51 protein-coding genes and 1 pseudogene (1 of these 52 running past the window's edge) are annotated in these 57,671 nt (G+C 42.8%); 28 read left to right on the top strand and 24 right to left on the bottom strand.

The genetic code is table 11. The annotated features are described in order from the left end of the window. The 3 genes from hppD to HWQ41_RS07285 all read right to left on the bottom strand — a co-directional run. Nucleotides 1-598 carry the 5' portion of a 4-hydroxyphenylpyruvate dioxygenase gene (hppD, locus tag HWQ41_RS07295; RefSeq protein WP_292761039.1) on the bottom strand. The gene continues 467 nt to the left of window position 1, outside the view, so only the first 598 of its 1,065 coding nucleotides appear in the window; the start codon lies at nucleotides 596-598; its stop codon lies beyond the left edge, outside the window. Nucleotides 599-704: 106 nt separating this feature from the next. Next, the gene (locus HWQ41_RS07290) at nucleotides 705-1,409 is read right to left on the bottom strand and encodes an SDR family oxidoreductase (protein WP_292761037.1); all 705 of its coding nucleotides are present in this window, start codon (nucleotides 1,407-1,409) and stop codon (nucleotides 705-707) included. Nucleotides 1,410-1,486: 77 nt separating this feature from the next. Next, nucleotides 1,487-2,605: an NYN domain-containing protein gene (locus HWQ41_RS07285; RefSeq protein ID WP_292761035.1), complete on the bottom strand. Its 1,119-nt coding sequence runs from the start codon at nucleotides 2,603-2,605 to the stop codon at nucleotides 1,487-1,489. Nucleotides 2,606-2,970: 365 nt separating this feature from the next. Here HWQ41_RS07285 and HWQ41_RS07280 point away from each other — a divergent pair, with 365 nt between their 5' ends. Continuing rightward, nucleotides 2,971-3,111, top strand: coding sequence for a hypothetical protein (locus HWQ41_RS07280; RefSeq protein ID WP_292761033.1), 141 nt, complete (start codon nucleotides 2,971-2,973; stop codon nucleotides 3,109-3,111). Nucleotides 3,112-3,223: 112 nt separating this feature from the next. Here the strand turns inward: HWQ41_RS07280 and HWQ41_RS07275 are convergent, their stop codons facing one another. The 5 genes from HWQ41_RS07275 to HWQ41_RS07255 all read right to left on the bottom strand — a co-directional run bounded on the left by HWQ41_RS07275 (nucleotide 3,224) and on the right by HWQ41_RS07255 (nucleotide 7,268). Next, entirely contained in the window at nucleotides 3,224-4,003 is a 780-nt protein-coding gene (locus tag HWQ41_RS07275) for a phosphate ABC transporter ATP-binding protein (RefSeq protein ID WP_292761032.1), read from the bottom strand. Nucleotides 4,004-4,327: 324 nt separating this feature from the next. Beyond that, nucleotides 4,328-4,456, bottom strand: a complete 129-nt coding sequence (locus HWQ41_RS07270) for a hypothetical protein (protein WP_292760889.1) — start codon at nucleotides 4,454-4,456, stop codon at nucleotides 4,328-4,330. 223 nt (nucleotides 4,457-4,679) lie between these two features. Next, a complete protein-coding gene (locus tag HWQ41_RS07265; protein WP_292761031.1) occupies nucleotides 4,680-5,486 on the bottom strand; it encodes a DUF6745 domain-containing protein in 807 nt (268 codons plus the stop codon). A gap of 125 nt (nucleotides 5,487-5,611) precedes the next feature. Beyond that, a complete protein-coding gene (locus HWQ41_RS07260; RefSeq protein WP_292761029.1) occupies nucleotides 5,612-6,181 on the bottom strand; it encodes a Uma2 family endonuclease in 570 nt (189 codons plus the stop codon). 112 nt (nucleotides 6,182-6,293) lie between these two features. Continuing rightward, nucleotides 6,294-7,268: a stage II sporulation protein M gene (locus HWQ41_RS07255; protein ID WP_292761027.1), complete on the bottom strand. Its 975-nt coding sequence runs from the start codon at nucleotides 7,266-7,268 to the stop codon at nucleotides 6,294-6,296. 80 nt (nucleotides 7,269-7,348) lie between these two features. Here HWQ41_RS07255 and HWQ41_RS07250 point away from each other — a divergent pair, with 80 nt between their 5' ends. Then, nucleotides 7,349-8,194 (top strand): hypothetical protein, encoded by an 846-nt coding sequence (locus HWQ41_RS07250; protein WP_292761025.1) that lies wholly within the window; start codon nucleotides 7,349-7,351, stop codon nucleotides 8,192-8,194. Nucleotides 8,195-8,241: 47 nt separating this feature from the next. After that, nucleotides 8,242-9,012: an RDD family protein gene (locus HWQ41_RS07245; protein WP_292761023.1), complete on the top strand. Its 771-nt coding sequence runs from the start codon at nucleotides 8,242-8,244 to the stop codon at nucleotides 9,010-9,012. Nucleotides 9,013-9,219: 207 nt separating this feature from the next. Here the strand turns inward: HWQ41_RS07245 and HWQ41_RS07240 are convergent, their stop codons facing one another. After that, on the bottom strand, nucleotides 9,220-10,011 hold the full coding sequence (locus HWQ41_RS07240) for a DUF1868 domain-containing protein (protein ID WP_292761021.1): 792 nt from the start codon (nucleotides 10,009-10,011) through the stop codon (nucleotides 9,220-9,222). A gap of 195 nt (nucleotides 10,012-10,206) precedes the next feature. On the opposite strand from HWQ41_RS07240, the gene holA reads away from it, so the two are divergent. From holA to HWQ41_RS07200, 8 genes and pseudogenes are all read left to right on the top strand, one after another. Then, nucleotides 10,207-11,196, top strand: a complete 990-nt coding sequence (holA, locus tag HWQ41_RS07235; protein ID WP_292761072.1) for a DNA polymerase III subunit delta — start codon at nucleotides 10,207-10,209, stop codon at nucleotides 11,194-11,196. Nucleotides 11,197-11,305: 109 nt separating this feature from the next. Then, on the top strand, nucleotides 11,306-11,788 hold the full coding sequence (locus HWQ41_RS07230; protein ID WP_292761020.1) for a DUF4168 domain-containing protein: 483 nt from the start codon (nucleotides 11,306-11,308) through the stop codon (nucleotides 11,786-11,788). A gap of 678 nt (nucleotides 11,789-12,466) precedes the next feature. Further along, a pseudogene (locus HWQ41_RS07225) lies at nucleotides 12,467-12,805 on the top strand (hypothetical protein); the annotation flags it as partial. A gap of 162 nt (nucleotides 12,806-12,967) precedes the next feature. Further along, on the top strand, nucleotides 12,968-14,233 hold the full coding sequence (locus HWQ41_RS07220; RefSeq protein WP_292761019.1) for a pitrilysin family protein: 1,266 nt from the start codon (nucleotides 12,968-12,970) through the stop codon (nucleotides 14,231-14,233). Between the two features lie 80 nt (nucleotides 14,234-14,313). After that, entirely contained in the window at nucleotides 14,314-15,606 is a 1,293-nt protein-coding gene (locus HWQ41_RS07215) for a pitrilysin family protein (protein WP_292761070.1), read from the top strand. A 69-nt stretch (nucleotides 15,607-15,675) separates the two neighbouring features. Beyond that, nucleotides 15,676-16,647, top strand: coding sequence for an RNA-guided endonuclease TnpB family protein (locus HWQ41_RS07210; protein WP_292761017.1), 972 nt, complete (start codon nucleotides 15,676-15,678; stop codon nucleotides 16,645-16,647). A gap of 154 nt (nucleotides 16,648-16,801) precedes the next feature. Further along, nucleotides 16,802-17,866, top strand: coding sequence for a peptidoglycan-binding protein (locus HWQ41_RS07205; protein WP_292761016.1), 1,065 nt, complete (start codon nucleotides 16,802-16,804; stop codon nucleotides 17,864-17,866). Between the two features lie 457 nt (nucleotides 17,867-18,323). Continuing rightward, a complete protein-coding gene (locus HWQ41_RS07200) occupies nucleotides 18,324-18,677 on the top strand; it encodes a phage holin family protein (protein ID WP_292761014.1) in 354 nt (117 codons plus the stop codon). A gap of 29 nt (nucleotides 18,678-18,706) precedes the next feature. Here the strand turns inward: HWQ41_RS07200 and HWQ41_RS07195 are convergent, their stop codons facing one another. Genes HWQ41_RS07195 through argS form a run of 3 tightly spaced genes read right to left on the bottom strand, consistent with a single transcriptional unit; the run spans nucleotide 18,707 to nucleotide 21,605 of the window. Then, entirely contained in the window at nucleotides 18,707-19,147 is a 441-nt protein-coding gene (locus HWQ41_RS07195; protein ID WP_292761012.1) for a cobalamin biosynthesis protein, read from the bottom strand. 37 nt (nucleotides 19,148-19,184) lie between these two features. Continuing rightward, nucleotides 19,185-19,748 (bottom strand): Uma2 family endonuclease, encoded by a 564-nt coding sequence (locus HWQ41_RS07190; protein WP_292761010.1) that lies wholly within the window; start codon nucleotides 19,746-19,748, stop codon nucleotides 19,185-19,187. A gap of 45 nt (nucleotides 19,749-19,793) precedes the next feature. After that, on the bottom strand, nucleotides 19,794-21,605 hold the full coding sequence (gene argS / locus HWQ41_RS07185) for an arginine--tRNA ligase (RefSeq protein ID WP_292761008.1): 1,812 nt from the start codon (nucleotides 21,603-21,605) through the stop codon (nucleotides 19,794-19,796). Between the two features lie 315 nt (nucleotides 21,606-21,920). Here argS and HWQ41_RS07180 point away from each other — a divergent pair, with 315 nt between their 5' ends. Next, on the top strand, nucleotides 21,921-22,139 hold the full coding sequence (locus HWQ41_RS07180; RefSeq protein ID WP_292761007.1) for a type II toxin-antitoxin system HicB family antitoxin: 219 nt from the start codon (nucleotides 21,921-21,923) through the stop codon (nucleotides 22,137-22,139). On the opposite strand, the gene HWQ41_RS07175 is transcribed toward HWQ41_RS07180, so the two are convergent. The 5 genes from HWQ41_RS07175 to glyS all read right to left on the bottom strand — a co-directional run bounded on the left by HWQ41_RS07175 (nucleotide 22,098) and on the right by glyS (nucleotide 27,049). Next, on the bottom strand, nucleotides 22,098-22,214 hold the full coding sequence (locus HWQ41_RS07175; RefSeq protein ID WP_292761069.1) for a hypothetical protein: 117 nt from the start codon (nucleotides 22,212-22,214) through the stop codon (nucleotides 22,098-22,100). The two genes, HWQ41_RS07180 and HWQ41_RS07175, sit on opposite strands and share 42 nt — an antisense overlap. A gap of 269 nt (nucleotides 22,215-22,483) precedes the next feature. Beyond that, a complete protein-coding gene (locus HWQ41_RS07170; RefSeq protein ID WP_292761006.1) occupies nucleotides 22,484-22,678 on the bottom strand; it encodes a hypothetical protein in 195 nt (64 codons plus the stop codon). A 126-nt stretch (nucleotides 22,679-22,804) separates the two neighbouring features. Continuing rightward, the gene (locus HWQ41_RS07165) at nucleotides 22,805-23,218 is read right to left on the bottom strand and encodes a PAN domain-containing protein (protein WP_292761004.1); all 414 of its coding nucleotides are present in this window, start codon (nucleotides 23,216-23,218) and stop codon (nucleotides 22,805-22,807) included. A gap of 127 nt (nucleotides 23,219-23,345) precedes the next feature. Further along, nucleotides 23,346-24,812, bottom strand: coding sequence for a UDP-N-acetylmuramoyl-L-alanine--D-glutamate ligase (gene murD, locus HWQ41_RS07160; RefSeq protein ID WP_292761002.1), 1,467 nt, complete (start codon nucleotides 24,810-24,812; stop codon nucleotides 23,346-23,348). Between the two features lie 83 nt (nucleotides 24,813-24,895). Next, nucleotides 24,896-27,049, bottom strand: a complete 2,154-nt coding sequence (gene glyS / locus HWQ41_RS07155) for a glycine--tRNA ligase subunit beta (protein ID WP_292761001.1) — start codon at nucleotides 27,047-27,049, stop codon at nucleotides 24,896-24,898. Between the two features lie 278 nt (nucleotides 27,050-27,327). Between glyS and HWQ41_RS07150 the strand changes: the two genes are divergently transcribed. The 5 genes from HWQ41_RS07150 to HWQ41_RS07130 all read left to right on the top strand — a co-directional run bounded on the left by HWQ41_RS07150 (nucleotide 27,328) and on the right by HWQ41_RS07130 (nucleotide 33,612). Then, a complete protein-coding gene (locus HWQ41_RS07150) occupies nucleotides 27,328-27,918 on the top strand; it encodes a PEP-CTERM sorting domain-containing protein (protein WP_292761000.1) in 591 nt (196 codons plus the stop codon). A 714-nt stretch (nucleotides 27,919-28,632) separates the two neighbouring features. Then, complete coding sequence (locus HWQ41_RS07145; RefSeq protein WP_292760998.1) at nucleotides 28,633-29,922, top strand: glycosyltransferase family 4 protein; 1,290 nt, start codon at nucleotides 28,633-28,635, stop codon at nucleotides 29,920-29,922. A 449-nt stretch (nucleotides 29,923-30,371) separates the two neighbouring features. Next, nucleotides 30,372-31,019, top strand: coding sequence for a TetR/AcrR family transcriptional regulator (locus HWQ41_RS07140; protein WP_292760997.1), 648 nt, complete (start codon nucleotides 30,372-30,374; stop codon nucleotides 31,017-31,019). A gap of 285 nt (nucleotides 31,020-31,304) precedes the next feature. After that, nucleotides 31,305-32,942, top strand: coding sequence for an efflux RND transporter periplasmic adaptor subunit (locus tag HWQ41_RS07135; RefSeq protein WP_292760996.1), 1,638 nt, complete (start codon nucleotides 31,305-31,307; stop codon nucleotides 32,940-32,942). A 205-nt stretch (nucleotides 32,943-33,147) separates the two neighbouring features. Then, on the top strand, nucleotides 33,148-33,612 hold the full coding sequence (locus tag HWQ41_RS07130; RefSeq protein WP_292760994.1) for an RpiB/LacA/LacB family sugar-phosphate isomerase: 465 nt from the start codon (nucleotides 33,148-33,150) through the stop codon (nucleotides 33,610-33,612). A 129-nt stretch (nucleotides 33,613-33,741) separates the two neighbouring features. Here the strand turns inward: HWQ41_RS07130 and HWQ41_RS07125 are convergent, their stop codons facing one another. Continuing rightward, nucleotides 33,742-34,125, bottom strand: coding sequence for a hypothetical protein (locus HWQ41_RS07125; protein WP_292760993.1), 384 nt, complete (start codon nucleotides 34,123-34,125; stop codon nucleotides 33,742-33,744). Between the two features lie 290 nt (nucleotides 34,126-34,415). Here HWQ41_RS07125 and HWQ41_RS07120 point away from each other — a divergent pair, with 290 nt between their 5' ends. After that, nucleotides 34,416-34,877 (top strand): tetratricopeptide repeat protein, encoded by a 462-nt coding sequence (locus HWQ41_RS07120; RefSeq protein WP_292760992.1) that lies wholly within the window; start codon nucleotides 34,416-34,418, stop codon nucleotides 34,875-34,877. A gap of 317 nt (nucleotides 34,878-35,194) precedes the next feature. On the opposite strand, the gene HWQ41_RS07115 is transcribed toward HWQ41_RS07120, so the two are convergent. Then, the gene (locus HWQ41_RS07115; protein ID WP_292760991.1) at nucleotides 35,195-37,150 is read right to left on the bottom strand and encodes a heavy metal translocating P-type ATPase; all 1,956 of its coding nucleotides are present in this window, start codon (nucleotides 37,148-37,150) and stop codon (nucleotides 35,195-35,197) included. A 198-nt stretch (nucleotides 37,151-37,348) separates the two neighbouring features. Between HWQ41_RS07115 and HWQ41_RS07110 the strand changes: the two genes are divergently transcribed. The 6 genes from HWQ41_RS07110 (at nucleotide 37,349) to HWQ41_RS07085 (ending at nucleotide 47,046) form a co-directional block, all read left to right on the top strand. Next, entirely contained in the window at nucleotides 37,349-38,260 is a 912-nt protein-coding gene (locus tag HWQ41_RS07110) for an ATP-binding protein (protein WP_292760989.1), read from the top strand. Nucleotides 38,261-38,276: 16 nt separating this feature from the next. Next, on the top strand, nucleotides 38,277-38,624 hold the full coding sequence (locus HWQ41_RS07105) for an STAS-like domain-containing protein (RefSeq protein ID WP_292760987.1): 348 nt from the start codon (nucleotides 38,277-38,279) through the stop codon (nucleotides 38,622-38,624). Nucleotides 38,625-38,627: 3 nt separating this feature from the next. Next, on the top strand, nucleotides 38,628-39,251 hold the full coding sequence (locus HWQ41_RS07100) for a hypothetical protein (RefSeq protein WP_292760986.1): 624 nt from the start codon (nucleotides 38,628-38,630) through the stop codon (nucleotides 39,249-39,251). A 117-nt stretch (nucleotides 39,252-39,368) separates the two neighbouring features. Continuing rightward, nucleotides 39,369-40,499, top strand: a complete 1,131-nt coding sequence (locus tag HWQ41_RS07095) for a precorrin-8X methylmutase (RefSeq protein WP_292761068.1) — start codon at nucleotides 39,369-39,371, stop codon at nucleotides 40,497-40,499. Between the two features lie 65 nt (nucleotides 40,500-40,564). Then, nucleotides 40,565-41,821 (top strand): RNA-guided endonuclease TnpB family protein, encoded by a 1,257-nt coding sequence (locus HWQ41_RS07090; protein ID WP_292760984.1) that lies wholly within the window; start codon nucleotides 40,565-40,567, stop codon nucleotides 41,819-41,821. A 299-nt stretch (nucleotides 41,822-42,120) separates the two neighbouring features. Then, nucleotides 42,121-47,046, top strand: coding sequence for a DUF4912 domain-containing protein (locus HWQ41_RS07085; protein WP_292760982.1), 4,926 nt, complete (start codon nucleotides 42,121-42,123; stop codon nucleotides 47,044-47,046). A gap of 354 nt (nucleotides 47,047-47,400) precedes the next feature. Here the strand turns inward: HWQ41_RS07085 and HWQ41_RS07080 are convergent, their stop codons facing one another. After that, on the bottom strand, nucleotides 47,401-48,636 hold the full coding sequence (locus tag HWQ41_RS07080; RefSeq protein WP_292760981.1) for an AIPR family protein: 1,236 nt from the start codon (nucleotides 48,634-48,636) through the stop codon (nucleotides 47,401-47,403). Nucleotides 48,637-48,763: 127 nt separating this feature from the next. On the opposite strand from HWQ41_RS07080, the gene HWQ41_RS07075 reads away from it, so the two are divergent. Beyond that, complete coding sequence (locus HWQ41_RS07075) at nucleotides 48,764-48,916, top strand: hypothetical protein (RefSeq protein WP_292760979.1); 153 nt, start codon at nucleotides 48,764-48,766, stop codon at nucleotides 48,914-48,916. Nucleotides 48,917-48,950: 34 nt separating this feature from the next. Here HWQ41_RS07075 and HWQ41_RS07070 read toward each other — a convergent pair whose 3' ends face one another. Beyond that, nucleotides 48,951-49,181: a hypothetical protein gene (locus HWQ41_RS07070; protein WP_292760978.1), complete on the bottom strand. Its 231-nt coding sequence runs from the start codon at nucleotides 49,179-49,181 to the stop codon at nucleotides 48,951-48,953. An 82-nt stretch (nucleotides 49,182-49,263) separates the two neighbouring features. On the opposite strand from HWQ41_RS07070, the gene HWQ41_RS07065 reads away from it, so the two are divergent. From HWQ41_RS07065 to HWQ41_RS07055, 3 genes are all read left to right on the top strand, one after another. After that, entirely contained in the window at nucleotides 49,264-50,232 is a 969-nt protein-coding gene (locus HWQ41_RS07065) for a DUF1822 family protein (protein ID WP_292760976.1), read from the top strand. A gap of 183 nt (nucleotides 50,233-50,415) precedes the next feature. After that, complete coding sequence (locus tag HWQ41_RS07060; RefSeq protein WP_292761067.1) at nucleotides 50,416-52,752, top strand: CHASE2 domain-containing protein; 2,337 nt, start codon at nucleotides 50,416-50,418, stop codon at nucleotides 52,750-52,752. Between the two features lie 102 nt (nucleotides 52,753-52,854). After that, the gene (locus HWQ41_RS07055; protein ID WP_292760975.1) at nucleotides 52,855-53,697 is read left to right on the top strand and encodes a DUF928 domain-containing protein; all 843 of its coding nucleotides are present in this window, start codon (nucleotides 52,855-52,857) and stop codon (nucleotides 53,695-53,697) included. Between the two features lie 1,716 nt (nucleotides 53,698-55,413). Here the strand turns inward: HWQ41_RS07055 and HWQ41_RS07050 are convergent. The 3 genes from HWQ41_RS07050 to HWQ41_RS07040 form a co-directional block, all read right to left on the bottom strand. After that, nucleotides 55,414-56,538: an AI-2E family transporter gene (locus HWQ41_RS07050; protein WP_292760973.1), complete on the bottom strand. Its 1,125-nt coding sequence runs from the start codon at nucleotides 56,536-56,538 to the stop codon at nucleotides 55,414-55,416. 90 nt (nucleotides 56,539-56,628) lie between these two features. Continuing rightward, nucleotides 56,629-56,820: a hypothetical protein gene (locus tag HWQ41_RS07045; protein ID WP_292760972.1), complete on the bottom strand. Its 192-nt coding sequence runs from the start codon at nucleotides 56,818-56,820 to the stop codon at nucleotides 56,629-56,631. 120 nt (nucleotides 56,821-56,940) lie between these two features. Beyond that, a complete protein-coding gene (locus HWQ41_RS07040; RefSeq protein WP_292760971.1) occupies nucleotides 56,941-57,501 on the bottom strand; it encodes a Uma2 family endonuclease in 561 nt (186 codons plus the stop codon). Nucleotides 57,502-57,671 lie beyond the last annotated feature (170 nt).

Genomic DNA, 57,671 nt, shown 5'->3' with positions numbered 1-57,671 from the left:
CGTTGCGCGAAACCATCACCTGGCTGTGTAAACCAGAGCGATCGGTTTTAATTTTAAATGCTTGCTGGGGTTGAAAATCTAGGATATTTTCATACCAAGCGACAGCACGCTCTAATTCACCAACTGCCACGTTCAGGACTATGTGATCTATGGCGGTAAAAGTGTTGTCATTTGTGATTTGTCCGTTGTCATTTGTGTTAGTTACAAATGACTTTTCGATCAAAGTATGAGTCAGTCCACCCCAGGCGGCAATTTTGCCACACTTGAGGAATGCCGTACCGATCTGGCGTTCCTGGATGGGTTGTAGGATTGTAGCACCGTGTTTTTCAGCTAGTGCGATCGCGCCTTCGACATCTTCGACAGCAAAAGCCACATCTGCCACACCTGGGGGATATTGACGCAGAAACTCAGCTACTGGACTTGTGGGCAACAGTGGCGAAGACAGAAAAAAGCAGACAGTGCCACTTTTGACCACTTCTGTACAAGTATGAAATGAACTGATGCGATCGGCTACTGCTTGAAAACCAAGATGGTGTACAAACCAATCCCGCCACACTTTGGCGTCTTCTACATATAAATGAACGTGATCAATTTTCATAGATACTCAAAATCCAGCATAAAAGTTTATATATCTGTAAATTTTGCCTTTTTTGCTAGATTTTCACGTCTTTCCTAAGCAAGAATTATCTAGGCGTACTCCCACTTTAAAAGAACAGATGACTATCAGGTTGAATATTAATTTCCATTGGCACAGCTTGCGGTTCGGCAGAAAGGGCAAAGAAAATCGCATTGGCAGCAGTTTCAGGACTGAGCATTTTTTTTCGGTCTACTTTTAGGTTGACATTATCCCAGAAAGGAGAATCTACCCCACCAAAGTAGAATAGCGTGAACTTGATACCAAAACGCTTGAGTTCCTCTGCCATGCACTTGCTGAAACCGACAACACCAAACTTAGAAGCAGAATAAGCTGCTGCCATCCCCATCGAATGCTTGCCCAGAATTCCTACCACATTACAGATGTGACCAGACTTGCGCTTTTGCATCTCTTCAGCAGCTGCCTGAGTGGTGTAAAAGCTGCCTTTTAAGTTGACATCTAGCATCTTGTCTAAATCAGCGGGTTCCAGGCTGTTGTAAGGCTTGAGTATACCAGCACCAGCTGCATTCACCAAAATATCGATTTGACCAAACTCAGCGATGGTCTTTTTGATCAAATTATCTACCTGTTGGGGGTCAGTAATATCTGTGGGAACGCTCAAAACTTGCCCTGGTAACTGATTTGCCAGTGTTGTTAAATAAACTGCATCTCTGGCAGCCAATACCAACCGGACTCCGGTAGGCGCAAGTTTGTGTGTTAAAGCTGAACCAATACCACCGGTAGCACCAACAACAACAACGACTTTATCCTGCATCGTATTATTTACATTTATATCTTTTTAGATAATACTGAATTACAGGCTCAGGTTGTACGTAGACATCCAGAAAGTATCTATTCGCAGAGTAGCGCTGTTACCTCGTATTCCTTGCCACTTGCTTTTAATGTAAATGTGGGAGATGATTCTAAATATTTGGTAAAACTAGAACCTAACTTTAATTTTTTGACAATTGAATTAGGAGAATCTCCGGTTATTTTTTGTAATTCTGAACCGAGCTTAGGCACAGATAATTTAGTTTCAGGAGACTTGATTTGTATATCTTGAATAATCTTCAATAGTAATTTATCCAATGTTTTACCATTAGAAACTTTCGGAAAATCTTCTTTTTTTACTTCTTGAATAGATTCTGTAACTGAGTTATCTAAAACAGGGATTATTTTCTCAATTTCTGGTTGCTTTGGATTATGTTTAATATTGATATCACATCTTTCTTGAAATAAACTGGCAATAGCAACTAAACTGTTTAATCGAGCATTGATTGATTCCTGCTCATTTTTAATTAAATCTTGAATTTGCTCAACCACCTTTTCCAAGGATGGAACTTCTGTTGCCATTGCTAAGGAATAATGAGTTAATTTGCCAGTATTCCTATTTTCTATATGCAAAGTTTGCCCTTGTCTACGTACCCAATAGACAATCAATCCTTGATTTTGAAGTTCATTACAGAGGTGAATTAAAATTCCATCGCTAGAACAGACCAAGATTTCTTTAACTGTTGGATAAGAGCGTAAAACACAAGCACCAATTGCGATCATTTTTGCATCAGCACTATTCTTACCCTCAGGCACATGGACAAGTTGATAGCCACGGTTATATAGTTCAATATCTTGCTTCCCAATGCTGGGATTTCTCCAGTTAGCAAATGCAATTTTAACTTGGAGAGGATACTCACAGATACTTGCTAAAAATAATTCTGAATTAACATCTAATTTTAAGTTTTCTGCATCCAAAAGTAGAAGAGAGATTCCTGTTTCCAGCTTAGGTTTAATTTCATTTTTTTGCTGAATTTTGAAGAGCAATTGACTGAACGCAGCAGATTCTAGCCAATCAGGCGATAATATAGTTTGCAGCAGTTCTTCAGCTAATGTCAAACTAAAAGAGCTAAGACTTTTCTCTGTGGCTTTTTCTTCTAGCAGGTTTTGTACTAAAGAAAGTTCTGTCACTTCAGCCATAGAGACTTTAGTATGCCCGTTGCTGTTAGCAAACAAGTCAGTTTCTAGGGAACGAGGGAATGCAGGCTCAAGGAATTGTTTACCACAGTTTTTGCAGAGGTAATTCTGCTTGTCATTCCGACGACCATTTTTACGATATGAAGTAGATTCGCACCGGGGACATTTCATCTTGTGATTCAGGTGGTCTAGAGCAGATACTTGTCTTTAAATATATAGTATAAAAAAATACTGTAAATGTCAGTTCATATTGCCCAACACAAGAAAAACTCAAAGCAAGCGAAAATTAAATTTAACCCCTAATTTCCGCTTGCACCATGTAGTAACCCTCTGAATAGCTAAGTAAGTAGGCGAGAATAAATCAAACTATGTTACGCAATGTAAAGTTAATTAAATTTGCTCGTAATAAGCATATTGAAACAAAAACAGAGATATATGATGGATGGCGATCGCATCCTACCGTGTTGCGAACTCTACCTGAACTCGATAGCAAAGCGTCAGCGACGTAGGAGCGTCTGACTCGCTAACGTAATTCGTAATTCCTGTTCCGTAAGGGTTTTAGACATTTAAAATGGGTGGCTTATTTACGCGGCGCTATACTAGTAGAATTTAAGAAACACTTCAACTGATGCGGGCGAAAACGTAGTCGCGGGTGCGAGAATCCACGGGGTTAGTAAAGATTTTATTTGTAGTACCAAATTCAACCATTTGAGTAATCCGATTTTCATTACTACAAAAGAAAGCCGTAAAATCAGATAGGCGAGTAACTTGCTGCATATTGTGAGTAACCATCACAATTGTCAACTCAGAGCGCAAGTTATGGATCAGATGCTCAATTTTCATACTACCGACAGAATCAAGACCTGAACAAGGTTCATCCATCAACAGAACGTTCGGTTTGACTGCTAAAGCACGGGCAATACATAATCTTTGTTGTTGGCCGCCAGAAAGCTCTAAAGCAGATTTGTGCAGCTTATTTTTCACTTCATCCCAAAGTTCGGCAGCTTTGATGGCAGATTCAACAATCCCATCTAATTCTACTTTCGGATGCCATCCAATTAATTTCACCCCATAGGCAACATTATCGTAAACGCTCATGGGAAAAAGATTTGGCTTGGGAAAAACCATACTAACTTGGCGACGTAAGCGATTGATGTTGACACGACGCTCATAAATACTCTGTCCAAAAAATTCTACTCTTCCTTCAACCCTCGCTTCTCCTTCTAATTCACTCATGCGATTTAACGATTTAAGAAAAGTAGACTTGCCACAACCACTAGAACCAATAATTGCCGTGACTTGGTTTTGGTAAATATCCATTGACACGCCTTCAACTATCTTTTGAGTGTCGTAATAGAAGCTGAAGTTTTTGACTCTGATGGCTGGAATTAGTTTACTCATATTCCCAAAACGTGTGAAACAAAACTTGACGAAGTAAAGTAGTACAAATCAACAGCGCTGTTTCACTATGTTACTCCCAAAAGGAGATGTTCATGGGAATTACGTAGCTATACAGTAGTCATACAGCAGATAAACTGTTAGTAAGCATTTGTATAAGGCTGTGTCCCAAAATTTATCTTTTACAGACTTTTTATACCCACCTTTGGCACCTTGACCTATATGCCATCCTTTCCAATTCAAAAGGATTTGGGCTGGTTCGACTTAAAATAGCTATGTAGAAATAAAAATACAGGACTAGCCCTTTCAAGGTGAGCAGATGTACTATCACGGTTTTTGCGGCATTTTAGCCATCGGCTGGAATTGAATAAAAAATCTATCCTTTAAACCCCAGATTTTTGGACTGTAAATTAAGCGTAAGCGATCGCCAAAATCCCAGAATCGGCTGAAAAACATGATTTTCTCATAGTACAAAGGTTCACCTTGAAAGGGCTGGTCCTAAAATATTAATATCATATAGCCCTCATGGGTAGTGAGGAGCTAGTTTATCTATAAAGATGAATTAGTAATTTTTTAAACCACACTTTAAAAAATCTGTGGTTATCGGTGAGTCTCTGGAATTGAGTAGCAATCCTAAATCATTTGTTGTTAGGCTGTGCATCTACACAGAATCAGGATCTTACTCCTCATAATATCGCTCTCGATCTTCTTGAGAAGGATGTCTTCCGTGGCAAGCATAAACACTATAGCCATCAGCAAATTGAAGAGCAGGTTCCCCTTCAGCATGAAGTATATTTTCTTCATCAAAAGATAATTTACAAGGGCGATCGCAGACTATACAAACCTTTTCAAATTGGAATATCAAACCACAATGTTGCATCAACTCTTGAAGTACATTCCATTTTTTCTTGTCGTGTTGAAGGTTAAGAACTGAGATACAAAAATCTAACATACAACCCCAAATTACCCATTCTGCTGGTCTAGTCAGGTTGTTTCTAAAGTATAAAATATCAGTAAATTCAAGTTCAAGCTTCTCAAGATCAGTAGTTAGTTGATGTTCAAGACATCTTCCTGTGTACGGAAAGTATGAAACTTGTGGATGACTCTGAGTTGAGTAGTACGGAAATTCAGGGTGTTGAATTTGGTTCCGCAACCTAATAAAGAGATGCTCCTCAAGCTGTTGCCCTATTCCATGTTTAACGTGATCTACTACTCTTTTAAGGAATTTGCTGTGGATATCGCGCCCTAGATACACCTTAAAGTTCTCAATAGCAAGAATCTTCTCAATTGCCGTCATCGGACTGCTATAGAATAATATCTCAGGCTCAGGATAATCACTCACCGCATAAGCAGCTTTGATTACTGCTGCGACTTTTTCTTGCTTAATTGATTCAGTTGATATTTGTATCGATCGCCACTTGTCTCTATAGATAGGAAGCATTGCTTCTTGTTCATCAGATAGTTCGGTGATGATGCGTTTTGGCATATCATTTATGCGTCTTGGCATATTTCGGTGCAAGAATAGTAGATTGGGTTGAACGAAGTGAACAGAATTTCTTCTGTTACTCTTGAGCTAAAACATTAATGCTAAACTAATGCGATTAATATTTATTAAAGAATCACCTTTAACCACCCAAAAATATTACCTACCGTCAACTGTAACCCCTGACAGAAATCTGGCACTGGTAAAACAGACTCAATTTCTTCAAAAGGTAAAGGTTGTTGTCCCGCAGGATAAACAGCAATGAATCGCTCATCAGGGTCAATTAACCAACCCATTTGAGTCCCGTGATTGAGAGCGTGTAAGATTTTTTTTGTAACTTTTGTATGGCTTTGTTCGGGGGAGAGAATTTCGATTATCCAGTCGGGTGCTGCGGCGAATGTATTGGCAATATCACCATTTTCATCTACAGGAAGCCTTGCCCAAGAGAATACAGCGACATCGGGAATTATAGAACGTCCTCCAAAAGTGCAACGTAATTCTGGAAAAGCCCAACCCATTTTTTGTACTTTGACAACAGAATTGATTGTGGGACAGAGTTCTCCTTGAATAGTGCTATGTTTTCCTTGAGGCATAGGTTTTGGAATAATTTTACCGTCAATGTACTCGCAATACGGTTTAGTTTCTGGTAGTGCGAGAAACTCTTCTAGGGTCAATATTTTATTTGGTGTTTGTACCATGATTATCCTAGCTTCAACTTATAATGATTTTTTTACATAGTTAAGTCCTAACTGGTGAAGTCTTAACTGAAAAGTATTTACCTTATTCTAAAATACTTTTTTAATTTCCCAATCAGCTGCCATCTAAATTATTTAATGTTTGCTTCCGGCTACAATACATTACTAAAAGTATAAATAATCCGATTCCTGCCAGATATTTAATCGGTTCAGGTACGCTGGGATTAGGGGAAAAAAAGCCTTCGATCGCACCAGCAATAATCAACATTGGTACAATCCCAAATACTAGCTGCACTGCTTGCAAACCGTACAATTTCAGTGCATCCCCACGGCGATATTTACCAGGAAATAAAATTGCTCTTGCTAATAAAAATCCCGCACCCCCAGCAAAAAAAATGGCGGGTAATTCCAAAGAACCATGCGGAAACACAAATGCCCAAAAAGGATAAGCCAGATTATTTTGACCCACCAAAGTACCAACAGCACCAATTAATAAGCCATTAAATACCATCAAATAAGCTGTGTATGCTCCAGCCGTCATGCCACCAGCAACAGCCCCAAAACACACCGACAGGTTATTGATCATGATACTGCTGGATGCCAGAGGTTCAACGCCGACAATTGACCCCATCCACAATTTATGCTCATCTCGCACCTTGGTAATCAAACTTTCAGGTACTATCAACGACATAAAGCTAGGATTTTGCCAGGAATACCACCAAGCGACTAGCGCCCCCACCAGAAACAGCGCCGTCGCCGCAGTAATATATGCAAATGTTTTCTGGACTACAGATGGTAATCCCCAACTGTAAAATTCTCGGATTGCCTGCCATTCTTGTCGCCGCGAACCTTGGTAAATCTGCGTATAGGCACGAGTTGTTAAAGATTGTAAACTTTGGATCAAAGTATTGCCGATTTGCTGAGTGCGGGCACGAGCCAAATCTGCCGCCACTGAACGATACAAACTCGCTAACTCTCTAATTTCTGCTGCCCTTAAGGACTTTAACCCTTTTTTTTCTATCTGCCTTAATAGGGCATCCAGACGTTGCCAATTTGGTTCTCGTCGCGCAATCCAACGTTGAATATTCATGAATTTTGGGAAGACTGAATTTAACTTAGCTTAAGATAGCTTCAACTTCATCTCCGTAGTTTCAAGGGAAATTTGCTATTATGTCTGAAAACTTTGGATCTCCCAGTTCCATACAACCACTGAGTATCGGTAACGTCGTCAGTGCTGCGGTACGGTTGTATCGTTCTCATCTGAAGACTTATCTGAAACTGGCTTTAATTGCTCACTTGTGGATTATAGTTCCGATCTACGGCTGGGCAAAATGTGCAGCCATCTCTGGACTAATTTCACGCTTGGCTTTTAGAGAATTGATTTACCAACCTGAAAGTGTCCAAACTGCCAGCAGTCATGTTAATCCACGTCTTTGGTCATTTTTAAGAGTTGGTTTCCAAGTAGGAATATCTTTGCTGGTAATTTATTTGGGACTAGCGATCGCGGGTGGTGTCGTGGGTGGCTTGCTGGGAGTAGTCTTAGGAGGGATATTAGGTGTTAGTGCAGCTATTATAGGCACAATTATCGGAGCAATTGTAATGGTAGTTATTCTGGTATTGGGACTAACCTGGTTCTACTCGCGTTGGGTGGTAGCTGAGTTACCGCTAGCAGTTGAGGAAAATATTAATGGTGGCGAAAGTGTTGCGAGAAGTTGGGAGTTAACTAAAGCTTCAGTACTTCGCATTCAGGGCGTCGTTTTAATTGCTTTCTTCGTTACACTACCGTTAGTATTTGTATTAAACTATATACCCCAACTATTCCTCATAAAGCTTGAGCAAGGTTCTACAATCTACTGGATTGTGTATTTTATTTCTTTGATCGGCAGCTTAGTAGGTGGAGTTTTTGTGATGCCATTCTGGCAAGCACTAAAAGCTGTTTTATACTTTGACTTGCGTAGTCGGCGTGAGGGTCTAGGTTTGCAATTACGAGAACCTCCCTTGCAGGATTTTCGTTAACTCAACACCTTAATTCTCAACTCTATTAATTTTGAATTAGTTAAAATATGCGCTTTTTTAATCGCATTACATTCCAGACTCCAGAAAGTGTAGAGTTGGAATTTACTCTAGCGGGAATCGGCAATCGAGCTTTGGCACTGCTGATTGACTATACAGTTTTGACTGTAACCTTGCTTGTGTTTTTCCTTGCATGGACTGTTTTTTCGACGCAACTGTTGAATTTTTTTGAGGTTCAGAATTTAGGAATTTGGTTAATAGCAATTTTCTTCATTATCGCCTTTGCAATTTACATCAGCTATTTTGTATTTTTTGAAACCCTCTGGTTTGGGCAAACTCCTGGTAAACGGTTTGCTAAAATTCGCGTTGTTCGAGATGATGGTAGACTCATCGGGCTACAACAAGCAACTCTACGTGCCTTACTTCGACCCTTTGATGAAACTTTGTTTATTGGCGCATTTTTAATTATGTTCGGCCCTCGAGAAAAGCGCTTAGGTGATTTGGCAGCTGGCACAATTGTGATTCAAACCCAAACAACGACTGCATCAGCGATATTGACGATTTCAGAACAGGCTAAGGTACTTCATGAACAGTTAGTACAAATTGCTGATTTATCACCATTGATGCCTGATGATTTTGCTGTGATTCGTGAGTATTTGCAGCGACGTGGTGCAATGTCCTTAAAAGCAAAAGCCTCATTATCTCTAAAGTTAGCCGAGCAAGTTGTAGGTATTATTAATTTAGAAAAGTTGCCAGAAGCTGTTACACCTGATGTTTTTTTAGAAGCAATTTACCTCGTTTATCAACAACCGGAATTTTAAATGCGAAAAAACTATAGCACTTTTCGTTTATATGCAATACAGTTTGACCTCTCTCCAAACCTCTCTCCTAAAAGGAGAGAGGTTTTGAATCTTACTCCCCTTCCCTACAAGGGAAGGGGCTGGGGTTAGGTCTATATTGGACTCAACTGAGAACCGCTATATTAGCAAACCCAAATTTAATGTTGCTGAGATAATGCTGGTCTCAGGTCAAAAATCTAAAACCGGCCAGTCTGGTTCACGATAATAGCGAGTCATGTCATTAAACTTCCGTAATTCGACGCGATGAATCAAAAATTCTGGCAAATTTAACAGCCATTGTTCATTCAATTGAGAAAGCATTGTGCTGAAACTTGTGCGGTCTAAGTCAGATGAAACCTCCCCAAAATAGGCTAATGTAACATGGGCTGTGAAGTGATAATGCTGCTCAATACCCAAAGCAATTAACTTGGGATTTTGATAAATTGTTCGGCGAAATTTAATAATTTCCTCGTAGCAGCGTTCATCCTTGGGTACTAAACAAACGGCTACAGCTCTTGGCATCAGTATTAGTCCCAGCATTTGCCATTTAATCGGATGACTCCTGTTTGTCATCAATTGTTGATATTGCTGAAACATTTCGGCGAAACAAGAGTGTAACTCCTCGTCAAATTTGGGATTTTTTTCGCAGGTGTCAAGGTAAGCACTGTCCCAAATTAAATCTGCCAAAGTTAGATGGAAGCTAACAGGAGGTACAGGTACAATCAAATTACGGTTTACAGGCAACTGCAAAAGTTCCTGTTGATAAGTCTGTAATTTGGCATAGAAAGCAGAGTTTTGTGATTCTTCTTCTGCCGCAGGCGGGGTAATTAGCGTATAGCCAGGAAAGGATGCTGCTTGTCTCAACCCAGAATGTGGCTGAAATTTATAAGATTCCTGAATATGCTGGACTTGGGATCTGTAGGCTTCTGGCAGCGTCAGTCGTGCTAACCGATTTAAGTAAGTTTGATAGTTGTCGTCCAATCTTCATAGCCTCACGCTCTCACTTGATAGATTTTAGGGAAAATTACCTTGATTAACAGAATGATTTCAAAAGTATTTAGTTTTCGGAGTGGGGAGTGGGGAGTTAGGAGTTAGGAGTTAGGAGTTATAAATATTAATTCTTTAGCAACGCCCAATGCCCAATGCCCCATGCCCTATCTACTAAGAGATTTATCTATGCCAATCTGTGTTTACTGGGGTGAGGATGATTTTGCTATAGAAAAGGCGATCGCTATGCTGCGCGATCGCGTCCTCGATCCCCAATGGATAAGTTTTAACTACACTTCATTCCCCCCAGATCAAGCTGATGCTGCGATCCAGGGGTTAAATCAGGTAATGACACCCACTTTTGGCGCTGGTGGGCGCTTGGTATGGCTGATAAATACTACTCTATTTCAGCACTGTCCAGAGAATGTGTTAGCAGAATTGGGGCGATCGCTACCTGTCATTCCCGAAAACTCATTTTTATTGCTTACCAGCCGGAACAAGCCAGATGAACGCCTCAAATCCACGAAATTGTTAAAACAATCTGCTAGCGAGTTCCGAGAATTTCCGCTCATTCCCCCTTGGAAAACAGAATTGCTGGTGCAATCTGTTAATCAAGCAGCCCAGACTGTGGGCGTGAAACTGACAGCCAATACTGCCCAGTTGTTGGCAGAATCTATCGGAAATGATACACGGCTTCTCTACAATGAGTTAGAGAAATTGCGGCTATATGCCCAAGGTAGCAATAAGCCTTTAGACATAGATACCGTTACGAAGTTAGTAAGAAATACTACTCAAAATAGCTTACAATTAGCAGCAGCAATCAGAACAGGAGATACAGCTAAAGCTTTGACAACCTTGGCAGATTTGAGCAATGCTTCCGAGCCGGGATTACGGATAGTTGCCACACTGATTGGACAATTTCGCACCTGGCTCTGGGTCAAGATTATGATCGAAAGTGGTGAGCGCAATCAACAAGAGATTGCTAAAGCTGCTGACATCGGTAATCCCAAACGAATTTACTTCTTACAGCAAGAAATCAGGCTGCTTTCTGTGCAACAGTTGATCTCTTGCTTACCCCTACTACTAGAGTTAGAAGTGAGCCTCAAGCAAGGAGCATCAGAAATGTCAACACTCCAGACTAAAGTAATCGAACTTTGTGAAGTATGCCGAGGAAATTGACAATCAAGTATAAAAGCTTGATGTCTTGAGCAGTTGCTGGAACTTCCAACTGTGAAAATAATTCAAAGTTCTTATAATATCCCTGATGTAGTTCTGTGTCACACACTATATGAAGAAAATTTACGATTTATTTTCCCGACCTAGCCGAAAGCGAATCCTTTCTCAATCATTCTTTTTCGGCGCGATCGCTACTGCGGGTGTGATTTTCAACGCTTTTTCATTGAGTTCAAAAGCTTACGCTCAAACTCCACCACCAATAGTTAACAATACTGAAATCGACAGCTACGCTCAAGCCGTGCTAGCAATGGAACCAGCACGTCAAAATGCCTTTGAAGAAATTAAAAAACTTATTGGCAATGGAGAAATTCCCAAGATTGTTTGTAACGATTCTAACAGCATAAATGGTCTTCCAAAGAAGGCTCAAGATATCGCAGTGAATTACTGTACCCACGCTCAAAAAATTGTCGAAGATAATGGTTTGAGATTTGATCAGTTCAACAAAATTACTATAGAACTACAAAATAACAACATGTTAAAACGGCAGGTTTACAATACCCTATTACGTCTGCAACAAACTCCTGAGTCTCGGTAGTTAAAACTTGCATAAAAATTTGACCAACCATCGATTATTCTGACTTTTGATGATTTTGCTTGTTGCGACTCGTGCGAATTATAAAAATCATTCAGTCGCCACGCAAAACTTTGTTCTTATACCAGGGCTGACCGAATAATTCATAATTGATAATTCATAATTAAAGAATGGGTAAAGCAGCCCACACTAAATCAAAATTTAGTGGTCAACAAGACAGTGGAGAGTACAGGAGCTACTACTGATAGCGCCACGCAAAGCGAGTCCGCGTACCCCTGCTCTTAAGCAAGCTACGCGCAGCGTCTCGTAGAGAGCGTCTTGTAATTATGAATTATTAAGTAGCTGGACAAAAATATTTATAGTCATTGCGAACGGAGCGAAGCAATCCCAGCCCTTGCGATTGCTTCATTTCGCTTCGCTGCATTCGCAATGACATTGTGTAATTAATTCTGTCCGACTACTTAATGATCAATTATGAATTATTTTGATAATATAGCGGTTTTCGTTTACGTGAGGTACACCCGTAGGGGCATGGCAGTGCCCATTGGTGTCAACTTAAGCTAAAACCCTTTTAGAACCTCGTTTCCAGCCTCTGGCTGGAAATGCTGCTCATTGCGGCTCTGCCGCAAGTCTTGAGGCGGAGCCTCCAATTAGGCATTCCCAGTCAGAGACTGGGAACGAGACAACTCTAAAAGCCAGCATAAGATGTAATCTCGGAATATCTGGTTTGATGTTCTAAGTGATATATCACGAGTACAAAACGTCCGGTGCGAAAAGGAAACCCAGACCTGCGGCAGCAAAAATATGTACCAGTGCCGCCAACCCTTGCAAATCGAGAAAGAGATAATGGTCTTTCGTGGGTTATACCATTTTTCTCAAGCTGTTCTACGTGGTGATGCCCATTACCCTGTTCCCTATCTTATGGAACGTCAAAAGCTGTTTGGATTAGTCAAAACCAGGCGTAAGCGCCATCGAGAGATTGACGCTTACACCCAACAAATTTGGGCTTTATCTTCTTAAGTTGACACCAATAAGCATTGCTGTGCCCCGACGACAGATGTGCTTAGAAGTTAGCAATACCTGCTGATAAAAACAAAATCTGTATAACTTGATTCTAAATTAGGTATCGTTCAGAGTTAAGATAACAAAATTATCTAAAATTGTGGTTAAAGCTACAAAAAATTGTCACAGCAACTAACTAATACCGTATTTCCAGCCTCGGTCTTCCGACTAGAGAGTGGTTTAACGTTTATTCATCAAGAAATTCCCACTACCCCTGTAGTTGTGGCTGATGTTTGGGTGCGTGCTGGAGCAAGCCTAGAGCCAGAACCGTGGTTCGGCATGGCGCACTTTTTAGAACATATGATTTTTAAAGGTACGGCGACGCTACCCCCTGGAATGTTCGATTACAAGGTTGAAAACCGGGGTGGCGTGAGTAATGCAGCGACAAGCTATGATTATGCTAATTATTCACTCACCACAGCTGCCCCTTATTTAAAAGATACTCTGCCCTACTTGGGAGAACTACTACTGAATGCGGCAATTCCAGAAGATGAATTTAGCCGCGAACGGGACGTGGTGCTAGAGGAAATTCGCTCTTGTCATGACGATTCCGACTGGATAGGATTTCAAACTCTGATTCAAAGCATCTATCAGCATCACCCTTACGGACGTTCGGTGCTGGGTACTGAGCAAGAACTGATGCAGCAGTCACCAGAAGCAATGCGCTGTTTTCACCGCACTCACTATCAGCCGGAAAACATGACGGTGGTAATTGCCGGGGGTATAGCCCAGCAACCAGCTTGGGAAATGGTAAATCGTTCATTTGCTGATTTTGCCGAACGCTCAAATTGTCCGCAGTTTGAGAAAGTGGCAAAGCCAGTGATAACAGGAATTCACCGTCAAGAACTGTGTTTACCACGCATAGAGCAAGCGCGATTGTTGATGGCGTGGCTGGTACCCGGAGTAGAGGAAATCCGCACTGGCTATGGTTTAGATTTGTTGTCGGTGTTATTGGCAGAAGGGCGGACTTCGCGTTTAGTGCGTGATTTGCGAGAAGATTTGCAATTGGTACAGGGAATTTGCAGTAGTTTTTCTCTACAACGGGAATCAAGTTTATTTACAATTACTGCCTGGTTGGAACCAGAAAATTTGGAGGAAGTTGAGTCTTTAATTTGCGCTCATTTGGATGATTTGCAGACTAGAGGGATTAGTGAACAGGAACTTGCCCGTACACGCAGGCTGCTATGTAATGAGTATGCGTTTTCTACTGAAACGCCAAATCAGCTAACGGGGCTTTATGGGTATTACAATACGATCGCCCAAGCTGAATTAGCTGTGACATATCCCCAGCAGATTCAGTCTTTTGATGCCCAAGAATTGCAAAAGTTAGCTAAACAGTATCTCTCGCCGCAGAATTATGCGGTTACTGTACTTAAACCGTGTTAGTCATTAGTCATTAGTCATTAGCAAAAGACAAATGACCAATGACCAATGACAAATGACAAATGACAAAGGACAAAGGACAAATGACAACCTTGCTGCAAAAATCGCCTATCCATCGCACTGTATTGAACAATGGCATTGTCGTGCTGGTAGCAGAAAATCCTGCTGCGGACATTATTGCGGCGCGAATCTTTGTGCGTGCCGGTAGTTGTCACGAAAAGCGGGAGCAAGCAGGGTTGGCACATTTGCTATCAGCAGTGATGACAAAGGGATGTGATGGACTTTCTAGTTTGGAAATTGCCGAAATTGTCGAGTCTGTAGGGGCGAGTTTGAGTGCAGATGCCAGTACTGATTATTTTTTGCTATCTTTCAAAACGGTAACATCCGATTTTGCGGAAATTTTAACATTGGCAGGGCGGATTTTGCGATCGCCTACTTTTCCCGAAACTCAAGTGGAACTAGAACGACGTTTAGCACTCCAAGATATTCGTTCCCAAAAAGAGCAACCGTTCACTGTCGCCTTTGAACAAATGCGGCAGGTAATGTACCAAAATCATCCCTACTCTATGTCAGTGCTGGGAGATGAAACCACCATGAGCCACTTAACTCGTGCGGATTTAGTGGAGTATCACCAAACTTATTTTCGTCCAGATAATCTAGTAATTAGTATTGCTGGGAGAGTCACACCTACAGATGCAGTAGCATTGGTAGAAGAAGTTTTTGGTGATTGGCAAGCTCCAGCCCAAGCACTGCCAATACTGAATTTACCTGAAATTAAGGTGGAACCGCAGGTAAAGGTGAAGCCAATACAGACACAACAATCAATCGTGATGCTCGGTTATTTGGGAACATCGGTGAGTTCTGTTGACTACGCCCCACTGAAGTTGCTGTGTACCTACTTGGGAAATGGGCTTTCTAGTCGCTTGTTTGTCGAATTGCGAGAAAAACGAGGTTTAGCTTACGAAGTATCCGCCTTTTACTCCACAAGGCTATTTCCAGCATCATTTGTGGTTTACATGGGTACAGCACCGGAAAATACCAGTATCGCCCTAGAAGGACTGCGTACAGAAGTAGATTTATTGTCTACCACCGAAGTAACCGAAAGCGCACTCCAAGCTGCTAAAAACAAGATCCTGGGGCAGTACGCCTTGGGTAAACAAACGAACGGGCAAATTGCTCAGATATACGGCTGGTATGAAATTTTGGGCTTAGGAATTGATTTTGATACAAAGTTCCAAGAATTGATTGCGGCGGTGAGTGCCAAGGATGCGATCGCTTCAGCTTGTAAGTATTTAAAATCACCTTACTTGTCTTTAGTTGGTCAAGAAGAAGCAATTAATCGAGCGATGTCTACGACGGGCGGAGCCTACGCATAGCTTTGCTTTAACGTATCGCGGAAGTCCCCACCTTCAATGTACTCATAAGGTGGGGATAGGGAGCGGGGGATGAGGATTGCATCTGATATTGATTTCTTGCCTATCTTAAACAAATATCAGATGTATGACGAATCCCCTCTTCGAGGTGACGCTCTCTACGAGACGTTAAAAGCGAACGCAAGCTCGCTAACGCTAGTCAAAGCCAAAATACACAGAGCGATTGAGGGGAAAGTCAAAACTGTTACTGTGAGTAAAATGCCTTCAGGTAAATATCTTGCATCTATACTGACTGAGACAGAAGGAGAAAACCCGCGTTTCTCAGTTGGTAAAATTTACGGCATTGACTTAGGGCTAAAACACTTTGCTGTCGTTACTGACGGTGAAAAGGTTTCCAAATACGACAACCCTAAACATCTTGCCAAGCATGAGAAAAACCTCAAGCGTAAACAACAAAAATTAGCACGTAAACAAAAAGGAAGTAATTCAAGAAATAGGTATAGAAAAGTTGTTGCCAAGGTGTACGAACGAGTTAGTAATTCCCGTCTTGATTTTCTACATAAACTTAGTTATAAGTTAGTCAGCGATAGCCAATCTGTCATAGTAGAGAATCTTCATGTCAAAGGCATGGTACGCTTTTCATATTTGGCAAAATCAATATCTGATGTTGGGTGGGGAACATTTACTAATTTCTTAGCTTATAAGCTGGAACGCAATGGTGGTAAGTTAGTTGAGATTGACAGATGGTTCCCCAGTTCTAAACTCTGTTCTAATTGTTTCTATCAGGTTAGTGAGATGCCATTGGATGTCCGTGAATGGACTTGTCCTCACTGCGGTACTCATCATGACAGGGATGGAAACGCAGCTATAAATATTAGAGCAGAGGGTATCAGAATGATAAAGGCGGAAGGTTCAGCCGTCTCTGCTGTAGGAGGGGAGGTAAGTCCTAAACTTGGACGAAAGTCTAAGTTTGGGCACTCCCCCGTGATTACAGAAGCTCCTAGTTCAGCCGTTCGCGCAGCGTGTCGCAGACAAGGCAACTAGGAGTAGTTCACTTCCCTCTTTTTGAGAAGGGTTAGGGAGGAAGCGTATTGGATTATGTGCCGCAGCTACGCCCGTCGTAGACATCGTAAATACAGCTGTATTTTAGACCAAGCGGCTGTACCATTAGCATGAGAATATTCTGGGAGTAAATTCCATGCAAGGCAGCCTGACAGCAAGTATTTTGAGTTACTTAAAATTACTAGATCCAACTGTAAATCGCTGTAGAATGGAAAAACGGCAAAAAGGTTGGTGGACAAAAAGCTCTAAATCTTTATCAGCCATTGAAATACTCTTGTTCTCCACTACACCTCTCTTGATTGCCTCAACGGCTGTAGTATCAATAGCTGCACCACAAAAAATTGCCCAAGTAAATCCTGGAGATAGCATCAGCCGCCCTACCCTCAAAGTTGGTAGTCAAGGCGAACGCGTGTCTGAACTTCAAGCAGCTCTGAAACTTTTGGGTTATTACTCTGGTGCAGTAGATGGTGTATATAGTCAGAATACGGCCAGTGCTGTTTCCCGGTTTAAACAAGCAGCTGGCTTAAATCCAGATGGCGTTGTTGATGCCAGCACTTGGCAACGACTTTTCCCTAATGAATCGGTAGCAGCATCAACCGCCCCTTCATCCCAGCCAAGATTTAACTCAGCTACGAATTTTCCTGTTCCAACCCAGCCTAGCAACGTCACCAACGTTGCAAATCCTAACCCCAACCCTCCAAAAAAAGCTGTAACACAAGCTGCGAGCAGCCCTAAGCCAAAACCTGCCACCCGAAAAAAACCTGTAACACAAGTTGCGACCAGCCCTGAGCCAAAACCTGCTACCCGAAAAAAACCTGTAACACAAGTTGCGACCAGCCCTGAGCCAAGACCTGCTACCCCAAGAAAAGCTACAACTTCAAGGACACAGAAAACACCGAATCGTACTACATCAACTACTCGAACTCAGTCAAACACAACTACTAAGCGAACCCCTGGTATTCAATACACCTCAGAAGGATTGCCAATTTTGCGTATAGGATTACGTGGTTCTGAAGTTGTCAAGTTGCAAGAACAACTGAAAAAGCTTGGTTTATTGAAAGGCGATGCCGATGGAGATTTTGGCGTGACAACCGAGGAAGCTGTGAAAGCTGCACAAAAGCGCTATGGTTTAGAAGCTGACGGTGTAGTTGGTGGCTCTACCTGGGAGGTTCTTTTGCGGCGATCGCCCCAACCGCGTTAGGCTGATACTAAAGTTGCCAACTATATAGCGGTTCTTAATTGCATGGGATACAGACCACTCGTAAGGGCACAGCAATGCTGTGCCTCTACCATGTATTGCATCCAAACGAGAACTGCTATAGTGCAATTTTGCTAGTTCCCTTAATGACTTTGGAACTTGCTAGTGCTAGATACCCTCTTTTAGATACAGAGGTTTCTCGACCAAGAGAAACTTCTGTAGGAGTTTTGCTGCTCATCTCATTTTTAATGAATTTAATTCGTGGTACATCCTGCAATACGATAAAGATACCCTGATTGAAAGTATCTCTCTATGCGATCGCTGAAAAATTACATTGTTTTTGGGCTGATAAGAGAGTACAGCAACTTTAAGAGCTAGATACAACTACGCCTGATGGTGTTACAGATTACAACTGGCAATAGTCAAATTAATTAAACTGCTAATTCCTCTAAAAAAACTTATGCAAAACTTTTTATTAACTTGGCTCGGTAGTGCGGTGGCGTTATTTATTACTGCTAATATCGTTCCGGGATTCTTTATCAAGAATTTTGTGACTGCCCTGGTCGCTGCCCTTGTTATTGGTCTGGTTAATGCATTTATTAGACCAATTTTGCAGATTTTGACGTTTCCGATTACCTTACTCACCTTTGGTTTATTTACATTAGTGATCAACGCCTTAACCCTTTGGCTGGCAAGTGCCCTCACTCCTGGTTATGGTTTTGAGATTCAGGGCTTTTTACCTGCTTTATTAGGTTCAATTGTACTAGCAGTTGTTTCTAGCATAATTAACTATTTGTTGAGAGTGGTTGACTAGAAAAATTAGTAAATTGTAATACTAATATTTTAAGCTTGGGCAACAGCTAGTGTTACCGCTCCTGGTTGCCCTTGTAACTGGAAAATTTGTTTAGGAACTAAGAACCTCACCCGCAATTCCTCTATGCTTCTAAAGGGGAAAACAGTCAACGATGTGAGTTGAGCGGCTGCAAGAATAGCAGCTGCTTCTGCTACGCTAGGTGTACCTACTTTGTGGTCGGTAATTGTGGCAGGGTTGGGGACACAGACAGAGCGAAGGATTTGGGCAGAAAAGGTTTTTAGGGGCAAATGGCGGAGGTTGCAAAGTTCTACTAAACCAACTTCCGAGGCTTTGGTGTCAATGCTAGCAATCCCTGCGATCGCACTTTGAAAAAGTTGATTTTCTCGAAAAACTTGCTCAATTGCCCGATCAATCAACTGCCATGAGGTTCCCCGTTTACAACCGATCCCTACCCATAAAACCTGTTGCACTTGCTCTATTTCCTTACTTAGTTCGTCAGGGTTTGGTTTATTCCAACAGCCAACCAAATAAATCTCCCACCGTCAGCCTCAACTCACTTGCAAAATCTGGCACAGGGAGTAAAGCTTCTAATTCATCCAACATGACTGGCTGTTGATTGCGGATGTACACAAATACCGTTTGTTCCTCTGGATCAATTAGCCAACCCATTTGTGTTTCATAATTCAGGCAATGTAAAATATTTTTTGTAACTTTCGTTTGTCTTTGGTCAGGTGATAGAATCTCTATAGTCCAATCGGGAGCTGCTTGGAATACATTAGCAACTTGACCATTTTCGTCACGGGGAATTCTTTCCCAAGTAAACACAGAAACATCTGGCACTATTGACCTTCCACCAAAAGTACACCGCAGTTCTGGAAAAACACGAGCAATTCGCTTGGGCTTCACTATTGAGTTGATGGTGCTAACCATTTCACCTCGAATTGTACTGTGCTTTCCCTGTGGCATAGGTTTTTGAATAATTTGACCATCGATGTACTCACTAGCGGGCTTCGTTTCTGGTAGCATTAGAAACTCCGCCAAAGTTATGTTTTTAGATGGTGTCCGTACCATTTGCGATCGCCTCCAACTCCACCAATTACGAATTACGAATTAGTATTACATCCTCTCCAATACCTGAATTCCCAACAAAGATAATCCCAACTTCAGGGTTCTAGCGGTCAAATCACACAGAATCAAGCGAGATGTTCGCTGTGGTTCCTCCGCCTCCAGCACCTGAACTCCCTGATTCCGGTCATAAAACTGATTAAACTTTTTACTCAGTTCATACAAATACTCACATAAACGATTGGGCAGCAAGTCTTGCCCTACACTACTAATAATTTCATCCAGTTGAAGTAAATATTTTGCCAGCGCTAATTCTGTTTCATGCTCCAACAGAACGGCATTATTTCCCAACTCCTTAAAGTTAATATCACCCTTGCGACTAATCCCCTGAATCCGCGCATAAGCATACAGCATATAGGGTGCAGTATTACCTTTGAAATCCAGCATTTTATCGTAGCTGAAGATATAGTTACTGGTGCGATTTTGGCTTAAGTCTGCATATTTAACTGCACTGATCCCAACTATCCTAGCAACTTCATTAATAAATTCTTCAGTTTCTTGGCGTTCTTCTTCTTGTAATCTAGTTTTTAGGTCAGCATGGGCACGAGAAACAGCTTCATCTAATAAATCCCGCAACCGCACAGTATCTCCAGAACGAGTTTTGAATTTCTTACCATCTTCTCCTAACACCAACCCAAAGGGAATATGCACTAATTCCACATCATCGGGAATCCACCCGGCTTTGCGTGCTACCTGGAAGAATTGGGCAAAATGGTTTGCTTGTCCAGCATCGGTTACATAAATTATCCGCTTTGCTTGATCCTGCTGAATCCGGTAGCGGAGGGATGCTAAATCTGTAGTGGCGTAGTTATAACCGCCATCTGATTTCTGCACAATTAAAGGTAGAGGTTCACCTTCTCTATTTGTAAAGCCTTCCAGAAAAACGCATTTTGCCCCTTGATTTTCTACGAGTAATCCAGATTTTTCTAAATCTTCCACAACTTTTGGTAGGAAGCGGTTGTAGAAAGATTCGCCTCGTTCAGTTAAGTTGATATTCAGTAAGTCATAAATTACTTTAAATTCTTTTCGAGAAGCTTCACAAAGAAAAAACCAAGCGTGTTTTGCTGGTAACTCATTAGATTGTAGTTCTACTACTGCTTTACGTGATCTTTCTCGAAAATCAGCATCTTCATCAAATTTTTTCTTAGCTTCTCTGTAAAACTGAACCAAGTCTCCTATATTTATAGAGGGAGAGTTAATAAAACCCGGTTGATTGTCCGCCTCATAATATAGACTATTCCAAAAGGAATTATTTTCAGAATCAAATTCACGAAGATGAGTAATTAACATTCCAAACTGCGTACCCCAATCACCCACATGATTTAATCGCAGTACGTCATGTCCTTGAAATTCTAAAATCCGGGCGATGGAATCACCAATAATTGTCGAACGCAAGTGTCCGACGTGCATTTCTTTAGCAATATTCGGACTGGAAAAATCCACAATTTCCCGCTTGGGCGTTTTCGCGGCTGGAACTCCTAGTCTGGGATCAGCTTGAATCGCGTTTAGTTGCGCTTCTAAGTATGCCGTTTTCAGTTTCAGATTGATAAATCCTGGGCCAGCGATTTCCGGCGGTTCGCAGATTTCGGATACATCTAGTTTCTCAACGATCGCAGCTGCGATCGCTCTTGGTTGCAATCCTTTCTTTTTACTTAGGGATAAAGCCACATTCGCCTGATAATCACCAAATTTAGGATTGCTAGCAGAAACCAAAATTGGATCTACTCCAGCGAAGTCAGCGCCAAAAGCCGCAACTATTGCCTGTTCAAGCTGAACTTTTAGTTTTTCTTGTGTAGAGTTCATATATAAATTTTATCTGTCAGAAGGGAAATGTAGCTCTGGAAAAGCTTGATTATTAACTTTAGCATTAGACATCTCCAGAAATTAAATATGCGTTAACCAGAACCCTTGTAGAGACGTAGCAGTGCTACGTCTCTACATTCTTTTTCGGAGATGTCTATTTCATTTTGAGCAGCTCGATTCATGAGAAATATTTTTATCCATCTACTTAGCAATGCTCAAACCCACTACTGTAATAGTATCTGGTAAGCTAAATCTTGATGTGTCAATTGGTACTCTTAAAAATATCTGGAGACAAGCTCAATTGGAGGAAGACTAATGCGTTATACAGTTGTGATTGAAAAGGGAGAAACTAGCTACGGCGCTTATGTCCCTGATTTACCAGGTTGTGTAGCTGTGGGTAAAACTTTAGAAGAAGTCAAGCAGATGATTACAGAAGCTATTGAATTTCATCTAGAAGGAATGCTAGAAGATGGTTTACCGGAATTAATGGGTTTAAAGCCCCGTCGTTCGCGCGATCGGCTTTTGTTCTATTAATGATCGAAGAAACTCCCTGATAATATCTGTTTTGGTTCGCTTTGCTTTTTTTGCATATCGCTCAAGGGCTTTCATCTCATCTTGGGAAAGTCTAATGTGCAACTGTTTTTCAAGCATTTAGTGTACCAATGTGCTACACTAATTATAGTGGAAAGGTAATCAACCACTTAAAAAACCTAGCCGTCGAAAGACAAAGCACTGAACCTTGACAATTAAATCTATGCGGTTCTACTGCATTGTTCTAGTTTCCTCCTAGCAGTAGGTAAAAGATTTATAGGAGCTAGACGACTCAGAATTTTGAGACTATTTGTTTCAAACTAAACAGGACTTGCACGGCAGTTGCTTTAAGTCGGCATAGCCGCCCAACGCACTGCCTCAGCAATGCAACTACCGAGGGGCACTCGGAAAGTTAAGGCTTGGGGAGAGTCCCACCTCTGGGCTAGGTAACGCAAGGAACCTAGTTTAAGTGGTCTCATTGAACCAAGAATCCCCGTCCATTTATGGCGGGGAGTGTCAACTATTCCTAAACCTACAAGCATTGCTCATGGGGTTGAAGTTGCAAACTACAGCAAAACATAATTATCGGAAACCACTAAATTAGGGCTAAACAATCCTTCTAGAATATTTAAGTCTATGTGATGATGCGATCGCACTGCACTTTTAACTTACAATTTCACACCGGATACACAGCAGTCATTTGGGTTAGATGCTGGGGCTACAGATTTTAAATAACAAACAGCACTAGGACCTTGTGGCCCTGGTCGAACATAGGTATAAGCAATACAGCCGGTATCATTAATACAAGCCTCCTGGCAAATTGAAGCGTATGCTGAAATCGTAAAAGAATAGTAATCGCTACCTGGTCTATCTCTACCAAATTCAGCAGTTACCGCATAACGTGGAATAGTGGTTGAGATTGGCGCCACTTGAGCTACGGCAGGTTGAGCCAATGGTGTGAAGTTTACAATCGTACTAAAACCTAAAATCAGTAAAAGTGCCAACCCAAAAAATATAATATTTCTTGGGAAAACAAAATTTTTCTTTGCATATTGCCAAGTGGCGACCATTTTTAATTTCATAAATCTCTCCTAGCTGCACAGTATTATCAGTTGTGTAGAATACAGCTATTTGCTACCAAATACAAAAATTGTTAATAATTTTACATGATTCATTCACTGTGTGACTTGCAGCTACACAGTGAATGAGCTAAGGCAGAGGGGATGAAAGAATCGAGTTGTATTGAAGCTTCTCTGCTTTTGCCCAAGCAAGGCACAACTGACGGAAACGATCGCCCCGCACCTCAAAATTCGGGTACTGGTCGAAACTCGCACAAGCCGGGGATAGCAACACCACAGACGCTTGATACTCCTTAGCTAATTCCGCCGACATGGGAACTGCCCTCTCCATCGTTTCCACAATATAGTAAGAATGATACCCTACCTCTTGGAGACGTTTGGCAAATGCAGGAGCAGCAGAGCCAATCAATAACACAGCAGCAGCTTGAGAGTGAATTTGTGCTAGCCAAGCAGTATCATCACCTGCTTTAGCTTCTCCACCAGCAATTAAAATCGCTGGACTGTTAACGGATGCTAAACCAACTTCAGCAGCATCATAGTTGGTAGCTTTGCTATCGTTAATGAAATCAATACCTTTCCAAGTGCAGATATGTTCCAAACGATGGGCAACGCCAGGAAATTCCCGAATTGCACGCGCGATCGCATCGCAATTAATTCCCGCTAATCGTGCCGTTGCTACTGCCATCAAGAGATTTTGCTGATTATGTTCTCCCACCATCTGCAAAGTAGATACTTTCACAATCGCTTCTGGTGCAGAGGTTGCACTCAACTTTTCCACAACCCAGTCGTCTTCGATGTAAAAGCCTTTTTCGCTAATCAGAAAATCTTTTCCTTTCACACTTGTCCAATAGGCTTCAGGCCAAGCACTTAATCCTAACTTGCTCAAGTAGGCATCATCGCCATTGAACACTTGCAACTCAGACTGACGTAATAACTTGGCTTTGATGTTGTAATAGTTCTCTAAAGTCTGATGGCGACTAAGATGATCCGGTGTGAAAGTCGTCCAAACACCAATACGAGGAGCAAGAGAGACAGAAGATTCTATTTGATAACTGCTAATTTCCGCAATCACCCAATCGAGTGAAGAGTTAGGAGTTAAGAGTGAGGAGTTATCAAATTTTTCTTCTGCTCCCCCTGCCCCCTGAGATAGGGCAACTTCACAGGCGGCGTAGCCAATATTACCGCAGGCGGGTGCATCTAATTCTGCTGCTTGGAAAATGGCAGCAATTAAAGCTGTGGTAGTAGTTTTGCCGTTAGTACCAGTAATTCCTACCCAAGGTAGCGAGCGCAAATTTCGCCAAGCGAGTTCCATTTCCCCAATGGTTTCAATACCTAATTGGCGTGCCTCAACTAATACGGGAATATCCCAAGGCACACCAGGACTAACTACTATTAATTGCGGTAAATTAGCACCATTCAATTCTAGGGATTGGCCTAGTTTAACGGTTATTTGCTCGGCAGCGAGTTCTTGTTGTTGTAGTAGGAGGGTTTCGGAGGTGTTGCCATCACTCAGCTCTACCTCCCAACCTTCCCGTTTCAACAATCTCGCCGCAGCAACACCGGACTTTCCCAATCCAATCACAGAAGCTCTAGGCATAGATTGCAGCAGAGTGTCCCTGGTTAAGCAGTCCCATATTAGCGTTTATTGGCAAAAATTACACAAGTTTTTGTTAACCTACGCTACAGATTTTTGACGATCGCCCCAAAGTCAGCTAAAACACGGGCATGATTGCGAACTAATCCCAGTAAGTGTAATCGATTACGCTTGACTTCTGGATCGGAGTCCATAACTAAAACACTATCTGGGCCATCAAAGAAGTTACTAACTGTCGGAGCAATTTTTGTTAGTGCTGCTACTAACAGTTGATAATTTCGTGTCTGCTGTGCTGCTTGAGTTTGGGGTACTGATTCGATTAGGGCATTATACAAAGCGATCTCAGAGGGCTTTTGAAATAATTCTTGACGCACTACGGTTGTGGGTTCTAGCTGTTTTGTATCCAAATCACCTTGGGCGGCTAATCGTGTGGAACGGTTAACGGTTTCGTAGATGTTATCTAAGGTACTGTCGTTACGGATTTGTTGTAAGTATAAGGCGCGATCGCGTACATCTAATAAATCCTTTAACGTCCGTTCTGTGTATTCCGCGTCATTTTCTCCCAAAACTGCATTTACCAAATCGTAATCAATCTGCTTTTCTTCTTGCAGTAAAGTGCGGATGCGTTGTAAGAAAAACTCTTGTAATGCTGCGGTTAATGATGCCTGATCTTTGTGATATGTTGCTGCAAAATCTGTTGCTATTTGCGTCAATAAATCATCTAAATTTATCGGTAAATTATCAAACCAAACAATTTTAACTACAGCATTAGCAGCACGGCGCAAGGCAAAAGGATCAGAGGAACCAGAGGGAATTAAACCTAAACCAAAGATACTCACCAAGGTATCTAATCTATCTGCCAAACCGACAATTTGACCCGTGAGTGTTCCAGGTAAAATGTCACCGGCTCCTGTTGGCAAATAATGTTGAAAAATAGCTTTTGCTACTTCGGCATCTTCACCACTGGCTAAGGCATATTTTTCTCCCATAATCCCTTGTAATTCTGGGAATTCATAGACCATTTGTGTAACCAAATCTGCTTTACATAATAAAGCAGCGCGTTGGATTCTTTGGCTTTGATTTTCCTCTAATTCTAATTGGCTGCTAATTTGCTCGGCAATTTTAACTACTCTATCTACCTTCGCACGCAAAGAACCCAATTCTTCTTGGAAAGTGACTTTTTCTAATTGGGGTAAAAAGCTTTCTAAAGGCTTAGTTAAATCAGCTTCATAGAAAAATCTGCCATCAGCTAATCTGGCACGAATTACCCTTTCATTCCCGACGGCAACAATATCTGACTTCTGAGGATCACCGTTAGAAATAGTGATGAAATTGGGCAATAATTCTTGCTCAAAACTATTTGGTTTAAATACAGGGAAATAACGCTGATGAGTAACCATGACTTCAGTAATTACCTCAGTTGGTAATTCCAAAAATTCTGGTTCAAATTTACCGACAACCGTGGAAGGATATTCTACAAGGTTGGTTACTTCCGCTAACAAATCGGGGTAAATTACTGTATACCCGCCTAAATTCTGTGCTACTGCATTTACTTGCTTTTCAATCTCATATGCCCGTTCTTCTGGGTCAACGGTGACATAAGCAGACTTGAGGGCGGTAACATAATCAGTAGCTTGAGCAATTGTCACAGGTTTAGGATGCAAGACACGATGACCTTGGGAAATGCGATCGCTCTGAATCGTTTTAGAACCATTAACTAATTCTAGAGGTAGCACCGTCTCATCTAACAAAGCTACTAGCCAGCGAATTGGTCGGGAAAACCTCGCATCCCCATTTCCCCAACGCATCAACCGCTTACCTTCCAAACCCCAAATCCACTGGGGAACAAGTTCTGTCAAAATTTCCGCTACAGGACGACCGGAAATTCTTTTTTGCACAAATACAAATTCCCCTTTGTCAGTGGGGCGAATAAACAGCGCATCCACTTCCACACCTTGCTTTTTAGCAAAGCCTGCTGCTGCTGCTGTCGGCTGACCATCTTTAAAGGCGGCTTGGGCGGGGGGCCCTTTAATTTCTTCTTCTCGGTTTGGTTGCTGAGATGGTAGACCTTTAATTACTACCGCCAGCCGCCGGGGAGTACCGTACACTTGGACACTTTCGCCCTTGAGGCTGTTTGCTTCCAGGCTTTGGGGAATGCGTTCCTGCCATTGCACTAAAGCATCACTGAGAAAACTTGCAGGTAGTTCTTCTGTACCAACTTCTAATAGAAACCCAGGCATAGGACACTGTTTTCAACTTTGCGTAGCTCAACTTTATCAGTTATTATCTGGCGATCGCTCGTGATTTTTAGTCAGCCTTACCAGATACATCTTTGGATTGTTAGATAGATTTGGCATTTTCTCCAAAACTTCACAAAAAAGTGTTTCTCTTCATTGATTTTTTACATTTGCTACCGTAGTTTCATGCAGTATTTACTTATACATATTTCTATCGTAAGCTGAGTGATGTTTGATGCATTGATATCTGCATCATGTCAATGAATTTTGGAGTTAGAACAATGAAAAATATTTTTACCAAAATCGCTGTGATCGCAGCAACCAGTACTGCTCTTAGTGTTGCGATTGCTACTGGTGCTAACAACCCAGCTCAAGCTATTGATTTAAACTTTAACTGGCTAGGTAATGCCGGTTATTCAGCAGTAGGTTCATTCAGCTACGACGCGGCTACAGCACCGACAATTATTTCAGAAAGTGGTAGTGGAGCGACCAAATTTTTACAATCCTTGAATGTCTCCTTCTTAGACCCATCTAATAATTCTCTGGGAACTTATAACACCGTTAGTGGTGGAGTGTCACAATCTGATTTCTTCACTTTCAACTTTGATACTTCCACTCAGAAATTGTTTGGCCCCTTTGATGTAGGAGGAGGGACGGGTGTAATCGGAGAATATTTCTTTCAGGGAACGGTTGGCGACTCTTTGGTATTACGTCAGGATGTCAATCAACAGGGAACGTCAACACTAGTAGATCAAAATTCTGGCTCTATTCACTTAGCCCAAGTCCCTGAACCTGCTTCTATCTTGGGTGTACTGGCATTTGGGATGTTGGGTGTAGGTTCAACTCTGAAGAAAAAGCAAGCCTCTTGCTAGAAAGTAGGGCTTCCTAGTCAGAGGTAGCCAAATTTAGTTTATAGTTCAGTGAACTGGCGAGTTGATCATTCAACCTTATCGGTTTGCGATCGCTCAAATACTTTTTAACACAAGTATTCGAGTGATCGCAATGATTGGACTTACGCACTGTAAAAATTAATCATGGTATGCATTTTTTACCAAAATAGGTTGTTCCAGTAATAATATTGAATCCAATCCTGATCACTTGGTTAAAAATACTTCATGTGCCACTTTACAAGGTGGAATGTAGGTTTGATACACAAGATTAAATATAATGCTACAATCGCCTAAGTGTAAATTTAAATATTAGATTCTGATTTAAATTAGTGAAAACTTATCATGCGTATGATAATAAACTTAAATCAATTACCAATTATCAGTAAACACTGGTAATTGATAACTAATAATTAACAACTACAGCAGATTTCAAGGAAAGTGAAGTACACAACCCAAGTCTCAAAGCCAGGCACAAAGCCTGTTTTACTTCTGAATTCTGACTCCTGAATTCTGAATTGTGCTGTATTAAAATCCATCGATAAAAGTCCTAAACAGTCTTGCTTGCAATTGTGATTTAAAAAATCATCACCGACTCACAACCTAAATTAAACAATAAAAATAGAGCGCCTACTGAAATTAGCAGTAAATCCGCTCATCTCAGGCTGTATTCACAAAATTTATAATTATAAATAGCTCATGCACATTCTGATCTATTCCTACAACTATCATCCAGAGCCGATTGGAATTGCTCCCTTAATGACTGAATTGGCCGAAGGACTAGTAAAGCGAGGTCATAAAGTGCGGGTGATTACCGGAATGCCCAACTATCCTCAGCGTCAGATTTACGATGGATATCGGGGTAAATGGTACGTTACTGAACAAAAAAATGGCGTCACCATTCAACGAAGTTACCTGCGGATTCAGTCTAAACCAAACCTCGTGGATCGGCTTTTATTGGAGTTGAGCTTTGTTTTCACGAGCTTACCCCAAGTCTTTAAAGGCGAACGTCCAGATGTGATTATCTTAACAATTCCGCCTCTACTAGGTACGTTACCAGCAACAATATTTGGTTGGTTATACAACTGCCCAGTAGTTCTGAATGTGCAAGATATTCTCCCAGAAGCTGCCGTGCGTATTGGGCTATTAAAAAATAAGTGGATGATCCGAACTCTTGCAGCCCTAGAGAAATTTGCATATCGGACTGCACACACTATTAGTGTGATCACCGATGGGTTTCGTGAGAATTTAGTGAATAAGGGAGTACCTGTTAATAAAATCGTTTGTATTCCCAATTGGGTGAATGTAAATTTCATTCGCCCCTTACCGAAAGAGACCAACTCCTGGATATCTAGCCATCAACTCGATGGGAAATTTGTAGTACTTTATTCGGGTAACATTGCTCTAACGCAAGGTTTAGAGACAGTAATAGAAGCAGCAGTTTGCTTACGTCATATCAGAGATATTGTCTTTGTCATTGTTGGCGAATCAATAGCATTGCGAAGGTTGCAGGAATATTGTCTATTAAATGGAGCAGATAATGTTTTGCTGCTACCATTGCAGCCGCGAGAAAAACTACCCGAAATGCTAGCAGCATCTGATATCGGGCTGATTGTGCAAAAGCGGAATGTGATTTCGTTCAATATGCCTTCAAAAATACCACTGCTGTTGGCGAGTGGTAGCCCGATTGTGGGTTCAGTTCCCGCTACTGGTACTGCTGCTAAAGCAATCCAACTCAGTGGTGGTGGGATAATTGTTGAGCCAGAATCACCCGATGCAATGGCCGCTGCGGTGCATAATTTATATGCTAATCCTACTCTAGGGGCGAGGCTAGGTAAGACAGGAAGACAGTTTGCCGAAGAAAACTATTCCTTGGAGCAAGCACTTGATCGGTATGAAGGGCTGCTTTCTCATATTGTTGCTAACCGAAAATCAACTGTGGGTATTTTACCAAAATTGGATTCTAAAAAATCAGTTGTGGATGGTTGAAGGGGATTGGGGCATACAACAAAACCCTGATTAGGGAAAATTAAATCACCCATTTGGGTGAGTTAAAAATCAACCGATCGGATGACCTGAGTGTAGGAAGTTGAGACTACTCAAAAATAGGACTCTAGAGAACACTAAGGGACTTGCACGTTGTTCTTGGTGAGGATAACTTGATGAAACTCGCAACCTTGATTAATAGAGCTGAATTAATCAGCGTAGGCGTAGCCCGCCGTTGGCGTACCACTTCCTGGAAGCAAGCTACGCGCAGCGTGTCGCAGACAAGCGTCTCGTAGAGAAGGCATCGCTCCATAGGCATTTCTTCCCTAAGATCAGTACTCACTACTACTCAAGAGCGATAAACTCATCTGTAACTTATACCACTATTTTCTGCTGTGTGGTTATAATGCAAGCAAGCACTTACATGTGCAAGCAAGCGCTTGCAAACGCTCATGGAAAACTTAGCATCAAGGACGGCACAAACTCGTGCACGCTTGATAAAGTCAGCAACTAAGGTGTTTGCAACAGCAGGTTTAACCGGAGCCACAACGCGAGAAATTGCTCGTGTTGCTGCGGTCAATGAGGTAACTTTATTTCGTCATTTCCAGAATAAAGAGCAACTACTAGCTGCTGTAATTACCGAAGCGATCGCTTTACAAGCCCAAGCTTTAGTCCATCACGACGAGTGGACTCAAAACCTATACATTGACCTCAAGAATTATGCAAGGCTTTGCAACCAGATGATAGAGGAGCATGAAGACCTGATTCGGACATTTATTGGGGAAGCGAAGCGACATCCCCACGCCGCCCGTCTGATCTTATACGAAACTGACAAATCGCGGCGCGAACAGCTGGTTGTTTACTTGCAGAAGAGTCAAGAGAAGGGCACAGTGTCCTTAGATATAAATTTGAAAGCATCTGTGGATAGTTTCACGGGTATGTTGCTTCACGGTATGCTGCGTTTTAGCGATATACCTACCACAGTAGGCTACAGTCGTGAATGCTACATGGAAACTTGTGTAAATTTATTTGTGCGCGGTATTAGTACTTTGCCATTGAAGGAGGTAGGAGGTTCTGTTGATGTGCCTGTAATAAGATGAACCGTGCTTGTTCTCTGAGCTAAGGCGCTGAGTTTATACTGACTAAGAAGGTTTTATAAATTACACTTTAAAAAATTGATCGGAGTTAAAAAATTTACAAATTAACCATAATGTGATCAACCATATTTGTTCGTTTTAGGTGCTAGACATCGTGAGCGATCGCCCAAATACCCAAGCATATTTGTCACCTAGATAGAGAAAAAAGGCTAAAAAACTATTCAAACAATGCTTTTTTAGCGAAAAGTAGATTGCCCAAGTTTAAATCCACAAAACGAGAAAATAAAGATGTCCCATTCTGAGTTTCCTGACTCTCGCCTTCCCATTGAAATAGAACAGCCTCCTGTTACTGATTCTAGTCAAGAGTCGCAACCATTGCCAGAGCGATCGCCTAAGCAACCTCAAAAGCGGCGTTGGCCTCTAATCTTGGGAATCGTCCTGTTAGTTGCGGGTGTTGGTATTGGTTGGCGCTGGTGGCATACTAGTCATGCTAGTAATGCACCATCGGGTGCTGGAGCAGCGGCTGGTCAACCCGTAATTCCCGTCAAGCTAGCAACTGTGAAAACTGAAACTGTGCAGGATAGTTCGCAGTTTATTGGCTCCTTAGAGGCACCACTCTCTGTACCAATCAAGCCACAGGTTGGAGGGCGAATTACCCAGATTTACATCAAAGAGGGCACCCGTGTTCAACAAGGGGAAGTAATTATTAGCCTACAAATTGATGATGCCCAAGCCCAGCTACGACAAAAACAAGCAGCACTGGAACAAGCACAGGCAAATCTTGCCGAACTCAAAGCCGGGACTCGAAGAGAAGTAGTTTTCCAAGCCAAAGCCCAGCTAGATCAAGCCCAAGCAAAATATCAAGACGCCGTATCTGGATCGCTACCACAGCAAATTCAGCAGGCTGAAGCTCAAGTTAATTCTGCCCAATCCGATCTAGTGTTAGCACAAGCACGAGCAAAGCGATACGCACAATTAACAAAAGAAGGGGCAACTTCCCAAGATAGCCTAGATGAATACCTCAAAAACAAAGGTAGTGCTGAAGCGGCGCTGGTTGCAGCCCAGAAAAACTTAGAGCAACTCCGCAAAAGCAGAACTGCTAATATCCAGCAGCTAGGTGCTGCCTTAGAACAACAGAGACAATACTATAGGCAGCAGGTGAACGGCAACCGCCCAGAAGATATTGCCCAAGGGCGATCGCAAGTAAGCCAAGCAGCGGCTCAAGTCCAGTCGGCTCAAGTCCAACTGCAATACACAAAAGTTCTAGCTCCTTTTACAGGTATTGTTGGTGATATCCCAGTTAAGGTAGGACAGTATGTGGGACAAGGTGATCAACTCACCACATTGACCAAAAACGACTCTTTAGAGCTGAATATATCCATTCCGCTAAGTCAAGCCAGACAGTTGCGTTTGGGATTACCTGTGCAAATGCTCGATGCCCAAGGCCAACCCACAGCAACGGGTAAGATCAGTTTTATCTCCCCAAATGCCAGTTCAGATTCACAGACAGTTTTGGTGAAAGCGAACTTTGGCAATTTGAGAAATCGACTGCTTAATCTTCAGTCAGTCCAAACCAAAGTAATCTGGAATGAACATCCAGGAATCTTAATTCCAGTTACAGCAATAACTCGCTTGGGTGGAGAAACTTTTGTGTTTGTAGCTGAAGCCCCGCAGGAAAAGCCAAAATCTGAAGCCCCACAGGAAAAGCCGAAAGCTGAAGCCCTACAGGAAAAGCCGAAAGCTGGAGGGCCATCTTTAGTAGCTCAACAAAAGCCCGTGAAATTGGGAGTAATTGAGGGGAATAATTATCAAGTTATCGAAGGACTAAAAGCTGGGGACAAAATTGTTGTTTCCGGTATTCTCAGCCTAACCAATGGCGCTCCCGTCACTCCTGCACCTGATGAAGCGGGTAGTCGGAAGCCTTGACCGAATTTTAGATTTTAAATTTGGGATTTTGGTGAAGCAGCGCGGTGAGCGAGGCGCTAACAGCGGGTTTCCCGACTTGAAGTTTAAATTGATGGGTGAGCAACTTCGTAGTAAAGACTTTAGTCCTTATCTTCTAAGCACTAAAGTACTTACTACAAACCCTTCATTACTAGCTTGACAAAGTACTACTTTCAAAGGGGAATGCATGAGAATCGCTATTGGCAGTGATGAACGCACCAACCTTACCGACAGGATATTGGAAGAACTTAAGCAACGTGGGCATGAAGTTATACCCTTCGGTTCCCTAGCCGAGAATGATCCTGAAGTCGATTGGCCTCTCAGCAGTAGTAAAGTTGCTTTGGCAGTGGCAACCCAGAAAGCAGATGAGGGGATTGTCTTTTGTTGGACTGGTACAGGCGCATCTATTGCCGCCAACAAAGTCTCTGGGATACGTGCAGCTTTGTGCCATGATGCCGAGACTGCACGCGGGGCCCGCATCTGGAATCATGCGAATGTCCTAGTATTAAGTTTACGTGCAACTACAGAAGCGATCGCTAAAGAAATATTAGATGCCTGGTTTAGCACACCCTTTTCTGATGATGAGTGGAATCTGCTGCAAATGGAGCGGATTAGACAGCTAGAGCAAAGTGTAATGGGATCAAAAATTTAAACTCAAAACTTCGTTGACCAGTCTTTGATACTCATTAATGAAGCTTGGAACTCCATTAATGAGTCTTTGATACTCATTAATGAAGCTCAGAACGCCATTAATGAGTCTTTGATAATGAACGCGGATGGATTAACCACGACCCCAGTCACGTTCGCGCTCATAACGAAGGTTATTTTCACGAATGTTGCGAAGGTTATTCTTGCGGTGATAGCGGCGATTATTCTCGCGGTGATAGCGATAGTTATTCTCGCGGTGATAGCGATAGTTATTCTCGCGGTCATAGCGATAGTTATTGTCATTAATGTTGCGAAGGTTATTCTCGCGGTCATAATCACCATCTCTGTGGTAACGACTCTCACGTTCGTAGTTAACATCATCGTTGCGATGATAGTTGTAGTTATCTAACTCAGCAAGATAAGACACTGGTGCTTTAGCATCAGCTTTTGGAGAAATAGCCAAAGCTGAAGCAGATGCTATCAAGCCTGCGAGAAAAATAGAGGTAAAGCGGTTCATGATGTTAGTCGAAAGTTGTTGATAGTAATTTATGCAAGTCTAGTCTGTTTAGGAAGAGCAGATTCCACAAGTCTTTGAATCAATCCTATCAGTGTTGAATAACTCGAAAAGTTTTCTTGAGTGCGGTGATTGAGAAAAGTTTTGTCGTCTGTGATACTTTCTGACTTTTCACAGGGAGCATCTCAATGAGTGTAAAAAGCCTTGTAAAACCTCACCCCAACCCTCTCCTTGGTAAGGAGAGGGAGCAAGAATCTTGTTTATAAGAAAAAAACCTCACCCCGCCGAAATTTATGAACTCATCGAAAGATAGCCCGAAATATTATCCTGATATTGATGATAATATTTACTCTAGAATGTTAGAACTGTGTAGGCAAGGAGATGCTTATGCAGAGCATAAAGAATTTGCAAAAGCGATTGAAAGTTATCATCAAGCTTTTGATTTGATACCTGAACCCTTTGAAGCTTATACAGCATCTACTTGGTTGTTGACAACCATTGGTGAATCATATTTACTCATGAGTGACTATGAAAATGCATCTCATGCGCTTCAAGAAGCTATGTATTGTCCAAATGCAATTGGAAACCCTTATGTTCACTTAAAATTAGGACAAGCTCAATTTGAGTTGGGGGATTTTGAAGGTGCTAAAGATGAGCTTGCAAGAGCTTATATCATAGAAGGAAAAGAGATTTTTGAGAATGAAGATTCTAAATATTATGAATATGTGAAAACATTTATTCGAGAAGTTGAGTAGAGCAAAAGTCTGTTGTACAGAGACACCAACGAGAAATCCTTGAGATGCACCATATTCAGTTTCCATGCAATACGCTTGGGTTAAGCCTAAAATCCTTTGTCAAGGTCAATTTTTTTTTACGAACCACAGAGGCGCAGAGAACACAGAGAGAAGAAAAAAATGCTTAACTGAACTGTATTGAGTTTCCATGCTTGGGAACAATGCCTAATTTACATGATTTTCAGCCTTAACCCAAGCGTATTGCTTTAAGTGTTAGTGATGCCAAAGTGGTGAGCCAGGCGCTAACAGCGGGTTCCCCGAAAACAGAGAAGAGTGGTTTATTTGAGCAATCTTAAACCACTGAGGGTAACTAACACTGTGGAACCTTCATGCCCAATAACGCCAATGGGTAGGTTAATATTTCCCAGAAAGTTGCCCACCAAAAGCAACACAATAAAACCCAACGCTACGAATATATTCTGTTTGACTATGGATTGCGATCGCCTACCCAAATGTATCGCCACGGCAATTTTTTCTAACCTGTCTGCCATTAATACTATATCTGCGGTTTCCAATGCCACATCACTCCCAGATATTCCCATCGCTATACCTACAGATGCTTGCGCTAGGGCTGGTGCATCATTTATACCATCGCCCACCATTGCCACAGTTTGATATTCTTGCTGTAGACGACGGATCACATCCAGCTTATCTTCTGGTAGAAGTTGAGCATATACTCGATCAATTCCGACTGCTTTGGCGACACTGTGAGCAGTTTCCTGATTATCCCCAGTTAACATGACAATTTGCTCAATTCCCAGTTTCTTTAACCGGGTAATGGTTGCGGCTGCTTGCGATCTTACTTCATCTGCGATCGCAATTACACCCATCACCTCAAAACACCCCACCCCCAACCCCTCCCCGCAAGCGAGGAGGGGAGCCGGAGCCTTCTTCGCTACCCAAACGACGGTTTTACCTTCTTGCTCTAAAGATTGAGCCATTTCTTGCAATTCTTCAGGTAAATTTGTCACATACTGTTGCACAAAAACGGCATTCCCCACAATTATCTGTTGTTCTTGGGCGATTCCCACAATTCCCTGTCCAGGTATAGCTTGCACTTGCATTGCACCAACCCAATTCAAATCACCAGCCGCCTGCACAATTGCCTTACCGATGGGATGTTCTGAAGAAGATTCTACACTAGCTGCGGCTTTTAATACATCTGCGTGAGTGTATTCACTAGCTGAAATTACCTTGAATACCTGCAACTGTCCTGTTGTTAAAGTACCAGTTTTATCAAATGCGATCGCTCGGACTTTGCCAATCTTCTCCAACTGCGCCCCATTTTTAAACAAAATCCCCTGTCTTGCACCATTGGCGATTCCCGAAAGCAGGGTGGGCATAATTGCCGCCATCAACGCACAGGGAGAAGCTACCACCAGGAAAGTAAGGGCGCGATAAATTGTTGTTTCCCAATCCCAACCCCAAAGAAATGGCGGCAAAATTGCCAGTAATATCCCAGCTACTACAATAACTTTGGCATATCCTCGTTCAAAGCGATCGATAAACTCTTGGGAAGGAGGGGCTTGAGTCTGCGCCTGTTCTACTAAGCGAATTACACGCTGAATTAAACTGCTTTGGGCTGGTTTGTGTACCTTAATTTGCAATGCACCATAGCCGTTAAGGGTGCCAGCAAATACTTCTTCGCCCACTGTTTTCTCTACAGGTAAAGACTCGCCTGTAATTGCAGCTTGATTCAGGGTGCTGTAACCAGATAAAATTATCCCATCAGTAGGAATTAGCTCTCCAGGTTTGACGACAATCTCATCACCCACTTTTAGGTGAGTGATGGAAACTTCATCTTCTCTTCCCTGATGTAAAACCCTTGCTGTATCTGGTGTCAGGCTCATCAAACTGCGGATACTCTGCTCAGTTCGCTGCATTGCATAGCCTTCTAATGCGCCACTGATGGCAAAGATGAGAATCAAAATTGCCCCATCAATAATTAGATGATATTCTCTTCGCCATAAGCCGAGGCTAGCAGCACCAATGGCCGCCACAATCATCAGCAAATCTACATCGAGTTCTTTTTCTTTGAAGAGGGTAGTCAATCCTTCTCGCGCACTTTCGTAACCACCAATCACATAAGCAGCAGGTAGCAGCAAGAACGCCAATCCCAAAGCGCCAAGATGTAAGGCGAACCATCCGAGAAATAGCAGTAAGCCACACAAAAGGGCTGCTACTGTATCTGCGTGTTCTCTGGTGAATTGGGTGAAACGTTGGGGGTAGAGCATGAGAGGTGAATTAACAGGGACTCTTTCACCTTAAACCTTGACATTGATGTTAATGTCAAGGTTTAGCCTGAAAAATGCTCTGACACCAATTGCCTCTGGCACGCTCCACGATCGCAAAAAATGCTAAATCTTGTTGATACCAGTGTTAAAGTTCAAGATATAAATAACTAATAAATATCTGTAATAGTCGGAGTTATCTTGCTCTTAGAGACTAAAAACCAGCCAAATTTAATTCTTTATATAACCAAGATTGATGATAATCCCCATCATTTTAATAAGTTATTCAAACTTAGGGATGAAATTGAGCAGTTACCCCAAGATTGCTTAAATATCAAAGTAGATTTTCATTACTGCGAATTCTTGGGACACTACGGCGTTGCTTTTTTGGGGGGACTATTCCGTCTTGTAGAAGCTCGTGGCGGCTCTCTCGCTTTCGATTGGAATACACTTCCAGACAAAATTCGGATGAACTTAGCTCAGAATGGCTTCTTGTATGATTTCGGTTTTAACACGAAACCGTGGGATGGCAACTCAATACCTTACCGGAATGATCTTCAGCAGGATATGAGTGTTATTGCAGATTACCTGAAATATAATTGGCTGGGCAAAGGTTGGGTCAACATCAGTCCAAGACTACAAGATGCAATTACAGGGCGAGTCTTAGAGATATATTTAAATGCATTTGATCATAGTCAATCTGCTGTGGGGGTGTTCAGCTGCGGTCAGCACTACCCCAAGCTTGGTTTTCTTCATCTAACAGTCATCGACTTTGGTATTGGTATCCCTAGTAATGTTCGCTCTCTACCTCAGAACTCAGACAAAACTGCTAATGAGGCTCTACAGTGGGCGTTCGAGCCTGGAAATAGCACTAAGCAAGACAGTATCTCCCGTGGCGCAGGCTTAAATTTATTGCAGGAGTTCATCGTAAAAAATCATGGAAACCTTACAATCTTTAGTAATGACGGATATGTCAATATAGGCGATAATATTATATATGAGAACAAATGTACTAATTTTAGAGGAACCCTGATTAATATTGCAATTCGGTGTGATGAATCTTGCTACTACCTAGCAACTGAAGCTCATCAACTTAAGAAGCGGTTATTTTAAAGAGGGAGATAGAGGAATGGCATACAAAATTTTTGATATCGTCGGGAAATACGCCATCAGCGCTGAAAGTGGACAGAAGGTATATGACCAGATTCATCCAGTTCTGCTTTCTGGCAACCCTGTAGAATTGGATTTTACTGGAGTTCAGGTCTTTGCGTCTCCCTTTTTCAACTTAGCAATCGGTCATCTCTTGAAGGATATTCCAGCAGATAACCTTAATCGATTGCTTGAGTTCACCGCTATAAGTTCTGAGGGGTGGAATGTTCTTGAGCGTGTGATTGGCAATGCCAAGCATTACTATTCTGATGAGCAATTTCGTAATGCGGTTGATGCAGCGATCGCAGAGCAGGCTGCAACTTTTTAAAGCATGGTAGTCAACCTTAAGATTCAAGCTGATATCATCGACATCAAAACTGATACTCCGCAGCAGGGTGATATTTTTCTTGTAGATACCAACGTCTGGTTTTGGCAGACTTATACAAATGCTGGGTTTGGTGCTAACGCTTCCGAATTCAGTATTTATCTAACATATCTCAACCAAGCTCTTGTAAATGGAGCCACACTAACCTACTCTGGACTTATATTGGCGGAGCTTGCTCATATCATTGAGAGAACTGAATATAAGATTTATATGCAGTCTCATGGTCATCTGCCACTCAAAGAATACCGCCATAATTATTCAAATGAACGAATGAATGTTGTTGCCGAAGTTCAGTCAGCTTGGAGTCAGGTTAAGGCGCTGGCTGTTTCTGTTGATCTGAGAGTAGATGACGCAACGACCGATGCAGCACTAAACAGATTCCAAACTCAAGCTGTTGATGGCTATGACTTACTACTTCTCGAAGCTATTAGCAGAGCAGGAGCAGGTAAAATTAAAATTATCACACATGACATGGATTATGCTGTTGTTCCAGATATTCAGGTATTTACGAGCAACAACAACGTCATCCAAGCAGCTAATATACAGAAAAAATTATCCGCTAGCAGGTAGTTTAACTAAGCTAGGTTAAAAGCGTAGACACGCAGTGGCTTGTCGTCAGACATCGCCTTTTCTAAACGCCCCCTCGACAACAATTAACCTCTTTAATTAATAGCGTAATTCGTGGAAATCAAAAGTAGCGATCTGACAATTAAGCAGTTAACGCATTTGGTGGGCGGCGGTTTAACTCCGCGGATGGTGCGCCATTACCATCAATTGGGATTATTACCGCAACCAGTGCGATCGCGCAGCAATTACCGTCTCTACACCAAAAAAGATGTTCTCAGGTTGCAACGGATTGTAGCACTCAAGCAGCAAGGGTTTCAGCTAAACCATATCCGCAATATTTTGGAGGTGGAACCAGAAGCCGAAACAACTGTTAACCTCATGGGACAACTTCAGCAGCAATATCGGGCGGTGATGCAACAAATTTCCCAACTGCGGCAAACTGCATCAGCATTAGAAGGATTATTGGGGCGCGATCGCCATTGTCAAATTATCCAGGCGGAAGTTTTGGCACAACTCAAGTTACTCGATGTCGAAACTCAAGCCGGATTGGGGGGATTGGAAAATCTCTGGAGTGGCTTGGATGCCGAAATTCATACGCACTCGGAAGCTTTTACAGAATCGCTACAACGTTTATTACCTGATTTGTCTAACCGTTCGGAAATTGAACAACACTTAATATCTCAGTTGGTTTTGGCTTCTGGCGATGTGAGTTTGGTGTCCTTTATCAAATTGAGTCGAGGTGCGATCGCCGCTAGTCGAGAAGCTTTATCTTCAAGCTGTCAAATTGTAGTCGATACCCAAACGGTTGCTGCTGCTTTGGATCAAACCCGATTACTTCACTTGGGATGCCGGATTGAAACCTTGATTGATAATCCCCATATTACCACCGCCACAGAGGCCGAACTTGCCTTTTGGCAACATCGAGAATGGCGAGAAAAATTGCAGCAAGTAAGTAATGGTTGCGTGCTGGTAGTTGGTTATGCTCCCTCAGTACTTCTGGAAGCATCAATTGCGATCGCCAACCAGAAAATTCAGCCTGCATTAGTAATTGGAATGCCCATTGGCTTTAGCCATGCTCCCGCAGCCAAACGACAACTAATGCAACAAGCGATACCTTTTATTACAGTTGAAGGAACTTTGGGAGGTGGCGCTTTAGCTGCAACTGCCCTAAATGCCTTGGTGGAGTCACTGATTGATAAGCCAGATTGTCATTGTTATCTCAAAGAAGTGGAACCACTTCTAGAGACTTAGCAGTGCTACGTCTCTGAAAATAATATTGTTATGTTTCGACTTGGCTCAACATAAAGGAGTTAAAAGTGTTGAAAGCAATCAAAGTAAGGCTAGATCCAACAACCGAACAGCAAAAAGCATTGTCTAAATCTTTTGGATGCGCTAGATGGTATTGGAATTATGCTTTAAATGCTTGCATTCAACACTATGAACAAACAAATAAATCATTAAAATTGAGTGTTTATAAAGGTCTTTTACCTCAATTAAAGCTAGAATATCCTTGGTTAAAGGAAGATTGCTATTCATCCGTTTTGCAGTGTGTAGCAATCAATCTTGACAAGGCATATAAGAATTTTTTTGAGGGACGGGCTAAATTTCCTAACTTCAAGTCAAAGCAGCATAAGCAATCTATCCAATATCCGCAAAGTGTTGCTATTGCAGGCAATCAGTTAAAGATTCCCAAGATTGGCGAAGTCAAAGCAGTATTCCATAGAGCGATTGAAGGGAAAATCAAAACTGTCACTATCAGCAAAACCTCTACTGACAAGTACTTTGCCTCGATCTTAGTTGAAGTAGAATGCACTCAAGACTCTTCATCTGGTGAGCCACTTACCGTCTTGGCGGTTTCCGTCGATGGTAAAGTGGCGAACCCGAAGGGGGACAAAATACTTGGTATTGATTTGGGATTAAAGGACTTTGCAATTGTCCATGATGGTGAGCAAGTTGCCAAGTATTCCAATTCTAAACACCTTAAGCGTCATCAAAAAAATCTAGCCCGTAAACAGAAAAAATTTGCACGTAAAACTAAAGGAAGTAAGTCAAGACAAAAATCTAAAAAAATAGTAGCTAAGGTTCACGAAAGAGTATCAAATTCCCGCCAAGATTTTCTGCATAAGTTAAGCAGAAAGCTGGTAGACGATAGCCAAGTTATTGCCGTTGAAAATCTCAATGTCAAGGGAATGGTACGCAACCGCAAGCTAGCAAAATCAATATCCGATGTGGGCTGGGGAATATTTATTAATTTTCTAGATTACAAGTTGAGACAACAAGATTGTCAACTTGTAGAGATAGGTCGATTTTTCCCCAGTTCTAAAACCTGTTCTTGCTGTAGTCACGTAGTTGATCAGTTGCCACTTGATGTAAGAGAATGGAATTGCCCCTCATGCGGCATTGATCATGATCGTGATGGCAATGCCGCGTTGAATATAAGAACAGAAGGACTTCGGATATTATCTGTGGGCGGAGGGAACCCCGTTCTTGCTGTGTCGAAGCGACGTAAGACCGATAAACCGCAAGGTGGAAAGGCTGTTGTTGATGAAACCAGAAGCCCACACTTCTCCTGACGGAGTAAGTGTGGGTAGTTCACTAATTCAATAATTCATAATTGTGGCCATAAGCTACCAACTTGGTATAAGTTGCAATATAAATTAGAAAAATTTATAGTAAACAGACTTTGGCAATTTAGAGTATAAATTATCATGCTATACAAGCTACAGCGAAGTATAAATCCATATAAGTGCGCTGAAAGAATTAAAAGTAAAGATAACTCAGATGTATAATTAGCGCGTCTCCTCCATAATTTCTAAAAAGATCGCGATTTAGGATTGGCAGGCTTTCTATTTTTTACTTTAATCAAGGGCATATGTGGCAACAAGAAAAAAAAGATACTTCAATAGTCAGGCTGGTATTATGGGTTGCCTTAGCAACGACCCCGATGGCAGCAACTCTGGTGGTATCTGCACCGATGCTGGCACAATCTACACCTGAAGCTTCCTCTTTTCCACTGCCACAAGCAGTGCAGAATGGGACAACAGTGCGGATTGACGGTTCAAGTAGCTTGGCTGCAATCAACCAAAGCCTGAAAGAAAGTTTTGAAAAACAGTTTTCCGGCACAAAGGTTGAAATTGCTGCTAACGGCACTGGTACGGCACTGAAAGATTTGCTAGATGGCAAAATTGACATAGCAGCAATCGGGCGTGGGTTGACACCAGCAGAAAAAGCCCAAGGACTAGAGCAAGTTCGCTTGCGCCGTGAAAAGATTGCGATCGTGGTTGGTGCAGATAATCCTTTCAAGCAAAGCTTGACCAGTAGGCAATTCGCCCGCATTTTTCGGGGAACAATTACAAATTGGTCACAACTGGGAGGGCCTCCAGGGAAGATTCGGGTAATTGATCGCCCTAACACCAGCGATACTCGTGATACTTTCCGTGCTTATCCAGCCTTCAAAGTTGCTGACTTTGCTACAGGTTCTAATGCTACCCAACTAACTGAGGATAATACCGCAGAAATCATCAAAAAACTGGGCAAAGACGGCATCAGCTATGTGTTAGCTAATCAGGTGTCGAAGTTGAAAGGTGTGCGAGTTCTGCAATTACATCAAACCTTGCCAAATGATCCTAAATATCCTTTCTCGCAACCTTTAGTTTACGTTTACAAAAAAAATCCCAGCTTAACCATAGTAGATTTTCTCGGCTTTACCCTTGCACCCCCAGGACAGCAAGCTATAGAACAAGCTAGAACTACTGAAGCAGAGGCGATCGCAGCCAGCGTATTACAACCTGCTGTCACGCCTTCCCCCAGTGTCCAGACGACACCTGCTCTCACGCCTTCCCCCAATGCCCAGACGACACCAGTTGCTACGCCTTCCCCTAGTGCCACTAATTCTGTATTTGGCGAACAGCCGTTTGTGGCTACTCCTGCACAAAAGAGTCCAATTGTAGACAGGGAAACACCATTGTGGTTGCTGCTACCTTTCTTTTTTATTACTCTAGCTGGAGGGTTACTATGGTGGGTTTTGGGAAAACGCCCATTGCCGACTGAGAAAACAGACAACTTACCAGAATCAAATCCTTATCCACCCAGCACAGAAGTTGGAGAAACGGCGGTGCTTAACGCCAGCACAAATCCCTACGTTAACGGAGCGATGCTTGAGGAGCAGCCAGTGCCGCACTACCAAGAGCAAGAAACCCGCGATCGCACTCCTTTCAACATCTATGCTCAAACACAATCTGACCTGACCCAGAACGCTACTCAGGGGACATCAAATTTAGTACAAGAGGCAACTAATGGCACCTCTAACCTCTACGAAGACACAACCTCAGACGTAGCTAATGGATCAGAAAATAACAACTTCGGAGCCGCAGCTTTAACCGGTGGTGCGGCTCTAGCAACGGGCATCGGGGCGGCTACCTGGTCTGCCTTTAGCAACAAAGAAACACAAACAGACGCGATTGATGAGACAATCGAGCTAAATAATTATATGGAGACAAACCCTCCTGAGTCTGATCAAGTTGCATGGGACATAGAAGCCCCAGCGGCTGTAGTAAATACTTCATATCCTCACCTGGCTAATATTCCAGAAGAGGCATCTGAGGTGACAGCCCCACTCCCGGAATTACCAGATGTGCCAGAAGTGACATCTGATTTTGGATATTGGGACACAGAAGTTAGTGAAGATCACATAGATGAGGAACTTCAGGCAGAATTGAACTGGCTAGAGAGTATCACCTCAACTGAAGATACAGCCTCAGTAGATGAATTTCCCTTACCAGAGTTTGGCGAAGTGGCAGCCGATGTGGAACCACTGCCCGATTTGCCAGAATTGCCAGAAGATGCATTCAATGTGGTGGCGGACGCAGCCGAACCCAATGGCGATTTGCTAGAGGAAGAATCTCAAGCAGAGCCGACTATTGGGGAAGATGTTGCTGAAACTGACTCCCCAGATTTTGCCACTGCTGCTGCCGTAGTAGCAGGCGCAGGGATTGGAGCCTGGGCTACCATTGCATCAGATGCCCAAGGAGAAACTGATACTTCGGTTGACAATGTGCCGATTGCAGCCGAAACAGATATTGATTTGGTAGATGCAGATGAAGAGAGCAATATTGTCCTCACACCGCATACTTATACATCGGCTCATGTCTCTTGGGAGATTTCCGAACTCAAGAAAGCAGCGCTGCGGGAACAGGGCGGCTCTCAATTGGTAGTGCGGCTCTACGATGTAACTGGCATTGACCTGAGTTATCAAAGTCCCCACCTGTTACAGCAGTATGAATGTGAAGAGACAGCACACGATCGCTTTGTGGATATTCCCGTCAACGATCACGATTACATAGCTGAAATTGGCTATGTCGCTGATGGCGAACACTGGTTATTCATCGCCCGTTCAGCGATCGTTCGTGTCTTCAGTCCTGTTCATCCAGATCCCATAATTGATGATCTGCCGATTGGGGATGAAACAGATATTGATTGGGGAGATGCAGATGAAGAGAGCAATATTGTCCTCACACCGCATACTTATACATCGGCTCATGTCTCTTGGGAGATTTCCGAAACCAAGAAAGCAGCGCTGCAACAACAGGGCGGCTCTCAATTGGTAGTGCGGCTCTACGATGTGACTGGCATTGACCTGAGTTATCAAAGTCCCCACCTGTTACAGGAGTATGAATCTGAGGAGACAGCACACGATCGCTTTGTGGATATTCCCGTCAACGATCGCGATTACATAGCTGAAATTGGCTATGTCGCTTATGGCGAACACTGGTTATTCATCGCCCGTTCAGCGATCGTTCGTGTCTTCAGTCCTGTTCATCCAGATCCCATCACAGATACCCCAGTTGAAAATGTCGCTTTAACAAGCGAAACTGCTATTGGCTTGGTAGATGCCCAAGAAGAGATCAGTGAACAAGAGAGCAGTGAAGAAGAGAGCAGTATTGTCCTCACACCGCGTACTCCCCAGTGGGCTGATGTGTCTTGGAAGATTTCCGAAACCAAGAAAGCCGCGCTGCAACAACAGGGCGGCTCTCAATTGGTAGTGCGGCTCTACGATGTAACTGGGATAGACCTGAGTTATCAAACTCCTCAGTTTGTCCAGCAGTATGAATGTGAAGAGACAGCACACGATCGCTTTGTGGAAATTCCCATCAGCGATCGCGATTACATCGCTGAAATTGGCTATGTCGCTGATGGCGATGCCGAAGGCGGTAAACTACGCTGGTTATTCATCGCTCATTCCGCGATCGTTCGTGTCTTCAGTCCTGTCCATACAGATCCTATAACAGATACTCCAGTTGAAAATGTAGCGTTAACAAGCGAAACTGCTATTGGCTTGGTAGATGCCCAAGAAGAGATCAGTGAACAAGAGAGCAGTGAAGAAGAGAGCAGTATTGTCCTCACACCGCGTACTCCCCAGTGGGCTGATGTGTCTTGGAAGATTTCCGAAACCAAGAAAGCCGCGCTGCAACAACAGGGCGGCTCTCAATTGGTAGTGCGGCTCTACGATGTAACTGGGATAGACCTGAGTTATCAAACTCCTCAGTTTGTCCAGCAGTATGAATGTGAAGAGACAGCACACGATCGCTTTGTGGAAATTCCCATCAGCGATCGCGATTACATCGCTGAAATTGGCTATGTCGCTGATGGCGATGCCGAAGGCGGTAAACTACGCTGGTTATTCATCGCTCATTCCGCGATCGTTCGTGTCTTCAGTCCTGTCCATACAGATCCTATAACAGATACTCCAGTTGAAAATGTAGCGTTAACAAGCGAAACTGCTATTGGCTTGGTAGATGCCCAAGAAGAGATCAGTGAACAAGAGAGCAATATTGTCCTCACACCCCGCACTCCCCAGTGGGCTTATGTCTCCTGGGAGATTTCCGAAACCAAGAAAGCCGCGCTACGCCAACAGGGCGGCTCTCAATTGGTAGTGCGGCTCTACGATGTGACTGGCATTGACCTGAGTTATCAAAGTCCTCAGTTTGTCCAGCACTATGAATGTGAAGAGACAGCACGCGATCGCTTTGTGGAAATTCCCGTCAGCGATCGCGATTACATCGCTGAAATTGGCTATATCGCTGATGGCGATGCCGAAGGCGGTAAACTACGCTGGTTATTCATCGCCCGTTCCGCGATCGCTCGTGTCTTCAGTCCTGTCCATACAGATTCCACAATAGATCCCACCGTTGAAAATGCAGCGTTAACAAGCGAAACAACTATTGGCTTGGTAGATGCCCAAGAAGAGAGCAATATTGTACTCACACCCCGCACTCCCAAATGGGCTTATGTCTCTTGGTACATTTCCAAGACTCAGAACGAAGCGTTGCAACAACAGGGCGGCTCCCAATTGGTAGTGCGGCTCTACGATGTGACTGGGATTGACTTGAGTTATCAAAGTCCCCAGCTTGTACAGCAGTATGAATGTGAAGAGGTAGCAAGCGATCGCTTTGTGGCTATTCCTGTCAGCGATCACGACTACATGGTTGAAATTGGCTATATCGCTGATGGCGATCGGTGGTTACTCATCGCCCGTTCATCTAATGTTCGGGTCTTCAGTCATCCCCACGGAGATTTTTGGTTTGTGGCTGATGCTGAGTTGATTATTCACGGAGCAACCCAACCAAATACAACCGTAAACATTGGTGGTCATACCATCAAAATCAAACCCGATGGTACTTTCCACCTACGTCTTCCCTTTTCAGATGGTTTAATGGACTATCTCATAACGGTAGCTGCTGATGGGGAATCCACTAGAACTATCCATAAGAAGTTCTCCCAGGAAACTTCCGAAAACTAGCAATTACCCTGAGTTACCCCTCTAACCCTATTCTCCCCTTTTAAGGTGAAATGGGGAGAGGGTTAATCAGCAGATTTTATCTATCTTTGGACGCTCTCCAGTCAATATAAAGAATAACCTGCAACGGCGGCGCTCGCTCATCTAAATCGTACTCGATTCTCAGTGTAATATTACGGTCAAAAATTACATTTTCTACGGAAGCGTGACGATTGCGAAGCATCCGGCGGTGAAGTCTGTAGGTATCGCTTATATGTTTAAATACTTATTGAAAAAGATTATTAATACTCTTCAATAAGCACATACTCTACAAGCTTATTTATGTTTAGACTGTGGAACAAAAGTAAAGCTATAAGACTAAATTTTGCCTATCTCTAGTTTTCCAAGTTTAGCCAACTCCATCATTGTTACACTGTAGCAGCCTCGATAAGCTGCTTCTTTGCGTCCAACTTCCGCAGGTTTTCTATTGTTATCAGTGTGTTCCTGCTTGACGATTTCTATCATTTCGTCGATAGTCTTATCGAGAAGCTGAAGCGGATCGTAGAGCCAGCGAAATTCACCCTTATCCCAAGCATCTCTGGAAATATTAGCTCGGAATGCTGCCAACGGAGGATAAAGCCACCCTTGATGAAAGCGACCGTCAATAGTTCCTCCAGCAAAGTGTGCTAGTCGATTTAGATTTCTTGGCGACCTAGCTCTGTTACCCTTCTTTGCATTGCTGACTTTCAACTTACCAAGGTTGATGATTCCCCTCTGCATAATAAGTTCAGACAAGATGAGGATATCAGATGTGTATGGAATTATACGTTCAAAGGCATGTTTTCCAGAGTCTCCCATATCCTCCGTAAAAATTCTTAAAACTTCCTTTGCTTGACCAAAAAGCTTGTTGGGATGAGTGGTGCGGTCTGAAAACACGTTCAGGTTAAACATTGCAAGATATGCTAAAACCTGGGTAATCTCAATTTCTCCGCTATCTCCTTGAAAGTATGCAATCTGCTCCTCTCCTTGTTTGCCTCGGAGAGAATCTTTAATTTTATTGAATGTACCTTTTAGGTTCTCCAAGCTAGGATTATTCACCTGCAAAGATGTATTAAGACCCTCAGCAATGCTGGCAATGAACCCAGAATCGACATCTCCAGATACGTAAATGTGAAGTCTTACAAAAGCCTCTTCAAGCTTCGGAAAAGATTCTGAATTGTTCCGAGCTTGCATAATTACTTGAGTGGTGTGACCTCCATTGACAACACCATGTTTTTTAGGATCTGTCAACTTGATTCTGACAATGCCTTGCCCACCAGTTTCTTTGTCAAACTCAACTTTTTCGGCAGTAACAAAAATTCCCTGATTCTTTAGGGCAAACATCTCAGGTTCGTCACTCAAGGTGTCAATCATTCCGTTTACAACAGTCCCTTTAAGTTCTCCTGACTTTTTCCGCTGCGGTGTTCGCGGATTAACTTCAAGCCAGTCACACCATTCTTCTGGAACCTCACTTATTTTAACAAAGCAGGTCGATAGCTTGATGCTTCGCCCAGAAAATGGGACAGGAATCGAACGAAATTCATCTGCTTGTAGCAGAAAGTCTTGTTTAGGCACTATTTTGTTTCCTTACTTTTAGCAGTGATAAAAATCGCTGCTTTTATGTGCGCTGACTTACAAGCTCATAGAGACTTTTAAGTTAACCAGTGCAATCAGTAATACTGAATAGCAGTTTTTACAGAAAATGTCAAATATCAAGTGTGGTGAGATAGTAGAGAAAGTCTGGTTAGATAATCCAGCGATCGCTTCTCTTGATGTCAATAGTTGTTTGTCAGGCTTGGGACGTGAGTGTAACTCTTTATGGGTAACAGTATTACATTTGCCTATCCGCCCGTGATTGTCGATTTGCTGTCCAAATGCCATCAAGCGGGTTATCCGGTGAACTGCGTCACCGATAGCGTTAGCCTTAGGGAGTCATCTCCCATCGCCCTTGGCGTCTCGTAGAGAAGGGGAGACGCCAAAGGCGAACGAGCGTCACAGCCCTTCGTAGACATCGCTTCAAGTGTGAGTACTATCAAGTTATACGGCTGATGAGGATTTGGGTACTTGGGAGTACTGGGAGTGTTATCCCCAATCCCCAATCCATAATTCTGTTTTTCCAATAATCATTCTCTATTTTGTGGCATAAATTTAGTGAATGCGGGTGATATGTATATACCAGCATTGATCAGTAGGGATTGACTTATGAATAACTCCACCTATCAGCTAGACGATTTTACTTTAACATTGCCGATTTCCCAATCAGCTCGCATAACTGCCCAGCAATTTGCTAACCAGCAGCCAAATACTGAAAAAGCAGAGCAAGTTCGCCTGAATACCCTGGCTGTCTGGGTGGTGAATGACTACTTGGAAATGATGGATATTCCTACTGACCTCCAAGCTAGTGACAGCTGGAACCCCATCATGCGCCTTTGTGGGAATGTAGCTGACTTAGAGGTGCCCTCAGTTGGTCGTCTGGAGTGTCGCCCTATCCATCTGCATCAGCAGATATGTTCCATTCCTCCAGAAACCTGGGAAGAACGGGTGGGTTATTTAGTAGTTCAATTTGATGAATCGCTCCAAGAAGCGAGGCTGCTTGGTTTTATCCCTAGTGTCGCCACTGAAACACTGCCTTTAGAACAACTGCAACCATTGGAAGCGTTTATCGACCACCTGGGTCAACTGCGCCAATTCCCAGTTAATTCACTGGTGAATTTAAGTCAGTGGTTTGCTGGTATATTTGAGACAGGTTGGCAGACTATTGAATCCCTGTGGAACGTGCCGGAACTCAGACCAGCTTATGCCTTTCGCAGTACTGAAACTCTGGAACTAAATACCCTTAACCGACCAGAATCAATTACTAAACGTGCAAAACTGATTGATTTGGGTATCCAAATTCTCAATCAACCCGTCATGTTGATTGTGGAAATCAGCCCCGAAAAAGATCAACAAACCAGTATTTATCTCCAATTGCACGCCACTGGGAATCAAGTCTACTTGCCGCCAGGAGTTCATCTCACCGTTCTAGATAGTTCGGGAGCAGTATTTCTAGACGCTCAATCTAGAAAATCAGACAACTACATTCAGTTGCAGTTTCGCGGTGAACCTACAGAGCAATTTAGCGTTAGGGTAGCCTTGGATAATACCAGCATTACCGAACATTTTAGGATTTGAAACATCTAGCTATCTTCCCTCTTTGTCGGTAATTTATTAAGTGGTAATTGGTTAATTAAAAATTCAAAATTAAAAATTCAAGCCGACTTTTGGGGATTTTGAAAAAAGTCTGTAGACGCTGCTGGAGCTTGCGATCAGACATGAGAACAGGGCATGATTTTTCACAGGGAGATAGCGACGGTCATGGGTAAGTTAGTGGTGATGAAATTCGGAGAGGGTAGTTTTGAGCAGGGGTTTGCTGTCACTCTCCAAATTGGTGAAGAACACGAGCGGCCTGCAACAGAAATTACGGGGAGGCTAGCTTCATTCCCGGAAATGCCGCTCTATTACAGTCATTGGCAGTCTAGTTATCGGCAGATAGGCAATCGTTATCGCCTCCATGCTGACCAAATGCAGGTGACGAATGTATCGATGATTCAAGACTGCGAAAACACTTCCCATATTTTGCGGGCACGTTTCAATACCTGGCTGCGAGCAGAGGAGTTTCGCCCTTTGAGGGAAAAATGGTTAGAAAGATTATCGTCCACGGAAGAAATACGGGTGATTCTGCAAACGGAAAATAGCCAATTGCAGCTATTACCCTGGCATCTGTGGGACTTGTTAGAACGCTACCCCAAGGCTGAAATCGCCCTTTCTTCACCATCCTACGATCGCATTCACAAGCCACGCACTTTAAATCAATTAGTCAACATTTTAGCAATTGTGGGCAATAGTCAGGGGATTGATACCCAAGCTGATAAAGCTTTACTGCAACAGTGTAGTAATGCAGAGGTCAGCTTTTTGGTAGAACCACAACGTCAGCAATTGACTGACCATCTCTGGGGAAAAAACTGGGATATTCTCTTCTTTGCTGGGCACAGTTCCAGTAACAGAAATGGAGAAAGCGGACGAATTTACCTGAATAAAACTGATAGCCTCAGCATTGGCGAGTTAAAGTACGCTCTCAGGAAAGCGATTGAAAACGGCTTGCAACTAGCTATATTCAACTCCTGTGATGGATTGGGATTGGCGCGAGAACTGGCTGATTTACAAATACCTCAGATGATCGTCATGCGCGAACCAGTCCCAGACCAGGTTGCTAAGGAGTTTTTAAAGTATTTTCTCGAAGGCTTTGCCGGTGGCGAGTCTTTATATCAGTCGGTACGCCAAGCGCGAGAACGGTTGCAAGGACTTGAGGATCGATTTCCCTGTGCGACTTGGCTACCAGTGATTTGCCAAAATCCAGCGCAGATACCACCCACTTGGGATGAATTAAGGTTTACAAAAACTGAAGATCCACCGAATTTAGCTTTGTCTACCAGACACAGATTTCAGACAACTTTGTTATCCAGTTTGGCGATTACAGCCTTGGTTTGTGGGGTAAGATTGGTGGGATTGCTGGAAAATCCAGAGATTCAAGCCTTTGACCAGATGATGCGATCGCGCCCTGCGGAAGGACTTGATCCCCGACAGCTGGTAATTACAATTGACGATGATGATTTGGCGACTCAAAGACAAAATGGCGAGTCCTTGATTGGAGCTTCCATTTCCGAAAAATCTCTCAACAAACTCCTGGCAAAACTGAATCAATACCAACCCCGCGCGATCGGCTTAGATATCTACCGTGATTTTAAAGCCAAACAACCAGATTTAATTACTCGTCTTCAACAAACTCAGAATTTGGTTGGCATATGTAAGGGGAGCGATGGCACTATAAATATCAAAGGTATTAAGCCGCCACCAGAAATCCCCACAACAAACCTGGGATTCAGTGACTTTATTCATGATCGTGATGGAGTTATCCGTCGGCATCTCCTGTTCATGAACCAAGAGGCGACATCGTTGTGTCCTGCTCCCTTTGCATTCAGTCTAGAACTGGCCTCTCTATATCTGCGCCCTTCAGGAATTCAAGCCAAGTTCACCCCTGAAGGTAATTTGCAGCTGGGTAAAACTATTTTTCCAAATCTGAAATCTCGTACTGGCGGCTATCAAAATATTGATGCTAATGGCGGTCAAGTCTTGCTCAACTACCGTTCTTCAAAAGATATAGCCGAACAGGTGAAGCTAACCCAATTTTTATCTAGTCCGGTTAACCCCAGTGCGATCAAAGACAAGATTGTTTTGATTGGTGTGGTGGCAAAGGGCGATTCTCCAGACACCTGGCCTACACCCTATGGCGTTCCTTTAGATGAGCAAATGCCAGGAGTGTTAGTACAAGCCCATATGATTAGCCAGATCCTCAGTGCTGTCCAGGATGGGCGGCCGTTGCTGCGGGTTTGGTCACTGTGGGTTGAGGTGGTCTGGATTTGGGGCTGGTCTTTGCTAGGGGGAATCCTGGCTTGGCGAAAGCTTTCGTTGCTCTGGTTGGCATTGGCAGTCAGTATCACCTCTAGTATTCTGTATATAGTTTGCTTTGGTCTGTTAATTTCGGGTGCTTGGGTGCCGTTTATCCCGTCGGCTTTGTCATTGGTAGCCACGGTTGGCTTGATGTCAATTTATAATAATTCAAAAACAAAAGTTCGGGTGGCGAGTGGGGAATAGGGAGCGTTGAATAAATATACTTAACCAAATCGTATTCCAATAACTCTTTCACAATCTAAAATCTAAAATCTAAAATCCAAAATCGGATGAGGTAGGGTTTTTATGAAGTCAAATTCACAACCGATAAAACTGTTTTTAGTAGTAGCTTTTAGCTGCACCAACTTACTAGTTAGCCTGACTCCAGTACTGGCAAAACCAACTCTTGGTTCTTCACTTAGCGATGCCTACGGCGGGCTACGCCTACGCTCTCATCCAAAAACGACCCTGGCTCAAGCCACAACCTTTAATCAACCCACACTTCCACCTGGCCCCCCTCCAGGAGGTCGCGTTCGTGGTGGAGCAAAGCGCGGTGGATGTCCACTTGCTAAACCTGACCTGACTGCTTTAGCACCTTTCACTGAGGAACCTAACTCAGTGATCAATGTCTGGGGAAAGACAATGGTAGAACGCCCAAGTTGGTTTTTCTATGTGCCATATACCAAAGATTCGCCCTATGAAGTTGAATTTGTGCTGCAAGAAGATCCTGACTCTAAGGACTCTAAGGAGATTTACCGAAAACCGATCGCTCTACCAGATAAACCAGGAGTCATCCGCGTTTCTCTGCCTACCACTACTCCTCCCTTGGCACTAGGCAAACAATATCGCTGGTTTTTCACGATTAACTGTGACAAGGAAGAAAATTCTCCCCCGACTTTCCTCGAAGGGGTAATACAACGAGTCGAACTGAATCCAGCCACAGTCAAAGAGCTACAAACCACAGAACCTCTAAAGCGCTATGCTATCTATGCCCAAAACGGGATATGGTACGAGGCACTGACGATACTCGCTCAACTGCGTCAGAAAAATCCTCAAGATGCAGCACTGCAAGCAGAGTGGCGGAATTTGTTAAGCAGCATCCACTTAGATGATATTGCCGCAGAACCGATTCTCTCGGACAAACCTTAGGAACGTGGATTAAATAAAATGCAAAACTTCATCCTGTATCTAGCTTCCCTCTCCAATATATCGGAGAGGGATTGAGGGTGAGGTAAGGCAGAGACATAAATTGTATGTTATTTAATTCTTATTCCTTATACCAATTCTATGTGAGGCTGCGCTTTATTCACGTAGGGGCAATTCATGAATTGCCCCTACAGCGCGGTTTTGGGTAAGTTCTATAGGCGCATCTTCAAAAAGAAATGGTATTAGGGATTTCCAACAATTAACAATTCAAAATTCAAAATTCAAAATGACGCTCTCTACCAGACGCTAAAAGCGAACGCAGACTCGCTCTAAGCGTTCGCGTAGCGTCTGGTAGAGAAGCTATGCCGTTGGCGTTGCCTCAATACGGTTCGGATAAGACACGATCCCCCAACCCCCCTTAAAAAGGGGGGGCTAAAAATCGCTCTATTTCCCCCTTTTTAAGGGGGACTAAAGGGGATCTTTAAAGCCTATGCACCTTAACCGAACCGTATTGGGCGTTGCCTCAAGGGACGCGAGTGCGTCTCTCCTTCTCACATTGGGAGAGGCTAGCGCTAAGGGAGAAGAGAAGGCTTTACGCTGCGCTAACAAAATTCTTGCATTAAAGACATTTTCAGACGGTGATTTAAACCCCGACTGAAACTTCGCGGAGACAGAGTGGCTCCGACTCCGCGCTACCTGTATTGTTGGGGTCTTAAACCCAGCCCTTTCAACGCGAACAAGTATACTACTAAATCCCGGGCTGAAACCTGCTCCCAGACTAGAGCCAAAAATTATGCTTCTAGGCTATCGATGCCAGTTTATGCGATCGCAGATCCAAAACGGTCAATTTATGGACTCTGGAATTGAGCATTTTTTGGGATAATATCGCCTAAGTCTGATTGTGTAAGGGTTAATTGGACATATATTTTTGGAGGAAAATATAGTTCATTTGTTCAATGTCTGGAAATCGCTCTTAGTATAGGTTGGACGCAATGGTTTCAAGTTATCTTTGGTAATAACTTGGGTTACGGGTCAGCAAGGTTCGGTTGCATAGAACCGAAAGGTCATGGGGGGAGCAAACCTCTAGATGAGGGTTGCGGTACTTTGCAACCGTAATAAGAGTGAAATATGAGGGTGAATCAGATGCTATCTTCCATCTTTGAGCAATTTGTCAAAGAAAGTCCTGTAAGCGTAATGGCACAAGTACTAATATTGAGTATTTTTTTATTTGTCAGTCCCTTAAAGGATGTTTGAAAAGTCGCAAACTATACTAGAAACCCCGCTTCCATTCCTCTCCCCGAAAGGTCAAGAGGCTTTGAAACCCCATTCCCTTGTAGGGAAGGCTTGCTCGGTGGGTTAGGTTTCCGAGGCTTAGATGTTATAGCAGTTGCCAGGTAGCGGTTGACATCAGCTAATCAGAAAACACTGACACCAAGAGACTTTCAAGCCTGTTAAGAGTTCCCTATTAAGAGTTCCCTGTTATAACAATAATACTTTTCAAACAACCTCTTAGCTCGACTTTATCCAAAATTAAGAACTTGGTTTTCTTTATCCGACAAAAACCCTGGCTTTTTGACAAATACTTTTTCCACGTCACAGATTATCGATGAAGTTAAAAAAGTAAAACTACCGTCCCAGAAAGGTTTCAGCGATAGCGATCGCATTGCGAAAAAAATGGATAAAGTCGAGCTTAGACTTTGAACTTTGAATTTTGAATTGTTAATCTGGCCGCTCCTGATTAATATCAGGACTTTCTGCTTTCCAATTATCATCTACTTCAGGAGATTCAGAAACAATCACAAACTCAGTCTCTTGTCTATGATTATTTCCCCATTGATCCAAAACATCTTTAATTAACACCTCTTGCAACCAAATCTTAGCGACAACAGTCAGGGGTAGCGCCAGAAATAATCCTAAAAAGCCAAAGAAAGTAACGAAAAATAGTTGGGCAATTAAGGTTAGAGCTGGCAGCAACGAGACTTGATGCGCCATAACAACGGGCGTGATGAAATTACTTTCAGTCTGTTGAATGATAAAGTAGAGAGCCAAGACAGCGATCGCTTTCCAAGGTTCATCCAAGAAAGCGATCGCCATTGCTGGTATGACACTCATCGTTGGCCCCAGGTTGGGAATCAAGTTGAAAAATCCTGCTAAAACCGCTAAAGCTAGTGCTGCCTTGACACCCAAAATTGATAAGCCAATCAGACTCATCAGCCCCACTACACAGATGGCAATGAAAGCGCCTGTAATCCATCCCTCCAAGGAGACTTCACATTTATCTAAAATCCCATCTACCCGTCGCCGATAAAATGAGGGGAAAAGCTGCACAAATACTTGGCGGTAAGCCACGGGGTTGGCTAATAGCATTCCTGTTAAAACCAACACTAGCAAAATCTTGAGGACGACTTCCAAAGAGCCAGATACAAAGGCGAAGGAGTTTCCCAGTAGTCGATTGGCGAAGGGCTGTACTTGTTGGATGAGGCTATTGATATCTGGGATGTAGGGAACTAACTGGTTAGGGATACGAGTTCTCAGGGCATCAAGCCAACTATTAAAGCGTCCAAACCCTTTAGGAACCTGATAAGTTAGTTCTTGAAACTGCTGTGCAAATGGTGGCACAATTAGCCAGAAAAAACCCGCGATACCTGCAAAAAAGATAGCCACTGTCAGGAGGACGGCGAATCCACGCTTCATCCCCAAGCGTTGGAAGCGTTTCGCTAGCCGATTTAAGGTGGTGGCTAACACAACTGCGGCAAACATCAGCAAAAGCACTTCCCGAATTTGCCACAGGATGTATAAAGAAAGAACTATGGTGATTAAGCCGATCGATTGACCGAGGTTCACAGGCTGACTCCCAACGGTTGGCGAGATGCAATTTTCTGGTAATTCAGCTAGGTTAGCCCATTTTAGGAACTTGTGCGTAGATAGTTTGAGTTAATTTTGTTTCTGTGCTTGGAATCGCCACAGTAGCGCGATCGCTATAATCACAATCGGCAACAATATTATAATCAGCGCGTTGGTTGCTGTCGCCGGAATTGATAGACTTGGCGCTGCATACTTAATTAATAGCGATAACAAAGCTGAGAGTAAAAGCAGTTTCAGAACTAATCCTAGTTGATTTTCCATAAAAGTACGGGATATAAATTTTTGTGGATATACATGAATTTTGGCTGTACCGCCCAGTTTCTACAATAAACCTACAGATACAATCCTTTCCAACTTTCTCTAGGAAATGCGTTCGCTTTTTTACGTCAAACTCAACCAGCCAAAAACTTCTTCCACAGTCACTTCCAACTCGATACCCTCAAGAATGGGTAATTTATCAGCACTTTCGTATAATTCCACTCGCTGTCCAGAAAAAATCCCTAGCACACTTTCGTCTTCTGGGTTGATTAACCAGCCTAGTTCAGTACCATTGCGCGAACAATGCAATAATTTACTCAACACTTTTTTTAACCTTTGGTCTGGGGAAAGAATCTCAATTGCCCAGTCGGGATGAATTTCAAAGCGATTAACAATTCTGCCAGATGGAGTTTTAGGAATTCTATCCCAACGAAACACAGAGACATCGGGGACGATAGAAGCGCCGCCGAAGGTACAGCGTAGTTCGGGCAAAGCGTAAGCAATTTTTTGCCCTTCGGTTATCTGGTTGATCACATGACAAGATTCTCCCCGCAGTAGGCTATGTTCACCTTGAGGCATTGGTTTTTGAATAATTTCCCCGTTGATAAAGTCTGATGCTGGTTCAGTTTCTGGCAGTTTGAGGAAGTCGTCTAAAGTGAGTTGGGGTTGACTGGCAATAGTCATAAGTGAGTGGAATAGAGGGGATGGTTTAATTATGTGCGAATGTGCGATCGCCTACTCTTAAAGCTTGCTACGCCTCGCACTGACTTTTCATATCATGTCCGGGTAATTAGTTGTGATTCCCATAGTCATTGCACCCCACCCCTTAATCCCCTCCCCGCCGGCGGGGAGGG

The sequence above is a fragment of the Nostoc sp. NOS(2021) genome (assembly GCF_017115025.1).
Taxonomy (GTDB): domain Bacteria; phylum Cyanobacteriota; class Cyanobacteriia; order Cyanobacteriales; family Nostocaceae; genus Nostoc.
This window is presented reverse-complemented; position numbering and strand designations above follow the sequence as displayed.

Coding starts and splice junctions, on each gene's coding strand:
- HWQ41_RS07290 (WP_292761037.1), bottom strand. CDS start 1,409: ATGCAGGATAAAGTCGTTGTTGTTGTTGGTGCTACCGGTGGTATTGGT.
- HWQ41_RS07285 (WP_292761035.1), bottom strand. CDS start 2,605: ATGGCTGAAGTGACAGAACTTTCTTTAGTACAAAACCTGCTAGAAGAA.
- HWQ41_RS07280 (WP_292761033.1), top strand. CDS start 2,971: ATGTTACGCAATGTAAAGTTAATTAAATTTGCTCGTAATAAGCATATT.
- HWQ41_RS07275 (WP_292761032.1), bottom strand. CDS start 4,003: ATGAGTAAACTAATTCCAGCCATCAGAGTCAAAAACTTCAGCTTCTAT.
- HWQ41_RS07270 (WP_292760889.1), bottom strand. CDS start 4,456: ATGTTTTTCAGCCGATTCTGGGATTTTGGCGATCGCTTACGCTTAATT.
- HWQ41_RS07265 (WP_292761031.1), bottom strand. CDS start 5,486: ATGCCAAAACGCATCATCACCGAACTATCTGATGAACAAGAAGCAATG.
- HWQ41_RS07260 (WP_292761029.1), bottom strand. CDS start 6,181: ATGGTACAAACACCAAATAAAATATTGACCCTAGAAGAGTTTCTCGCA.
- HWQ41_RS07255 (WP_292761027.1), bottom strand. CDS start 7,268: ATGAATATTCAACGTTGGATTGCGCGACGAGAACCAAATTGGCAACGT.
- HWQ41_RS07250 (WP_292761025.1), top strand. CDS start 7,349: ATGTCTGAAAACTTTGGATCTCCCAGTTCCATACAACCACTGAGTATC.
- HWQ41_RS07245 (WP_292761023.1), top strand. CDS start 8,242: ATGCGCTTTTTTAATCGCATTACATTCCAGACTCCAGAAAGTGTAGAG.
- holA (WP_292761072.1), top strand. CDS start 10,207: ATGCCAATCTGTGTTTACTGGGGTGAGGATGATTTTGCTATAGAAAAG.
- HWQ41_RS07230 (WP_292761020.1), top strand. CDS start 11,306: ATGAAGAAAATTTACGATTTATTTTCCCGACCTAGCCGAAAGCGAATC.
- HWQ41_RS07215 (WP_292761070.1), top strand. CDS start 14,314: ATGACAACCTTGCTGCAAAAATCGCCTATCCATCGCACTGTATTGAAC.
- HWQ41_RS07210 (WP_292761017.1), top strand. CDS start 15,676: ATGAGGATTGCATCTGATATTGATTTCTTGCCTATCTTAAACAAATAT.
- HWQ41_RS07205 (WP_292761016.1), top strand. CDS start 16,802: ATGCAAGGCAGCCTGACAGCAAGTATTTTGAGTTACTTAAAATTACTA.
- HWQ41_RS07200 (WP_292761014.1), top strand. CDS start 18,324: ATGCAAAACTTTTTATTAACTTGGCTCGGTAGTGCGGTGGCGTTATTT.
- HWQ41_RS07190 (WP_292761010.1), bottom strand. CDS start 19,748: ATGGTACGGACACCATCTAAAAACATAACTTTGGCGGAGTTTCTAATG.
- argS (WP_292761008.1), bottom strand. CDS start 21,605: ATGAACTCTACACAAGAAAAACTAAAAGTTCAGCTTGAACAGGCAATA.
- HWQ41_RS07180 (WP_292761007.1), top strand. CDS start 21,921: ATGCGTTATACAGTTGTGATTGAAAAGGGAGAAACTAGCTACGGCGCT.
- HWQ41_RS07175 (WP_292761069.1), bottom strand. CDS start 22,214: ATGAAAGCCCTTGAGCGATATGCAAAAAAAGCAAAGCGAACCAAAACA.
- HWQ41_RS07170 (WP_292761006.1), bottom strand. CDS start 22,678: ATGCTTGTAGGTTTAGGAATAGTTGACACTCCCCGCCATAAATGGACG.
- HWQ41_RS07165 (WP_292761004.1), bottom strand. CDS start 23,218: ATGAAATTAAAAATGGTCGCCACTTGGCAATATGCAAAGAAAAATTTT.
- murD (WP_292761002.1), bottom strand. CDS start 24,812: ATGCCTAGAGCTTCTGTGATTGGATTGGGAAAGTCCGGTGTTGCTGCG.
- glyS (WP_292761001.1), bottom strand. CDS start 27,049: ATGCCTGGGTTTCTATTAGAAGTTGGTACAGAAGAACTACCTGCAAGT.
- HWQ41_RS07150 (WP_292761000.1), top strand. CDS start 27,328: ATGAAAAATATTTTTACCAAAATCGCTGTGATCGCAGCAACCAGTACT.
- HWQ41_RS07145 (WP_292760998.1), top strand. CDS start 28,633: ATGCACATTCTGATCTATTCCTACAACTATCATCCAGAGCCGATTGGA.
- HWQ41_RS07140 (WP_292760997.1), top strand. CDS start 30,372: ATGGAAAACTTAGCATCAAGGACGGCACAAACTCGTGCACGCTTGATA.
- HWQ41_RS07135 (WP_292760996.1), top strand. CDS start 31,305: ATGTCCCATTCTGAGTTTCCTGACTCTCGCCTTCCCATTGAAATAGAA.
- HWQ41_RS07130 (WP_292760994.1), top strand. CDS start 33,148: ATGAGAATCGCTATTGGCAGTGATGAACGCACCAACCTTACCGACAGG.
- HWQ41_RS07125 (WP_292760993.1), bottom strand. CDS start 34,125: ATGAACCGCTTTACCTCTATTTTTCTCGCAGGCTTGATAGCATCTGCT.
- HWQ41_RS07120 (WP_292760992.1), top strand. CDS start 34,416: ATGAACTCATCGAAAGATAGCCCGAAATATTATCCTGATATTGATGAT.
- HWQ41_RS07115 (WP_292760991.1), bottom strand. CDS start 37,150: ATGCTCTACCCCCAACGTTTCACCCAATTCACCAGAGAACACGCAGAT.
- HWQ41_RS07105 (WP_292760987.1), top strand. CDS start 38,277: ATGGCATACAAAATTTTTGATATCGTCGGGAAATACGCCATCAGCGCT.
- HWQ41_RS07100 (WP_292760986.1), top strand. CDS start 38,628: ATGGTAGTCAACCTTAAGATTCAAGCTGATATCATCGACATCAAAACT.
- HWQ41_RS07085 (WP_292760982.1), top strand. CDS start 42,121: ATGTGGCAACAAGAAAAAAAAGATACTTCAATAGTCAGGCTGGTATTA.
- HWQ41_RS07075 (WP_292760979.1), top strand. CDS start 48,764: ATGTCAAATATCAAGTGTGGTGAGATAGTAGAGAAAGTCTGGTTAGAT.
- HWQ41_RS07065 (WP_292760976.1), top strand. CDS start 49,264: ATGAATAACTCCACCTATCAGCTAGACGATTTTACTTTAACATTGCCG.
- HWQ41_RS07060 (WP_292761067.1), top strand. CDS start 50,416: ATGGGTAAGTTAGTGGTGATGAAATTCGGAGAGGGTAGTTTTGAGCAG.
- HWQ41_RS07055 (WP_292760975.1), top strand. CDS start 52,855: ATGAAGTCAAATTCACAACCGATAAAACTGTTTTTAGTAGTAGCTTTT.
- HWQ41_RS07045 (WP_292760972.1), bottom strand. CDS start 56,820: ATGGAAAATCAACTAGGATTAGTTCTGAAACTGCTTTTACTCTCAGCT.
- HWQ41_RS07040 (WP_292760971.1), bottom strand. CDS start 57,501: ATGACTATTGCCAGTCAACCCCAACTCACTTTAGACGACTTCCTCAAA.